Origin of the sequence: Bacillus sp. LUNF1 (assembly GCF_011008975.1) — a bacterium.
Taxonomy (GTDB): domain Bacteria; phylum Bacillota; class Bacilli; order Bacillales; family Bacillaceae; genus Bacillus; species Bacillus velezensis.
Map to the genome: position 1 here is coordinate 1,781,980 of NZ_CP048876.1, position 57,671 is coordinate 1,839,650.

Genomic DNA, 57,671 nt, shown 5'->3' on the forward strand with positions numbered 1-57,671 from the left:
TCTGCTTTTGTTTCCATTTTATCCAGCAGCTCTTCTGTGATCTGCTCTATCCCGGTGCGAAGCTGCTCAATCATCCGGGGAGTGAACCCCTGATGCACCAAAGATCGAAGACGTGAATGATCCGGGGGGTCTTTTGCCAGCATATGCTCTGAGACAAAATCGATATCTTCACTGACATTCAGCTTCGCGATCAGCTCCTTCGGCATGACCCGTTTTACATCTCTCGTAATTCTGCCGTCTTTTAAAAACGCCATACAATCATCATAACGCGTGATGAGCCAAGCCGGAAAGGTGCCTCCGAAACGCTGCAGTTCGAATTTATGTATGGGGTCCTTCTCTCTGAATCTGCTTAAAACCGCAAAAGGGTTTTCGTGAAACTCGGGTGAGTGTGGGTGAAACATTGTTTTTTCCATCTGGATTTCCCCGCCTTCATGTTTTTGAAAAGACATAACAAACAGCCGGTGCCTGCCGACCGGACGGCATTCCTCCTTTTATCTGCCGAAGACACTGATCACAACGGCTCATAAGTATGTCTAAAATATATAAGGAAACAGAAGCCGGTTCAATAGACAAATCGTAAAGCTGCCATTTTCGTTGATTATCAACAAAACAGCAAACTTTTTTTGCCATTTCATCATGTGTGTTAAATCCGGCTAATATACATATTTACGCTTCATATCAACTTCTTAAGGAGGATGTGAATGAATGCGTTTATGAAATGGGCGGCAAGTCTGCTTTTGGTGATCTCTCTTCAGTTCGGCCTTACGGGCGCCGGCATCCATTCGGACAGTGCTGCTCGTGCCGCATCCCGATACGATCAGGTGCTGTATTTCCCGCTGTCAAAATATCCGGAGACGGGAAATCATATAAAAGACGCCATTTCGGCAGGTCATTCTGAGATTTGTACAATTGATAGGGGCGGAGCGGAGAATAGAAGGAAAGAATCATTGAAAGGAATTCCGACAAAGCCCGGGTTTGACCGTGATGAATGGCCCATGGCAGTCTGCACAGAAGGCGGGGCGGGGGCTGATATCAGATATGTAACCCCGTCGGATAACCGCGGGGCCGGTTCATGGGTTGGAAATCAAATGAGCGGATATTCCGACGGCACGAGAGTATTATTTATCGTTCAGTAACTTCTCCGGTTCGCCGGAGTTTTTTTATGCTCTGAAAAAGCGGCACGCCGGCTGGACATATGAAATGGCAAAGAGTAAACTTATATGTTGGAATCAGCATGAGAAAGGATTGGATCACATTGACAGTGACTACATACCGAAATATTGCACTTTTACTTCTTTGTTTAACAGCGGGAATTGTGGATGTGATCGGTTATTTAAGCCTGGGACATATCTTTACCGCCAATATGACGGGGAACATCGTTCTGTTCGGCCTGGCGGTCGGCAACTCATGGCACCTTGCCGTACTCAAATCGTTAACCTCGTTAATCGGATTTATTGCCGGCGTTATTGCCGCGGCCCTGCTTGTGGGCAATAAAAAGAAATCATTCTGGCCCCCTGCGGTAACTGCCGCTTTAGCTATTGAAGGAGCTGTTTTGCTGCTGTTTGCTTTGTTCTCTTGCTTTTTTGCAGATGCCATTTCTGTTTATGTGCTGATTATGCTGCTCAGCTTCGCAATGGGAATGCAGACGACAGCCGCGAGAAAACTTGGTGTAGCGGGGATTTCCACGACCGTATTAACAGGAACGCTCGCTAATTTTTTTGAAGATCTCACCGCAAGGTTTTACAAAGCGGACAAGCGGAAGCAGTTTACGAGAGATGCTGTTTTGCGCGCGCTTGCCTTGGTGCTGTATTGTTTTGGGGCGGTCATAGGCGCTTTTGCCGAACCGGATTATAAGTTTGCCGTGATCTGGCTTCCGATTATCATTATTTTAGGCATTATGCTTTGCGCATTCACGATGTTCCACGGATATTCTGAAGAAAAAAACCAATAAAAAAACGCCGCTGATTCAGGGCGTTTTTTCTTTTTATTGCTCTTTCCGGGTCCCGATTGTATAAACGGCCCGATCTGTATGTACCTTTAATCCGTCTTGCTCCTTTTGGATGGTAATGTCGCCGAGCAAAGGGATTTCATACGCATCTTGAGGGAGCGGGACATTTCCTTCCTCCGTATAGGTTGTGCCGTGTCCTTTTAGGACGAGCTCTTCGTCAGCTACATAGTCATCGGGATGATTTGTCCGGCGGACGAGAACATCATCAAGGTGAAGCATGATCTGGTCCATATCAGAAATCTCGTTTCGGCTGTCTGTCAGCTCTCCTTTTCTGATATCAAGCGTTTGTCCGATCTGTTTTTGCAGCCATTCAGACAATTCGGTGTTTGTAAGTGCCATTGTGATTCCTCCTTTTATCTACACCATACTTATTCCCTATTTTTTTAGAAATACACTGCCTTGCATTGATCTTTTTTTCTGACAGCCGGTTCTAAAGCATTCCGAGTTCCTTCATTATAAATGTTTCATCTGTTCACCTGAAAAACGGAGTCATCTGCCGGTGCAGACGACCCCGTTCTCATGATAAAAAGGTTACTCTTTCGGCACGGCGTTTTCGGCGTTCACTGCGCCCGCTCCGTAAATGTTCGGATCTTCATTTGTCCATTGATCCGGACTTTGTTTGATCAGTGTTTTCACTTCGTCAGGCGAAAGCTGCGGGTTCTGCTGAAGAATTAAGGCGGCAATGCCCGCACAGATCGGAGTGGCCATGGACGTGCCCGACAGACTGAAATACAAGGAGCCTACACGGTTTGATTTCTGTAATTTGTCAAGGTATGAACGCGGAGAACGGAGAGATACGATATCGACCCCGGGCGCAAGAATGTCAGGCTTCTCTTTTCCGTACACAGTCGGGCCGCGGCTTGAGAATGAAGCGACCGTATCGTCCTCATTGCCGGCCGTATCATTGTCATCATAGGCGCCTACCGTGATGACCTTCTCGCTGACACCGGGGCTTGAAATCGTTTGAGCTTCCGGACCGGAGTTGCCCGCGGCGACGCAGACGACGATTCCTTTATTCCATGCCTCTTCAACGGCCTTGACGAGCGGGTCGTCCGTTTCTTTATCATATCTGAGCGCATCTCCGCCCAGTGACATGCTGATGATTTTGATCGGATTCTTTGTGTGTTCTTTATTATATTGTATGCACCATTCCACACCTTCAATGATATCAGCCAAGGTTCCTGATCCTGATTTGTTTAAAACCTTGACTCCGATCAGATCGGCTTCCGGCGCCGGCCCCTGATATTTACCCGAAGATGAAGCGCCGCTGCTTGCGATATCACCGGCGCAATGGGTGCCGTGCCCGTTGTCGTCATACGGTTCTGTCTTTTGGTTGACAAAGTCCGCAAATCCGATAACTCTGCCTTCTAAATCGGGATGCTGATAGATTCCGGTATCAATAACGGCAACGATTACGCCTTTTCCTGTTAATACGGTGCCGTTACGGGTCACTTCTTTTGCATGAGACGATTCAGCTGCCGTATCAAGGAGCGCTTTTACTTCACGGTTTAAATAGATTTTACGGATATCCCGGCATTGCGAAAGAAGCATGTGAAGGGCGGACGGAGTGACTTCGGCGCTGCAGCAATTGATTGTTTGAAACTGCTTTTTTATGGTGCAGCGTTTTTCTTTTGATAAGACCTGTCCTGTGCTGTGAAAACCGGATTCATGGCAGCCCTCTTCAAATTCAATGATGACTGACATTTTCTTTCTGTTTTTCACCTTTTTTTCGAAAAACTTGTGCAAAAAGCAAGGTGTCCATTTGAAAGGTTTATATAACTGTAATACGTTTTCTCTGAGCGGCCAGTCCAGCTTATGAGCATTTGACCGCACCATTTGTACCATTGAGTAACCAAACATATATACTTTTCCTCCCATTCTGGCGATTCTCTCTATACCATATGAACAGGCCGTATGTTCGGTCAGTTTGTTTGTCCTTCAGGAGCGCTGGTTACTTGCGGCTTTTTCAGGAGAAGAAATCGAGTTGGAAGAGAACGTTCGTTCGGTTATGATGAAGCCGGCGGAAGGAGGTATATACATGAACATAATATTGAGACATTCCTTGGAAAAACAGCTTCCGATTGATATTATATATATGAAAAAAGACGGCTCCATTTCAAAACGGACCATTATGATAAAAAAAGGGGATGAGCGGGCTGTAACGGCATTTTGCTGTACAAAAAGGCAGGTGAGAACTTTTTTGACGGGCTCCATTCTGTCCTGTGCATTTGCTTCGGGAGGCGGATATTCATTTTTAAAAGCGTATTCTTGATGCCGTCCGTTTCCGGCTGTGAATCTCCCGCCCCTGAAAATTCGGGCGTTCCTCCCTTTTTTTTTGCCCTCTCTCAACCTTTTTTCACTGATGCCCGGCATTTGAGCGCTTGAACCGTGACAATCCATTGATTTTTCGAAACCGGGAAGTTTTTCACTGATGATAATGTTAATAGAATGTTAAGATAAGACCTATTGACAAAAATCCATATAATGAACATGTCATTTTTCAGAAAGGAGCAAAGAAGGAGAGCTGATGAAAAGAATTTTACTTAATGTCATCATTATCGTAGCAATGGTCTTACTAATAAGATGTGCTCATTATGCGTCAGATCCTGATCCCTCGAATTCTTCTGATACATACACAGATTTTAAAGATTTGGCTGAACATGAAGACCCCGATGATTATCATATATCGTACAATAAGCGAAAGGGGAGCCCCGTATTGATCATGTCGCCGCACGGAGGGAGAATTGAGGGCGGGGTGAGCGAGATCGTCCGCTCTTTCAGCGATGATTATTCAACCTATCTGTTTGAGGGATTAAAAACGCATGATAACCAGACTCTTCATATTACGAGCACCAAGTTCGATGAGCCTTCAGCAGTCGAAAGCATTAAGCAGCACCATTATGTTATCGCAGTGCACGGTTATAAAGGCGACGAGAAAAATACTCTTGTCGGAGGAAGCGATCGGAAGCGGGCGAAAAAATTGGTGAGAGCTCTCGAACGAAACGGATTTTCTGCAGAATTGGCAACCTCAAAAACCGGTCTGGCCGGGGTTAACACCGAAAATATCAATAACCAGGCGCAAACCGGGCTGAGCATACAGCTTGAGATCAGCAGAGAACAGCGGGAAGCGCTTTTTGATAATTTTGATTATCGCGAAAGGGAATTCACAAAAACGGAGGAATTTTACCGGTTTGTCCGTACGATAAAAAGAGTGATCAATCAAGAGTATTCGTGAGCTTAAAAAAAGACAAATCAGTGAATGATGAGTAAACTGAAAAAAAAGGAGGTTTGTCCCTTGGCAACACATCACTTTTATTTAAAAGCAAATTGGCCCGGAAATCGCAATGACGTCGGCGATATTAAAAGCGGCCGGCTGGAAACGGCTGTGTCCATTCCTAAGGAAATGGACGGACCCGGAGAAGGCACAAATCCTGATGAAATGCTGCTTGGAGCGGCCGCGACCTGTTATATTATAACGCTTGCGGCGATGATGGAAAGAAGCGGCCTGGATAAAGAAGATCTACATATGGAATCTGAAGGAATTGTAGACGTCACGAACGGTGTGTTCACGTACCAGAAAATCATTCACCGTCCGTTTATATTATTAAAGCCGGATGCAGCCGAAACGGACTTTACGCTCGCCAGGAAGTTAGCGCAGAAAGCGGAGTCCTCGTGTATGATTTCACGAGCGGTCCGAGGAAACGTGGAGATGGGGCTTGAGGTTGAAGTAAAAGCTGCCGGCGCTTGACGAGTTCAAACGGTCAGCTCCGGGCCGTTTGATTTTTTTTAGCTTTTTGAGACTTGGAACGGTTCAGCAGGATGACGCCCGTGATGACCAAAACAAGCCCGATCATCATTTTGATCGTTATGGCTTCCTTAAAAACAATAAAGCCGACAATTGCCGTTAAAGCGGTGCCGACACCTGACCATGTCGCGTATGCGGCGGATAAATCAAGGCTTTTCAATGAGAAGCTCAAAAACATAAAAGAGGCTCCGATTCCGGCAATGACGCCGAGAGCGGGCCACAGGTGCGTAAAACCGTCCGACAGCTTCAGCATCGTGCTCCCGAACACTTCTGATACAATGGCTAATGCCAAGCAAAGTAATCCTTTCATCAGCATGCCTCTCCTTTCTACCAATTCATCAAAATGACACCGGCCAATAAGAAAAAGAGCCCGATGACGGCCTGCTTGTCCAGTTTTTCATGAAACCATTTCGCTCCGATAATGGATGCGAGCACCGTTCCGGCTCCGCTCCATGTTGCATAGGATAAGCTGAGCGGAATGAGATTCAGTGTCAGTGAAAGCATATAAAAGGCCAATGAATAGCCTGCCACTACAAGCGCGCTCGGCAAAAACCGCGTAAATCCGCGGGAGACCTTCAGCATGGCCGCGCCGATTGACTCTGATAAAATAGCAATTGTGAGGAAGATATAACCCAGAATCATATCAAATCCCCCTCTCATCATAATCCTTATGCCTTTTGTTTAAGGCAGTAAAATAAAATAATATCCGAACTTTGCCCGCCAAGTCAAGACATTAGGCCTATACAAAAAGGCCCCCGTGGAGGAGCCTTTTTGATTCGTCAATAGTAATACGGATAGCCGTAGCCGTAACCCCCGTACAAGTACGGATTGAATAAAGCGCTTCCGACAAGCCCCCCGACAAGCCCTCCGAAAAACGGTCCGCCGTAAAAACCAAACGGCCGTCCGAATCCATAACCAAACCAAGGCCGGCCAAATCCAAAACCCGGCCGTCCGAATCCAAATCCGAATCCGGGCCGCCCGAAGCCGAATCCCGGCCGTCCAAACCCAAATCCGGGACGTCCGAACCCAAATCCAGGCCGCCCAAACTGTCTCATATCACTATCTACTGCGTATGTGTATTCTTCATTCATAATTAAGGTACCTCCAAGAATAAATTTGAGATGATAACAGAGTATTCAGCCCACCAATTTTTGATTGGGCGTTTATCAAAAAAATAAAGGAGTGAGCTTTTGTGGGCCTGTATCAGTCCGATTGGTCAAAAAAACCTCCGCACACACACGCATACCGGGCGGTTACGGATGTAGTGCAGGGGCATTACCATTTGATTGAAGGCTTTTCGCAGCCGGAGAACGGCAGCAATACAGATGAGCATACACATTTCTATACGGGCATCACCTCGTTTGAAAACGGCCATTTTCATAGGTATTACGGCATTTCCGGCCCTGCCATCCCGAGGGTTGACGGAACACATTACCATGAGCTTTCAGAGACCACCTTTGCCGCCTACAATGAGCCGATTCAGATCCAGCACGGCGGCGTCGTTTACGATCCGCGGGAGGAAGGACGGAAAACGCACCGCCATACACTCAAAGGAAAAACGAGAGAGGTTGTCGGAAACGAGCCGATCGGGTGGTAGTGGACGTTTAGCGCTCAGGAAAAAGGGCAAAATGGATAGGTGCCTGAAGAAATGAATGCTATAATTAGGGGGAGATTTATAAAAGAGAGTGATACATATTGAAAAATAAAAAACAGCCTGTCGTCATACTTGTCGGACCGACGGCAGTCGGAAAAACAAAACTAAGCATCGGACTCGCGAAAATGCTGAATGCGGAAATCATCAGCGGAGATTCCATGCAGGTATATAAAGGGATGGACATCGGAACGGCCAAAGTCACCGAAGAAGAGACAGAAGGCGTGCCGCATCACCTGATTGATATTTTGGAGCCGTCCGACACTTTTTCAACGGCGGATTATCAGAAAATGGTAAGGGGAAAAATCACCGAGATTGCCGATAGAGGAAAGCTGCCGATGATTGTCGGGGGAACGGGTCTGTACATTCAGTCCGTGCTGTATGACTATACGTTCACGGAAAACTCCGGTGACCCTGTATTCCGGGAGCGCATGGAGAAACTGGCGGCTGAAGAAGGGGCGGAAGCGCTTCATGCCAAGCTTGCGGCAACCGACCCGGAAGCGGCGACAGCCATTCATCAAAACAATACGCGAAGAGTCATCCGCGCGCTCGAAATTCTGCATGTATCGGGAAAAACAATGTCAGAGCATCTTAAAACCCAAAAACGGGAGCTGCTTTACAATGCGGTTCTTATCGGTCTTACAATGGACAGAGAAGTGCTGTACGACCGGATTAACGAGCGCGTTGACCTGATGCTGGAAACCGGCCTTCTTGACGAAGTAAAGCGGCTGTATGATATGAATATCCGGGACAGCCAATCGATTCAGGCGATCGGCTATAAAGAGCTGTATGAATATCTTGATGGAAAAGTGCCGCTTCCTCAGGCTGTGGAGCAATTAAAACAAAATTCTAGGCGATATGCGAAACGCCAGCTGACCTGGTTTCGCAATAAAATGCCCGTTTCATGGACAGATATGACGCCGCCTGTTGATATTGAGCAGAAAAAAAAGGAAATTTTCGAGTGCATAGCAGGAAAACTGGAAATTTAATCGAAACAGTATTGTATTGAGAACCAAGGAGGACGAAACATGAAACCGATTAATATTCAAGATCAGTTTTTGAATCAAATCCGAAAAGACAATACGTTCGTCACGGTGTTTTTACTCAACGGCTTCCAGCTTCGCGGCCAGGTAAAAGGCTTTGACAACTTTACCGTTTTGCTCGAAACGGAGGGGAAGCAGCAGCTTATTTATAAACATGCCATCTCCACGTTCGCCCCGCAAAAAAACGTCCAGCTTGAGCTTGAATAGACTTTTTGAAAAAGACCATGAACAATGGTCTTTTTCTATGCGCATCTGTATATTGCAGGCTGTATATCGGATACATAAAAGGGGGTTCGGAAAATCGTGTTCGAAAGTGAAAATGAACTGAGAAGAATCAGGATTACGCTCGTTTGGATCGCTGTTTTTTTGCTGTTTGGAGCTTGCAGCAATCATGAGACGGTGGTGACGGATGATGACGGCGGCTTGGCGGATACCGAACCGCAGACAGAAGGCATGGTGCAGCTGGAACATAATCGTTTCGGCATCGTTGAGGACGGTTACTTAAAAATATACCGCTATGATGAAAAAACGAATAGAATCGAACTGAAAAAAGAAACGGCGCTGGATGAGCTTGAATAAATTTCACAAGCGTTCGAATTTACAAAGCGGGCCGCACAAGCTACACTAAGTACTGACATTGATCATGCAGAGGGTGAGACGATTGAAACACAAGGTGATAATCAACCATTGGGAAGAAACTTGTGAAGATGATTCCTGCTATGAATATGGAACCAGCATCATCGTTGACGGCAAAGAACTGATCAGAGAGGCTTCCATCACAAGCGCTCTGAAAGCCGTACTGAAAGAAATCGGTGCTGATGTGGAGATTGAAGAAACCGTTGAAAGCGAAAAAAAATGTGATTCTTACAAAAAATAAGAATAAAAGTCTAGACTACTAAGCAGTTTTTTTTCATGTTATGATAGACATCGGCTTACACATGACACCTTGAGTAGGATGAGAGATGATTCTCGTTCTGCTCTCTTTTTTGGGCGTTAATCGGGCTAGAGCCAAAGTCCGCTCTTTCAAAAATATGAATTTTTTATAAATCGATCTCAATATGTTGTGTTTTTCTGAGAGGTTAGTATACTATATATAGTGTTAAGAGATTCATTATTTTTGATAGGTCGTGATAAGGATGGTTCAAATCATATTTGATTCAAAGACAGGGAATGTTCAGCGTTTTGTGAATAAAACAGACTTCCAGCTGATCCGCAAGGTGGACGAAACGGACCACGTGGACACTCCGTTTGTTTTGGTCACCTACACGACAAACTTCGGCCAGGTACCGGCATCAACACAATCATTTCTCGAAAAATACGCCCATCTCTTATTAGGAGTCGCTGCGAGCGGCAACAAAGTATGGGGCGATAACTTTGCAAAAAGCGCCGATACCATTTCAAGACAATATCAGGTGCCGATCTTGCACAAATTTGAACTCAGCGGCACATCTAAAGACGTTGAATTGTTTACTCAGGAGGTAGAAAGAGTTGTCACAAAATCAAGTGCCAAAATGGATCCAGTTAAATAACGAAATCATGATCCAACAAGATGGAAAATTCCAGTTTGATAAAGATAAAGAGGCTGTACATAGCTATTTTGTTGACTATATCAATCAAAACACAGTTTACTTTCACGATTTAAAAGAGAAGCTGGATTATTTGATTGAAAACCAATACTACGAAGAGGAATTCTTAAGCCTTTACTCTTTTGAAGACATTAAAGAAGTGTTTAAGACAGCTTACGCAAAGAAGTTTCGTTTTCCTTCCTTCATGAGTGCGTTTAAATTCTATAATGACTATGCTTTGAAAACGAATGACAAGAAAAGAATCCTCGAGCGTTATGAGGACCGAATCTCAATTGTTGCGCTGTTCTTCGCAAACGGCGACACTGAGAAAGCAAAAGAATATGTGAATCTGATGATCAATCAGGAATATCAGCCGAGTACACCGACATTTTTGAATGCCGGCAGAAAACGCCGCGGAGAACTGGTGAGCTGCTTCTTGCTCGAAGTCAACGATTCCTTAAACGATATTTCACGGGCGATCGATATTTCCATGCAGCTGTCTAAATTGGGCGGCGGGGTTTCTCTTAATCTGTCGAAGCTTCGCGCGAAAGGCGAAGCGATTAAAGATGTTGAAAACGCCACAAAAGGTGTTGTAGGCGTCATGAAGCTTCTTGATAATGCGTTCCGTTACGCTGACCAAATGGGCCAAAGACAAGGCTCAGGCGCGGCGTATTTAAATATTTTCCACCGCGATATCAATGATTTTCTTGATACGAAAAAGATTTCTGCGGATGAAGATGTGCGCGTCAAGACGCTTTCTATCGGTGTCGTCATTCCGGATAAGTTCGTTGAGCTTGCACGTGAGGATAAAGCGGCTTATGTATTCTATCCGCATACGATTTATAAAGAATACGGCCAGCATATGGACGAAATGGACATGACGGCGATGTATGAGGAGCTTGTCGACAACCCTCGTGTCAAAAAAGAAAAAGTGAATGCGCGCAAATTGCTTGAAAAGCTTGCCGTTCTCCGTTCTGAGTCAGGTTATCCGTACATTATGTTCCAGGATAACGTAAACAAAGAGCACGCGAATAACCACGTATCAAAAGTGAAATTCTCGAACCTTTGCTCTGAAGTGCTTCAGGCGTCACAGGTTTCAGCTTACACAGATTATGACGAGGAAGATGAAATCGGCTTGGACATTTCCTGCAACCTTGGTTCATTAAATATACTGAATGTCATGAAACATAAATCGATTGAGCGCACGGTGAAACTCGCGACGGATTCCCTGACTCATGTATCTGAGACGACGGATATCCGCAACGCGCCGGCAGTCAGACGCGCGAACAAAGCGATGAAGTCCATCGGTTTAGGCGCTATGAACCTTCACGGTTACCTGGCCCAAAACGGCATCGCGTATGAAAGCCCGGAAGCAAGAGATTTCGCGAATACGTTCTTTATGATGGTGAACTTTTATTCCATTCAGCGTTCAGCTGAGCTTGCGAAAGAAAAAGGCGAAACGTTTGAGCATTATGAAGGCTCCACTTATGCAACGGGAGAATATTTCAATAAATACATCGAAAAAGAGTTCTCACCGGCATACGAAAAAATCGCTGCGCTCTTTGAAGGCATGCACATTCCGACAATCGAAGACTGGAAAGAGCTGAAGGCGTTTGTCGCTGAAAACGGCATGTACCACAGCTACAGACTGTGCATCGCGCCGACAGGCTCCATTTCCTACGTCCAATCCAGCACGGCGTCCGTTATGCCGATCATGGAACGGATCGAAGAAAGAACATACGGAAATTCAAAAACGTATTACCCGATGCCGGGGTTAGCGTCTAATAACTGGTTCTTCTACAAAGAAGCTTATGATATGGACATGTTCAAAGTGGTGGATATGATCGCGACAATCCAGCAGCATATCGATCAGGGAATCAGCTTTACCCTGTTTTTGAAAGATACGATGACAACTCGTGATCTGAATCGTATTGATCTGTATGCCCACCATAGAGGCATCAAAACCATTTACTATGCAAGAACGAAAGATACCGGGCAGGACAGCTGTCTTTCTTGTGTCGTTTGATTAAAGGAGAGTTTACAGTGACAAAAATTTATGACGCAGCAAACTGGTCAAAGCATGAAGATGATTTCACCCAAATGTTTTACAACCAAAACGTAAAGCAGTTTTGGCTTCCGGAAGAGATCGCATTAAACGGCGATCTTCTCACTTGGAAGTATTTGGGTAAAAATGAGCAGGATACGTACATGAAGGTGCTCGCCGGCCTGACACTGCTTGATACAGAGCAGGGGAACACGGGCATGCCGATTGTGGCCGAGCACGTCGAAGGTCATCAGCGAAAAGCGGTTCTTAATTTCATGGCGATGATGGAAAACGCGGTGCACGCAAAATCATATTCAAATATTTTTATGACGCTTGCTCCGACTGAAACGATTAATGAAGTATTTGAATGGGTTAAACAAAATAAATATTTGCAGAAAAAAGCGCAAATGATTGTCGGGCTTTACAAAGCCATTCAAAAAGACGATGAAATTTCACTGTTCAAAGCGATGGTTGCTTCCGTCTATCTGGAAAGCTTCCTTTTCTACAGCGGTTTCTATTATCCGTTATATTTCTACGGACAAGGAAAACTGATGCAAAGCGGTGAGATCATTAACCTGATCCTTCGTGACGAAGCGATTCACGGCGTGTATGTCGGTCTCCTTGCTCAGGAAATTTATAATAAACAGACAGAAGAGAAAAAAGCAGAGCTTCGTGAATTTGCGATTGACCTTCTGAATCAGTTATATGAAAATGAGCTTGAATATACAGAGGACTTGTACGATCAAGTCGGACTCTCACACGATGTAAAGAAATTCATCCGCTATAACGCCAATAAAGCTTTGATGAACTTAGGGTTCGATCCTTACTTTGAAGAAGAGGATATTAATCCGATCGTATTAAACGGATTAAACACCAAAACAAAATCACATGATTTCTTCTCCATGAAAGGGAACGGCTACAAAAAGGCGACGGTAGAACCGATTAAGGACGAAGATTTTTATTTTGGCCAAGATGAAGAGCAGATATAATATCTGCTCTTTTGGCTTGAGTGGAGAGGTAAGACAGGAGGAACGGGCATGAATAAAATGGATGAAATCATCTTGGCTGCACCGCGGAGTGACGTTTTTCAAAACGAAATGCTGACATTTCAGGGAGTCAACAGCGAGGATGAACGTATCGTAAAAATTATGGCTCAAATTGAGGCGCATTTTTTTGAAATCAGAAGAGGCGACGCGGAAGAGGACCCGCGATTTAAACAGCCGATTCCGTATGTCGTCATCCGCCGCGATGATGAGGTGTTTGTGTATGAACGGCTCGCGGGCGGAGGGGAATCACGCCTCCATAATAAGCTTTCTCTCGGCTTCGGCGGACACATGAACCCTATGGAAGGGGCGGCTTCATTTTCGGAAGTGCTGAAACAGAATACCGACCGGGAGCTGGCGGAAGAACTGTACATTCGCGAGGAGGACAAACAAAACATTGTCACACTCGGCCTGATTAATGATGATGAAAACGATGTAGGGAAGGTGCATATCGGCATCCTTTCTGCGCTCCAGTTAGCGTCTGCGGCACAAGTCGAAGTGAAAGAAAAAGATCAAATCGCCGGGCGCTGGATGAAACTGAGCGAACTGAAAGAGGAAAATGTGTATCAGCGTCTTGAAGCTTGGTCTCAGTTTGTCGCCGATATACTTCAATAACAAAAAACCCCTGTTCGTCCCAAAAAAGGGAGAGCAGGGGTTTTTTCATTTAGTCTTGCACAATGAAGGCATCAAATCCGGCTTTTTCGGCCCGCGCTGCCAACGCTTCAGCATAATCTCTGGAAGAGAATGCGCCGATCTGCACTTTAAATAAGCCGCCTTTTGGAAGCACAATCGCGTCAAAACCTTTAGACTCCGCATCGGCGGCAAGCGCATCAGCATTTGCTTTCACTTTGAATGCACCGATTTGCACTTTATATAAGTCAGCCTTTTTTTTTAGACCGAAAGCTTGCTCCAAGCCCTTGGCATGTCCTCTTGCAAGGCTTTCAATAAAACTGACTGTTTTCAGTTTGTTTGCATCAGCTGACGTATCAACAAAACCATTCTCCGTCAAAATCGCCGGCATACTTGTCTCCCGCAGCACATGGAAGTTGGCTGTTTTTTTTCCTCGGTCATTAAAACCCGATGCTTGAATCACTTGCGTGTGGACGGCTGATTGGTAAGTCGAGGTCGGCGCTCCGACACCGGGGTAAATATAGCTTTCGAATCCGGTTCCGCCTCCTGAGTTAATATGAATGGATAAAAAATAATCTGCGCCCCAGCTGTTGGCGGCATCCGTTCTTTCCGTCAGGCTGACCGTCTTATCGCTTGTCCTGCTCATTGTGACAGAAACTCCTTCATACTCATTCGTCAGAATCGTGCGCAAAGCCAGCGCGATCTCCAGCGTGACCGCTTTTTCCTGAAGTCCGTTTCCGGTTGCGCCTGAATCAGTTCCGCCATGACCGGGGTCTATAAAAATTTTAACCATTCTCCATCACCTCATTACAGCATATGATGATATTCAAAAGGTGCTTGTACGGCTGTCATTCATGAAAAAAATGAGAAATACACCCAACATTTCCCGGAAAATAAAAATAAATGGTTTGTCCTCCCGTTTTTGTTGAATACAATAAGAAATGAAAAATATTTCTCGGGAAAGCGCAGGATTCAACATTATTCCCGAAGAGAACGGAAAAAGTGACAGATAAAAAGGAAAACGGGTCTCATGATGATAGGCGGATGTCACGGAACCGCTTCATCATGAGTAAGATAAAGAGAGAACAGAGAGGTGAGCATGTTGGAGCGCGCTGTAACCTATAAAAATAACGGACAAATTAACATCATTCTTAACGGCCAAAAGCAAGTGCTGACAAATGCGGAAGCTGAGGCGGAATATCAGGCCGCCCTGCAAAAAAATGAAGCCAAACACAGCATTCTGAAAGAAATTGAAAAAGAAATGAACACATTAGTGGGTATGGAAGAAATGAAACGCAATATTAAAGAAATTTACGCGTGGATATTCGTCAACCAAAAACGGGCCGAACAAGGGCTGAAAGTCGGAAAACAAGCTCTTCATATGATGTTCAAAGGGAACCCCGGCACCGGGAAAACCACCGTCGCGAGACTGATCGGCAAGCTTTTCTTCGAAATGAACGTGCTTTCCAAAGGACATCTGATCGAAGCGGAACGTGCCGATCTGGTCGGTGAATACATCGGACACACGGCGCAAAAAACGAGAGATCTGATTAAAAAATCGCTCGGCGGCATTTTATTCATTGATGAGGCATACTCACTTGCAAGAGGCGGAGAAAAGGATTTCGGTAAAGAGGCGATTGATACGCTTGTCAAGCATATGGAAGACAAACAGCATGAATTTATTCTGATTCTGGCAGGGTACTCGAGAGAAATGACACATTTCCTGTCATTAAATCCCGGCCTGCAATCGCGTTTCCCTATCAGCATCGACTTTCCGGATTACTCTGTCACTCAGCTGATGGACATCGCAAAGCGCATGATAGCAGAGCGTGAGTATCAATTAAGCCAGGAAGCCGAGTGGAAGTTAAAAGATTACTTAATGACAGTGAAAAGCACGACAAGCCCCATTAAATTCAGCAACGGGCGCTTTGTCAGAAACGTGATTGAAAAATCGATCCGCGCTCAGGCCATGAGACTTTTAATGGGAGACCAATATTTAAAAAACGATTTAATGACGATCAAGAGCCAGGATTTACTTATAAAAGATGAGGCGGCAGCTCACGAATAGACCTCTCAGCCGGTCTGAGGGGTCTATTTTTTATTTCTCTCTTTAAAACCCGCCGGATGTGTGGTATACGCCCTGCGGGTTTGGTATGATAGTACTACTGCCCAATACGACACAGAAAGGAACATCCATTTGAACGAACAGGAAGGAAAAAAAGAAACGGTCATTTTGGTCGGCTGCCAGCTTCCGCACATGACAGATGAGCACTTTGAACATTCCATGGAAGAGCTTGCTTCATTGACAAAAACGGCTGACGGAACGGTGCTGACCCGGATTACGCAAAAACGGAACAGAGCGGATGCCGCTACATATATAGGCAAGGGGAAAGTAGACGAGCTGAAGGCGCTGTGTGAAGAGCTTGAAGCGGATCTGGTCATTTTTAATGATGAACTGTCACCGAGTCAGCTTAAATCACTCGCCACTGCAATTGAAGCGAAGATCATCGACCGCACGCAGCTTATTTTGGATATTTTCGCAAAAAGGGCGAAGACGAGAGAAGGAAAGCTTCAGATCGAATTGGCCCAGCTTCAATACGCGCTGCCGCGTCTGAGCGGACAAGGAATCAATCTCTCAAGACAAGGCGGCGGAATCGGGACGAGAGGGCCCGGTGAGACAAAGCTTGAAACAGACCGGCGCCACATTAGAAACCGCATACACGAAATTAACGTGCAGCTTTCAACGGTTATCCGCCACAGAAGCCGTTATCGGGAGAGACGAAAAAAGAACGGCGTGCTTCAGGCTGCGCTCGTCGGGTATACCAATGCCGGAAAATCAACATGGTTCAATCAATTAACGAGCTCAGACAGCTATGAAGAAGATCTGCTGTTTGCAACACTTGATCCGATGACGAGAAAGATGGCGCTCCCAAGCGGCTACAGCGTCCTTTTGTCTGATACGGTCGGCTTCATTCAGGATCTGCCGACGACGCTGATTGCCGCTTTCCGCTCAACGCTTGAGGAAGTGAAGGAAGCAGACTTGATCATTCATGTCATTGATTCATCCAATGAAGATTATGCCGGACATGAACAGACGGTCCTCGGTCTGTTAAAAGAGCTTGAGGCAGATGATATTCCGGTGCTGACCGCTTATAACAAACGTGATGAGACACTTCCTGACTTCATCCCGACAGCGGGAGAAGGCCACATCATGATCAGCGCCAGAATCGCCGGGGATGAAGCAAAACTAAAAGCGGAAATCGAAGCTTATTTGCGACGGGAGCTGATGACGCCGTATGAAGTTCATGTGCCTGCCGCCGAAGGCAAATTGATGTCGCGCATCAAATCAGAGACCATGATCGACAGCCTTTATTTTAATGAAGAAAATGAACGCTACGAAGTCTCAGGTTATGTACAGGAAGAACAAAGCATACTCGGAGAACTGAAGAAATTCATGTAAGGAAGGTATACACAACATGTTTGACACACTGACCCACGGCGCTCTTTTACAAAAAACCGCCGAAGAAACAGAAGCGGAAATCTCCGCCGTTCATAAAAGAATAGAAGAAATCAGTGAACGGAATGAATGGAGAGTCCTGCAAAGCTACAGAAAACATAAAGTAAGCGATACGCATTTTACGCCTTCAACCGGATACGGTTATGATGATATCGGACGAGATACACTGGAGAAGATCTATGCTGATGTGTTCGGAGGAGAGGCGGGACTCGTGCGGCCGCAAATCATTTCCGGAACGCATGCGATTTCAATCGCGCTCTTCGGTGTGCTGAGACCCGGGGACGAATTGCTTTATATAACAGGCAAGCCTTACGATACACTCGAGGAAATCGTCGGAGTAAGAGGCGGGGAGTATTCAGGCTCGCTAAAGGAATTTCAAATCGGATATAATGCAGTCGATTTAACATCAGAAGGCAGAGTGGACTTTGAAGCGGTCCGGGCTGCAATCCAGCCGAATACAAAAGTGATCGGCATCCAGCGTTCAAAAGGATATGCGAATCGTCCGTCTTTCAGAATAAATGAAATTGAAGAGATGATTCGTTTCGTAAAGGAAATCAAAGAAGATGTCATTGTTTTTGTGGACAATTGCTACGGAGAATTTGCAGAAGAGCGGGAACCCTGCCACGTCGGAGCGGATCTTATGGCCGGCTCCCTGATCAAAAACCCGGGCGGCGGCCTTGCTAAAACGGGCGGCTACCTTGTAGGGAAAGCCAAGTGGATTGAGGCCTGCTCTTACCGGATGACCTCCCCGGGAATCGGAAGTGAAGCCGGGGCTTCGCTTTATTCGCTGCAGGAAATGTATCAAGGTTTCTTTCTCGCTCCGCATGTAGTGGCGCAAAGCTTGAAGGGAGCGGTATTTACCGCCCGTTTTCTTGAAAAGCTCGGCTTTACGTCAAACCCTGCATGGAATGCGCCGAGAACGGATCTGATTCAATCAGTTGAGTTTCAGGACCCTGATAAGATGATCGCTTTTTGCCAGGCGATACAATATGCTTCACCGATTAATGCGCATGTGACGCCTTATCCGAGCTATATGCCGGGATATGAAGACGATGTCATTATGGCAGCGGGCACTTTCGTACAGGGAGCAAGCATTGAATTATCAGCAGATGGACCTATCAGACCGCCTTATGTCGCGTATGTCCAAGGAGGATTAACCTACGCGCACGTGAAAAATGCGATTTGCAGCGCCGTAAATGCTTTAATGGAAAAAGAGCTGATCTAGGTCGTTTGCAATTTTCAAAGAATTCGATGTTAAGATTCCTTACATTGTATTGACACAAAATATAACATCACCTATAATGAGACTAAGATAAGAAAAGGAGGAAATTGAGATGAGTGATAACATTCGCCGCTCAATGCCTTTATTTCCAATTGGGATTGTCATGCAGTTAACAGAACTTTCTGCCCGGCAAATTCGATATTATGAGGAAAATGGATTGATATTTCCAGCGAGAAGCGAAGGAAATAGACGATTATTTTCATTCCATGATGTAGATAAACTGTTAGAAATCAAAAATCTGATTGAACAAGGCGTCAATATGGCGGGGATCAAACAAATTCTGGATAAGGCATCTGCCGAACCGGAAGAAAAATCCGAAAAAACCGCCAAACCGATGAAGCACGATCTGTCTGATGACGAACTCAGAAAGCTTCTGAAAAACGAACTGATGCAGGCAGGCCGTTTCCAACGGGGAAATACTTTCCGCCAAGGTGACATGTCCCGATTCTTTCATTAATCCGTTAGCAACTGTTTTGCTATATACATTTACCTTTTAGAGGAGGAGTTTTACGAAATGGCAAAGTACACAAGAGAAGACATCGTAAAATTAGTAAATGAGGAAAACGTAAAGTATATCCGCCTTCAATTCACAGACATTCTCGGAACGATTAAAAACGTGGAAATTCCTGTGAGCCAGCTTGAAAAAGCACTTGATAATAAATGCATGTTCGACGGTTCTTCCATCGAAGGTTTCGTCCGTATCGAAGAGTCTGATATGTACTTATATCCTGATCTGAACACATTTGTAATCTTCCCATGGACGGCTGAAAAAGGTAAAGTAGCACGCTTCATCTGTGACATTTACAATCCGGACGGCACGCCGTTCGAAGGTGACCCGCGTAACAACCTCAAACGGATTCTGAAAGAAATGAAAGAACTCGGTTTCAGCGATTTCAATCTTGGACCTGAGCCTGAATTCTTCCTGTTTAAATTAGATGAAAAAGGCGAACCGACGCTTGAATTGAACGATAAAGGCGGGTACTTCGACCTGGCTCCGACTGACTTGGGAGAAAACTGCCGCCGCGATATCGTGCTTGAGCTTGAAGAAATGGGCTTTGAAATCGAAGCATCTCACCATGAAGTTGCTCCGGGCCAGCACGAAATCGATTTTAAATATGCCGGTGCCATCCGTTCTTGTGACGACATCCAAACTTTCAAATTGGTTGTCAAAACGATCGCCCGCAAACACGGTCTGCATGCGACATTCATGCCAAAACCGCTGTTCGGCGTAAACGGTTCCGGTATGCACTGCAACCTATCACTCTTTAAAGATAGCGTTAACGCATTCTTTGATAAAGACGCTGATCTTCAGCTGAGTGAAACAGCAAAACATTTCATTGCCGGTATCGTAAAACACGCGACAAGCTTTACGGCTGTCACAAACCCGACAGTGAACTCTTACAAACGCCTTGTTCCGGGCTATGAAGCACCTTGCTACGTGGCATGGAGCGCGCAAAACAGAAGCCCGCTGATCCGTATCCCGGCTTCCCGCGGCATCAGTACGCGTGTTGAAGTCCGCAGCGTAGACCCGGCGGCAAACCCGTACCTGGCGTTAAGCGTATTGCTTGCAGCAGGCCTTGACGGAATCAAAAACAAACTTGAAGCACCGGCTCCGATTGACCGCAACATCTACGTCATGAGCAAAGAAGAGCGCATGGAAAACGGCATCGTAGACCTTCCGGCGACACTGGCGGAAGCTCTCGACGAATTCAAATCAAACGAAGTCATGGTTGCAGCGCTCGGCGAGCACCTGTTCGAACACTTCATCGAAGCAAAAGAAATCGAATGGGATATGTTCCGCACACAGGTTCATCCGTGGGAGCGCGAACAATACATGTCTCAGTATTAATCTCTCAATCCCTTGGCACTATTGGTGTCAGGGGATTTTTTGGTTTCTTAACAAGTTTAATATCTTAATATAAATCAAGTATCACCCACAAAACACCCACAAAAAAATTACTCCATAATTGTGGAGATATAATCCTCATTCATATGCTACACGTAAAAAAAGGTATGTCATCGCTATTGATAAACTCCATATTGTATTCTCGTTTTTTATTTGTTTTGATGATCCATTCGTTTATCTTTTTCAGCTACAGCCAATTGAACCTCTTTTTTGTGGAAAAACCACGTTTAGACTTTTCTTTAAATTTTTGAAGGAATCGGTTGACGCTGGTATCAGCCCGTTTCCTTCAATCAGAGATTCTTTCATATTAAATGAACTGAAGGTTAAGCAGATGGAAAGGGCGTTAGAAAACAGCCTGGACGATGAAGAACGCATGATCCTTGAGAAAAAATACTTAGCAGCCAGCCAAACGAAAGACATTCATATTTATATGGAACTCGGCATGAAGAAGGGCACCTGTTATGAAATAAAACAGCGTGCCATTGTTCGCATTGCTACAGCACTCGGAATAATCTGAGTGTCTTTTTGTAGTAAGCAGTTGTGTAGATGGGATTTCCTATTTTAACGTTATATGGTGTATTTTTCATTATGACTATGTTAGTCTCCTTAAAGGAAGGATAATAATTTGAAAACAAAAATAGTAAGCTTGCTTCTTGTATTGAGTTTAGTCTGCGGATTTGCACTTCCTTCTTATGCTAAGACATCGATGAAAGGTAAAAACCAATGTTTCTGGAATGAATGTTATAAGTCAGTCTGAAGGTGAAGCATCTTATACAATCGAATATGGCGGAAAACAGTATTTTATTGATCAAAAAACTCTAGATAAAGGAACCTCTAAAGAGTCGATTAAAGTTGATCAATATTTGTTAACTGATGGCCATCGAACACTAGTCGATTCTGCTACAGTTAATATTTCTGATGAATCAAGTGAGATGTCAACTCTAGCAAAATGTAGAGGGAAACAAGGTGTTTCGGTAGCAATTCCTATAGTCAAGGTGAGCATGAATTCGTGTGTAATTAAAAAATTCTTAGATATTGTTGAGGATGCTGACGGTATAGCAGGGGCTATCGCCGGGATAGCAGCATTGATAAAAAAAATACCTGGGATTTCAGTATATGCTGGAGCAATTGCAGGGGCAATGTTTGCTGGTAAGTATGCCATAAAAAAAGTATCCGATAATGGAAAGTACGGAATTTCTTATAATTGGATAATTGGTACCCCTGTTGTTGTACCTTGGAGAAATGGTTAATTATTAAGGCGGTAATGTCAAATGAATCGTATATTAGTCTCAATAGCTATTATTATATTCCTGATTGAATATATTGTAGCTCCACTCACAGATATAGATACCGGAAAATACGGCACGTTTATAGGCTTAATATTATTGAGTATTACGGTTCTAAGGCTATCTGATAATGACAAATCATAAACTTTTGAAGGGAGCAGACTTCGGTCTGCTCTTTTTTATTTATTTTATTGGGTGTAAAACGAAAACTAAGTGACAAATTCCCGACAAAACAGGGGACATTTTAGGGGACAAAAAGGGGGATTATTTATGTTTGAAATCTCGATAAACTTAACCTATCGACGAAATGCGATAAATAAAACTTATCGAAATATACGATTAAAGCGTCTTTCTCTTATCAAGACGAATTCGGATACGGAACAAAGGTGTTGAGGAATGAAGCCAAAACGAGAGGAGCATTCTGAACCTGGATAGCAGCTAGTCTGAGGCGTCCGTATCGGGAGAATAGTGATATCGTGTTTCATTGTGCGATCTTGCTATACTTGGCTTCCTCTCGGAGTATGGGTGAGATCAATCTTTAAAAAGTGATTAACATAAGGGCGTAAAAGATTAGATTGCCTAAACTTTTTTAGACAAATTCTGCATACTATTCCATTGTCCTTTCCTTTCATTGATAATAAGGTAGGAGGGGATTAACTTGGATCAGTTTTCATTTGTACAAGATGCCGTAAGTAAAGGAAATGATTTATCTAGTGACTTGTTCGCTGTTTATATGGATATTGCATCGACATTTCAGAATTACGAAACAACCTTTAAGTATTTTTATGAAAAAACAAAAGAAGATGTTGAGGCTAGAAACAATTCAAACGGTGAACATTTATTAATAGAGCCGATTATAATTCCTTCTGTTTCCAGTGCGTTATTTACTGGAATATATGGTGATTTTGAATACTTTCTTAATTTAATTTGCAATGCTTATAAAACAAAACATGGTTATAAGATCGATCTAAAAGATATATCAGGAAATGGTATTGAAAGAGCTGTTTTGTATTTAACTAAGGTTGTTCAAGTTAGAGACTTAAAAAATACACCTGAATGGAATAAAATAAGGCACTGGAATAGAATTAGAAATATTATTGTGCACAATAATCGGGTTATTAGAAATAAAGAAGATAAAGATTCAATTATTTTTTTGAACCTTAATATTAATAAAAAGCAAAATAGAGTGTATCTTTTAATAGATGATTGCAAAAGGTTTCACGGTCTTATATTGAATTTTCTTAGGATATGTATTTGAGTAGTTTTTCGTTCGACAAATTCTGCAAATAGCTCCTTTGTCACGATCCTTAACCGATAATAAGGTGGGAGGTGAGGAAATTGAAACATCAAGAGAAGTATAGACTTTCAAAAATAATACAAAAATTAATTGATGAGGACATTGCTTTAAGAAAAGTAACCAATACTGTATCAGAAGAATTTGAAAAAGAAAGAACCGAAGAATTACAAGGGATAATTGAACATCTAGAAAAAAGCTCAAACCATTTAAAAGAATCTATTAAAGAAATTGAACAAATAACCTTGAAGTAATAGTCACCAAAGAATTAGAGTATTTGGAGCTGAATAATTTGAACCAAATTAATTTACTTCTAAGATTTTTGCTTGAAGTTGCTGCACTAATCTTTATCGGGTTATTTGCTTGGAGTCATTTCAATGGTTTTTTAAGATATGTTTTAACTTTAGTATTACCGATATTAGCAATGCTAATTTGGACTGTATTTGCAGTACCTAACGATCCAAGCCGAAGTGGTCAAACTGTAATAGCCGTAAATGGAGTTATAAGATTGATTATTGAATTACTGATCTTCGCAATAGCTGTTGCGGCGATTTACTTTAGTGATTTAAAAACAGTTAGTATTATCTTTTTTTGTTTAATAATACTACACTACATAGCTTCAGTTGAACGTATAAAATGGCTTCTAAATCAATAAAGCATCATTATAGATTCAGCACCCTTTATAGGGTGCTTTTTCATGTTCTCTGTAAACTGATTCCGGTAAATCTCAGGATAGACTATTGGCGGTTAACGGCTTGAGTGCGGTGGCAGTTTAGAAAGAATAAATATGTGATTTAAAGGGAATCGTTCGACAAATTTCGCGATTGGTTTCTTTTTGATATGCTTAACCGATAATATATAAGAATGAAAAATTTTGTAGGAGAGTTATGAATGAAGGATTGGAAACGATACTTATATCAACCAAAACCAGCTTCTGAGTTGCTAAAAGATGCGACAATTGTAATTGATACTAACGTTTTACTAGCCGCTTATCAGTGGAGAGAAGTAACAGTTAATAAAGTTTTAACAACTTTACAGCGATTAAAAGGTGAAGATAGACTTAGAATTCCTTTACAAGTTATAAAGGAATTTTCTAAGAATAGAACAAAAGAAATTAAACAACGAATGAATGATATAGACCAGGTCATATCTAAGTTACAAAGAGACAAAAATCCAATAAGAGAACGTGTTCCCATGCTTGAAGGAAAAGATATCCTTAAGAATATTGAGACTCTACAAGAGAATCATCATAGTGCCCTTAAAGAATATAAGGATGGATTAGTTGAGCTAAGAGACCATCTAAAAAAACTTTTTTATGAAGACCATTTCTTGGATAGTATTCTGGAAATTGCACAAGAGACGATTATTTTCCCACCGGATGGAAAAACCGATGAGGATCTGATGAAAGAGGCTGAAAAACGTTTTAAAAATAAAATTCCGCCGGGATATAAAGATAATCCTAAAGAGGAAAATAGTTCAGGAGATTTTATTATATGGTCTTCAATTCTTCAACTGGACACTGATGTGGTTTTTGTTAGTGGGGATAAAAAAAGTGATTGGGTCTATAAGGATAATAATGAAAACCCCATAGTTGCAAGGCGTGAATTAATTGAAGAATTCTTTATACAAACTGGTAAGGATTTTGCACATATTACCCCAAAAGATTTTATAACGTCTTTAAATTCAGATGTAAGTGAAGATGTAAGAGAAGACTTATCCAACTACAAAACAAAATTTAAAGTAGAGGACTCAGATGAATTAACTGTCATAGAACCAGTTAATTCTCAGGAGAAGTTAGATAAAATTACCCGAAGAATATTTGAACTCGTCGAAGATCTTTGTCAAAAAGAAGAGCTTAAACTAGAAGGCGATATATATAAAGCACTAAACTCCTTAGTTGCAAATAATATAATTAGTAGAAAAACTCGTGAAGAAATAGAAACAATCATAACAATTAATAGAGATATTGATCTTGGTTTATTAGGTGTGAATGATTTCAGTGTTGGTTGGGCTATTTCAAAAGGAACGCATTGTATAAACAATATAACAAAATATCTACAAAATTAATGCTCTTTAAAAAGAGCATTTTTTTAGCAATTAAAGAGGTGATATTATTGCCACGTAAATCTCTAAGAATATGCGCAGCCCCTGGATGCCCCAGCTTCTCCCGTGACCGATACTGTGATGCACACAAGACACAGCAACAGAAAGAAACAAAACAATAACAATTTTTTATAAATCAATAGATTGGAAACGAACAAGACAACTTGCATTGATACGAGACAATTATCTTTGTCAGCATTGTTTGAAAGATCATTGCTTTACTCATACGAAAGGGCCATTACAGGGTGAAAATATTGTCCGATGTTTGTTTGCAAGCGGTGTGCGGCGAACACTATAAGTAGACCTGAACTCATATATCAAATCAGCGTCATTCTCTTTCTAAGGCGGTGTAAAACGCGAAAAAAATATTCGCATTCATGCTGCTGCTTTTGTTAAATGATTTTCTTTTTATCACAGGTGCAGCATTAGTTCACCCTTGGGAGCGCGAACAATACATGTCTCAGTATTAATCTCTCAATCCCTTGGCACTATTGGTGTCAGGGGATTTTTTGGTTTTGTCATAAGATTAAGAGGTCGATATTTTAGTCCTTGACCAAAATATGACCAAAAAAAATTGAAGTTATGAATCTAACTCCATAATTGAGGCCACGTATTTATTGTAATCCCTTATTCGGTTTAGGATGAAGGCTAAATGAAGCCAATTATGCTCTAAAATGGAACCGGCCATTTTTATTTTCAAAAAGCAGGAGCTTCATCAATTTTGATACGAAGTAAACTATAAGGTTTCTGTCGTAAGTCTTTTCCATAATGAAATCTAGCCTGCCGATGTAATTGGTTCACGATGACGTATAAGTATCCATCCGGACCAATCGAAAAAGTATCCGGCCATAAAATTCTCGGATCATGTGCGATGGTTTGCATTGTGCCATTCGGCAGTATTTTTCGAATACTATTGTTCTCGTAATCTCCGGCATAAATGGCTCCTTTTGCATCTGTAATCATTCCATCAGACGCACCTTTTTCTCCCCAATACGCCACATGATAAAGTAAATCCATGTCCGGTATATTTCTATCTCTCAGGGCTTCTGTTGAGATCGAGAACAAATGGCGGCTGGTCAGTGGACAAAAAAATAATACCTTTCCGTCAGGAGAAATCGCAATACCGTCGGATGCCAGCCTAAATGGGGAAGTTGAACCATCCCTGTTACGATTCATCAAAATTTTGCCTTCTACTTTCGGTATAAAATAGGAATCCGGTGAAGTTGGATTTGTTCCATTTAACCGTCTGCATGCATTTCCGGTTTCCAAATCAACGACGATAATCGCTCCTGGTCCTTTGGAAGAAGAATCCGTTATATAGGCATAACCTGCAGTTCCAACACGAAAATCAAATCGGACATCATTCAGGTATGTTGTTGGAAGGACAACATCTTCTGTAAAGGTATAAACTCTTCTGATTGTATTCGTTTTTAAATCAACAGCGACTAATTTTGCCCCGCCTTTAATTGGTTCAGAAAAATTGGGTGCTGCTGTATCTAGTACCCAAAGCGTTCCTCTTCCATCAGTAACTACACTTTGGACACTGATGAAAGTCATTTTGATATTCTCAGGGTTAACCAAATTGGTTTGTAAATCAGGATAAGGCTGCAATTTCTCCCCAATTATCTCCGCCACCGTAAATTTAACATCGTCTCCCCATTTCGGAAAACAAATGAAAATACGACCAGTTTCTGAAACAGTAACACCGGTAGGCATAGCTCCATAAAATGTATAAACCAGTTCTAAATCCCCAAAATATTTTTCAAAAGGCAGCATAGGTTTCATCATATCCTCCTCAACCAATTAAACGGGATATCACTTATATATGATTCGCATTTTTTCTAGTGCATGTTTCTTAATAAGTTTTTCTAAACAAAAGATGATGGAAGTGCTTATCATTTAATAAGTCAGTCAGGTGACACAGAGGGTTTTTACTTAACGTCTGTCGAAGCAGTCGGCAATTACAACATGGTATGTCCTTTGATCGGTTTTAAATTCTCTGAAAAAAGAGTTGAAAAAGCAGAAAAGATTTTATAATATGAAATCAAGTTAGTTTGTTCGGTCAACAAACTAATAAAACCACTTTAATTGTCCATCATGTAAAGGTCTTAAATGGGAGGGGATAAGAGGCTCGATTTAATTGGAGGTGTATAGAAAGCGAAAGCCAAGCTTTTATCCTGTTCACTGCTATCTGATCACCATTTGGATGATGAAAATGCTCTGTGAAAGTAAACCGCTGTCATTTTTTGAAAGCGCTTTTATATGCCGCTCACTGGCCGATAATTTTAAAGAAATGTTATACCATTCATCATGTTCCTTATGTAAAGGATCGAAAAGGGGAGAAATCATGCTCAGTGAAAACGTAAAGAAGATCAGCATGGTTGAAAAAGTTGGATATGCGTCTGGAGATTTTGCTTGTAATTTAATTTATGCAACAGTGTCTACGTATCTTTTGTTCTTCTATACAGATGTTTTTGGTTTATCGGCAGCAACAGCCGGTACGATGTTTTTAGTGGTTAGAATCATCGACGCTCTCGCTGATCCTTTTATTGGAACAATAGTTGACAGAACAAATAGCAGGTTTGGCCGCTTTAGACCGTATCTTTTATTCGGAGCTTTTCCCTTTGTCATATTGGCAATACTCTGTTTTACAACCCCGGATTTTTCGGATATGGGGAAATTAATATATGCCTATATCACCTATGTCGGCTTATCGCTTACATACACCATGATAAACGTGCCATATGGCGCGTTAACATCTGCAATGACCAGAAATAATCAAGAAGTTGTTAGTATAACGTCTGTCCGTATGTTATTTGCGAATCTTGGGGGACTTGTCGTTGCATTTTTTGTTCCCTTACTGGCTGCTTATTTAAGCGATAATTCCGGCAGCGAATCTCTTGGCTGGCAGCTAACCATGGGTATTATGGGAGTTATAGGCGGGTGCCTTTTAATCTTTTGTTTTAAAAGCACAAAAGAGCGTGTAACGCTTCAAAAATCCGAAGAAAAAATTAAATTTTCGGATATATTTGAGCAGTTTCGTGTTAATCGGCCTCTAGTTGTATTAAGTATTTTCTTTATTATTATTTTTGGAGTGAATTCAATCAGTAATTCGGTTGGCATCTATTACGTAACGTATAATTTAGAAAGAGCGGATTTAGTGAAGTGGTACGGTTTGTTGGGAAGTTTGCCTGCTTTGGTCATTTTACCGTTTATTCCAAAGCTTCATCAATTATTGGGGAAGAAGAAATTACTAAACTATGCATTATTACTGAATATGATCGGCCTCTTAGCTTTACTGTTTGTTCCGCCAAGTAATGTATACCTCATACTTGTCTGTCGATTAATCGCCGCTGCCGGAAGTCTCACTGCCGGGGGATATATGTGGGCGCTTATTCCTGAAACAATAGAATATGGAGAGTATAAGACCGGGAAAAGAATGGGCGGTCTCATATACGCTATTATCGGATTTTTCTTTAAATTCGGCATGGCCTTGGGAGGGGTTGTACCGGGTTTGGTTTTAGATCAGTTTGGATATGTGGCAAATCAGGTGCAAACGCCGGAGGCATTGACGGGAATTTTAATTACAACAACCATTATTCCCGTGTTCTTACTGGTTCTGGCTATGATTGATATTAATTTCTATAACTTAGATGAGAAAAAATATAAAAGCATGGTTCGAGAATTAGAGAATAGAGACAAAGTTTATTTGGATCATATTGACGATTTCAAAGCTTAAAACGTGATGAGTCAACAGAAAATAGCTGAGGAGGAGTTCAAAATGAAGATTATCAATCCAGTACTTAAAGGATTCAATCCCGATCCGAGTATTTGCAGGGTTGGAGAGGATTATTATATCGCTGTATCTACATTTGAGTGGTTTCCGGGAGTCCAGATACACCACTCAAAAGATTTAGTCAATTGGCAGTTGGTTGCACATCCATTACAGAGAGTATCGCAATTAGACATGAAAGGAAATCCTAATTCAGGCGGGGTCTGGGCGCCATGTTTAAGTTACAGTGACGGAAAGTTTTGGCTGATTTATACGGATGTTAAGGTCGTAGATGGCGCCTGGAAAGATTGTCACAATTATTTAGTGACTTGTGACACGATTAATGGTGATTGGGGGGAGCCGATCACATTAAACAGCTCGGGATTTGATGCTTCTTTGTTCCATGATACGGATGGGAAAAAATATTTATTAAATATGTTATGGGATCAGCGTATTGATCGGCACTCCTTTGGAGGAATTGTCATGCAGGAATATTCTGATAAGGAGCAAAAACTAATCGGCAAACCGAAAGTGATATTTAAAGGAACCGAAAGAAAGCTGACAGAAGCGCCGCACCTTTACCATATCGGGAACTATTATTATTTATTAACCGCAGAAGGAGGAACGCGGTTCGAACACGCTGCTACAATTGCCCGTTCTGCAAATATTGAGGGTCCATATGAAGTTCATCCTGATAATCCTATCTTAACGTCATGGCATGTGCCGGAAAATCCGCTGCAAAAATGCGGACATGCATCCATTGTACAAACATATACAGGCGAGTGGTATTTAGCTCATTTAACGGGACGTCCCATTCATCCGGACGATGATTCAATTTTTCAGCAGAGAGGATATTGTCCTCTGGGCAGAGAAACAGCTATTCAAAAGCTCTATTGGAAAGATGGCTGGCCTTATGTAGAAGGCGGAAAAGAAGGGAGCTTGGAAGTGGATGCGCCTTCTATACCAGAAACAATGTTTGAAGACACGTATCCGGAAGTTGATGAATTTGACGATGCAACATTAAATATTAATTTTCAAACGTTAAGAATTCCGTTTACGGAGAAATTAGGATCATTAACTCAAGTGCCAAATCATTTACGATTATACGGCCATGAATCCTTAACTTCGACATTTACTCAGGCATTTGTAGCCAGACGCTGGCAAAGTCTCCATTTTGAAGCGGAAACGGCTGTTGCGTTTTATCCGGAAAATTTTCAGCAAGCCGCTGGTTTGGTGAACTATTACAATACAGAGAACTGGACGGCTCTTCAAGTCACGTATGATGAAGAACTTGGCCGTATTCTTGAATTAACGATATGTGATAACTTTTCTTTTTCACAGCCATTAAAAAATAAAATTGTGATTCCTCGTGAAGTCAAGTATGTCTATTTAAAAGTGAATATTGAAAACGAAAAATATTATTATTTGTATTCATTTAACAAAGAAGATTGGCACAAAATCGACATTGCATTGGAATCGAAAAAATTATCAGATGATTACATCCGCGGCGGGGGATTCTTTACAGGAGCTTTTGTAGGGATGCAATGCCAAGATACGAGCGGTCATCATATTTCGGCCGACTTCAGATATTTTCGTTATAAAGAAAAATAATTAGCACATGAAAAAGGAGATTTCTATTTTAGAACTCCTTTTTCATATTAGAAAGTGCCTATGTCAGTATTGATTCAGAAATACGCCTAGAATAAAAAAACCCATCTTTAAAGATGAGCGTAAAACATAGAAGTATGTACATTTCAGTTATGAACCATGTCGAGAAAATGATCAATAACAATGGAGGACATTCCTAGAGCAGGGGCATTTTTTCCTAAGATAGATGGTAATAATTCATAGCTATTGTCTAGTTGGGAATAAACCCTGGATGACACTTCACTTTTAATTGAATGTAAAACCATAGGATGCGATTCAATGATGCTGTTTCTTAAAATGATGGCTTGCGGATTAAATGTATTTAAAATATTGGTCAGGCCTATTCCTAAATAGAAACCAAAATTCTGTAATGCCTGTAAAGTTCCAACATCATTCAGATGGGCGAGGTCTATGATATCTTGGCTGGACACTTTTTTCTCTTTCGTCTGAAGAGATGTTACTAAAGCCTTCTCTGAAGCATACAATTCCCAGCAGCCTCGGTTTCCGCAGCTGCATTTAGGACCCTTAAAGTCTATTGTCATATGTCCCATTTCTCCAGAGAATCCGCCAACCCCTCTATATAAATGATTGTTGATCATAACGCCGATCCCTATCCCTGTACCGATACTTGCATAAATAATGTTATCGTGATTTTTTGCAGCACCAAATACTTTTTCTCCATATGCGCCGGCATTTGCCTCATTTTCAATAAAAACGGGCACATTGAACTTTTCTTGGATGAAAGATTTTAAGTCAATATCTCTCCAGTTGGAGTTCGGAGCGAAAACAATTTTTTGATTTTTGTCAATCAGCCCGGGCGCGCATATCCCTATACCAATAAGACCGTATGGAGATTGCGGCATATTTGCAATAAAGTGATGAATCATCTCAATTAAAATATCTTTAGTGATTTCTGGAGAATTGCATTCCAAATGATGGTGTTGATCAAGGACGATCGTCCCTTCAAGATCTGTTAAAATGCCATTAACATAATCCACGCCAACATCTATTCCTACGGAGTATCCTGCTTTTTTATTAAAAACAAGCATGACGGGTCTTCTGCCGCCGCTTGATTGTCCCTGACCTATTTCAAATACGAGGTTTTCTTTCATTAATGTGTTTACCTGTGACGAAACAGTTGATTTATTTAATCCGGTCATTTCGGATAATTTTGCTCTTGAAATAGGAGAATTCTTAAGTATTTCATTTAGTAATAACTTTTGGTTAACTTTCTTGACAAAGGCTTGATCAGCGATATCCACTTCATCCACTCCATTTGTATAATCTTTAAATTAAGTTGAACGTTCTGTGTTATCGTGCAAAACGCAGTACATAGCGAATCCAACCTTTATTATATCTAATGTGTTCGTAAAAAACTAAAAAAAATATTGAAAATACTGATGAGGTTATATAAGATGAAAATAAGTTAGTTTGTTTGGGCAACAAACTAATGTGCAACATGACATAAAAGCATCTGTATTTGAATGATCATGTTTAGAATTTATTTTTAAGGGGGAAATCACACATGGCTCACTCTCATTCCGGTTCAGTCAACTATTTTGAAAGCGCAAACAAAGTGATTTACGAAGGGAAAGAATCCACGAATCCTTTAGCATTTAAATACTATAATTCTCAAGAAGTAATTGGCGGAAAAACGATGAAAGAGCATTTGCGATTTTCTATTGCCTATTGGCATACATTTACCGCTGACGGCACAGACATTTTTGGCGCAGCTACGATGCAGAGACCGTGGGATCACTATAAAGGCATGGATCTGGCGAGAGCGAGGGTAGATGCAGCGTTTGAGCTGTTTGAAAAACTGGATGCGCCATTTTTTGCTTTTCATGACCGGGATATCGCACCGGAAGGAAGTACGTTAAAAGAGACAAATCAAAATCTGGATATAATCGTGGACATGATAAAAGACTACATGAGAACCAGCGGCGTTAAGTTATTATGGAATACTGCAAACATGTTTACGAATCCCCGTTTCGTCCATGGTGCGGCGACTTCTTGTAACGCAGATGTATTTGCGTATGCCGCAGCCCAAGTAAAAAAAGGATTAGAAACAGCAAAAGAGCTTGGCGCCGAGAACTATGTATTTTGGGGCGGACGTGAAGGGTATGAAACTTTGTTAAATACCGATTTAAAATTTGAGCTTGATAATATGGCCAGATTTATGCATATGGCAGTGGATTATGCGAAGGAAATCGGGTATACAGGGCAGTTTTTGATTGAACCAAAACCAAAAGAGCCGACCACCCATCAATATGATACGGACGCAGCAACAACCATTGCCTTTTTAAAGCAATATGGCTTAGACAATCATTTTAAATTAAATCTCGAAGCCAATCATGCCACATTAGCCGGGCATACATTCGAACATGAATTACGCATGGCGAGAGTGCATGGCCTTCTTGGCTCTGTTGACGCGAATCAGGGTGATCCGCTTTTAGGCTGGGACACAGATGAATTTCCGACAGATTTATATTCTGCGACATTAGCAATGTACGAAATTCTGCAAAATGGCGGTCTTGGAAGCGGAGGATTAAACTTTGACGCAAAGGTCAGGAGATCTTCTTTTGAGCCTGATGATTTACTATATGCCCATGTTGCAGGGATGGATACATTTGCAAGAGGGTTGAAAGCCGCCCACAAATTAATCGAAGATCGTGTGTTTGAAGATGTGATTCAACACCGTTACCGCAGCTTTACTGAAGGGATTGGTCTTGAAATTGCAGAAGGAAGAGCTGATTTTAAGACACTTGAGCAATATGCGCTGAACAATCAGCCAATTAAAAACGAATCAGGGAGACAGGAGCGGTTAAAAGCGATATTAAACCAATACATTTTACAGGTATAATGAAAAAAGAAGCTCCAGATCCCGCTGTAAAAAGATGCAGGCAGCCAAGTTCCCGGAATTGCCCGTCATGAAGTTACTGTTAATGGCGGGCCATTCCAATGGGGATCTATTTAGAGAGGAAGGAGTGAAAAAATGAAGTATGTCATTGGAATAGATCTTGGAACGAGTGCCGTTAAAACCATTTTAGTCAATCAAAACGGCAAGGTTTGTGCAGAAACGTCCAAAAGTTACCCGCTCATCCAAGAGAAGGCGGGATATAGTGAGCAAAATCCTGAAGACTGGGTGCAGCAAACAATTGAAGCATTGGCTGAATTGATTTCGATATCCAACGTTCAAGCCGGGGATATTGAGGGGATTAGCTATTCGGGACAAATGCATGGGTTAGTACTGCTTGACCAAGATCGGCGGGTGCTGCGTCATGCGATTCTTTGGAATGATACCAGAACGACGCCTCAATGTAGCAGGATTACCGAGACATTTGGCGATCATCTGCTTGATATCACAAAAAACCGTGTCCTTGAAGGGTTTACATTACCTAAAATGTTATGGGTGAAGGAACATGAGCCTGAACTTTTTCACAAAACCGCTGTTTTTTTGCTTCCGAAAGACTACGTGAGATTCCGCATGACTGGCGCCATTCACACCGAATACTCCGATGCGGCGGGAACGTTACTTTTACATATGACCCGCAAAGAGTGGAGCGATGAGATTTGCAATCAATTTGGTATTTCAGCGGAAATTTGTCCTCCGCTTGTTGAATCCCATGACTGTGTAGGATCGCTGCTTCCGAGCGTTGCGGCGGAGACTGGGCTGTTGGAAAAAACAAAAGTGTACGCCGGGGGAGCAGACAATGCTTGCGGTGCTGTCGGAGCCGGTATTCTTTCTTCCGGAAAAACATTATGCAGTATCGGGACGTCAGGAGTCATACTTTCCTGTGAAGAAGACAAAGAAAGGGACTTTAAAGGGAAAGTGCACTTTTTTAATCATGGAAAGAAGGATTCTTTTTATACGATGGGAGTCACGCTCGCTGCAGGGTACAGCTTGGACTGGTTTAAAAGAACGTTTGCGCCGAACGAATCGTTTGAACAATTATTGCGGGGAGTGGAATCTGTTCCGATAGGAGCAAATGGACTGCTGTACACTCCTTACTTAGTCGGTGAAAGAACGCCGCATGCTGATTCATCTATTCGGGGAAGCTTGATCGGAATGGACGGAGCCCATAAAAGAGAGCACTTTTTGAGGGCGATAATGGAAGGCATCACATTCTCTTTATATGAATCAATTGAGCTATTCCGTGAAGCGGGAAAATCAGTTGATACGGTTGTCTCTATTGGCGGGGGAGCTAAAAATGAAACGTGGCTTCAAATGCAGGCTGATATTTTCAATACGAGGGTGGTTAAGTTAGAGAATGAACAAGGTCCCGCCATGGGGGCTGCGATGTTAGCTGCCTTCGGAAGCGGGTGGTTTGACTCTCTTGAAGAATGTGCAGAGCAGTTCATTCATGAAGCAGCTGCATTTTATCCAAAAGAACAAAACGTTCAAAAATATAAAACACTATTCGAGTTGTATAAGAACATTTACGTTCACACAAAAGATCTCAACACAGCTTTAAAGAGCTTTAGACAAAAATGAAGAAAGAACCTCGCCAAATTGGCCAGGTTCTTTTTATATTGCACAAAAACAGACACGGTGATATAATCAGAACACGCGCGCTTTCTGTGTGAAAAGTCATAGTTATCCATCTTATATTATGATTATATCATGCTGAAAAGCTCTTGTCAAATTTTTTTGAAGGGGAGATATAGAATGAGTTCTTTGGTTCTCGGCATTCACGAAATTGAAAAAACACAGCCTTTGCTCGTTGGAGGAAAAGGGTTACATTTAGGGGAATTATCAAAAATTCAAGGAATACAAGTACCGGAAGGATTTTGTGTCACAACCGCAGGATATCAAAAAGCCATTGAACAAAACGAAACGTTACAAGCGCTGTTGGATCAACTGACCATGCTGAAAGCGGAGAATCGGGATCAAATTGGTGAAGTCAGCAAAAAAATCCGGCAAACCATTATGGAAGCAGAAATTCCTTCAGATGTAGTCAAAGCAGTTGCTTGCCATCTCTCCCGGTTCGGCGAAGAACATGCCTATGCCGTACGTTCCAGTGCGACAGCTGAGGATTTACCGCATGCCTCTTTTGCCGGTCAACAAGACACCTATTTAAATATTACCGGCGTCGATGCGATCTTGCAGCATATTAGTAAATGTTGGGCGTCCCTATTTACGGATCGCGCGGTCATTTACCGTATGCAAAATGGGTTTGATCACAGCCAAGTTTATTTATCCGTTATCATCCAAAGGATGGTGTTCCCTCAGGCTTCGGGAATTTTATTTACCGCTGATCCGATGACCGGAAACCGAAAGCTGCTGTCCATCGATGCCGGTTTTGGACTTGGTGAAGCACTGGTCTCCGGCTTAGTCTCTGCCGATTGTTATAAAGTACAGGACGGGCAAATCGTCGATAAGAGAATAGAACCAAAAAAATTGGCTATCTATGGACGAAAAGAAGGCGGAACGGAAACACAGGAGATCGCTCTTGATCAGCAAAAGATTCAAACACTGACTGATGAACAAATTTTACAGCTGGCACGTATCGGGAGACAGATCGAAGCTCATTTCGGCCAGCCGCAAGATATCGAATGGTGTTTGGACCGCGATACTTTTTATATTGTCCAAAGTCGTCCGATCACAACGTTATACCCCGTTCCTGAAGCGAACGATCAAGAAAATCACGTCTATATCTCTGTTGGTCATCAGCAAATGATGACGGATCCCATAAAACCCCTTGGGTTGTCTTTTTTTCTGTTGACGACTGCTGCACCCATGCGTAAAGCCGGCGGAAGGCTATTCGTTGATGTCACACATCAACTGGCATCTCCTACTGTCAGAGAAGTTTTCTTAAAAGGCATGGGGCAGCACGATCCGCTCTTAAAAGACGCACTTATGACCATAATAGAGCGAGATGATTTCATTAAGCCGATACCTGATAAAACGGCACAGATTCCCGGCAAAGGCAATGCAGATATGCCGGATCAAGCTGAAAACGATCCGGCCATTGTTTCTGATTTGATTAAGAGCAGTCAAGCATCGATAGAAGAGTTAAAACAAAATATCCAGACGAAATCAGGATCTGATTTATTTCGTTTTATTTTGGAAGATATCGAGGAATTAAAGAAGATTCTATTTAACCCAAAAAGTTCGGTGTTGATTCGAACTGCAATGGATGCTTCATCATGGATTAACGAAAAAATGAACGAGTGGTTAGGTGAAAAAAACGCAGCAGATACGCTTTCTCAATCTGTACCCCATAATATTACCTCGGAAATGGGGCTTGCGCTATTGGACGTCGCCGATGTGATCCGCCCTTATCCAGAAGTAATTGCCTATTTAGAGAATGTAAAAGATGATCACTTTTTGGATGGGCTGGTGACCTGTGAAGGCGGGCGGGAAACCCGTGACGCGATCTATGCTTATCTCAACAAGTACGGAATGCGATGTGCCGGAGAAATTGATATGACAAGAACTCGATGGAGCGAAAAACCAACTGCACTTGTCCCTATGATTCTTAATAATCTCAAAAACTTTGAGCCAAATGCCAGTCAGCGGAAATTTGAGCAAGGGCGGCAGGAGGCGTTGAAGAAAGAACAAGAGTTATTAGACCGATTGAAGCAATTACCGGATGGTGAACAAAAAGCCAAAGAAACCAAACGAATGATCCGCATCATCCGGAACTTCAGCGGCTTCAGAGAATATCCAAAATACGGCATGATCAGCCGCTACTTCGTTTATAAGCAGGCTTTACTGAAAGAAGCCGAACAACTCGCAGAAGCGGGCGTTATTCATGAAAAAGAGGACATATACTATCTCACTTTTGAAGAACTTCAGGAAGTCGTACGCACACATAAATTGGACTACCAAATCATCAGCACACGAAAAGGCGAGTACCAAGTATATGAAAAACTATCTCCGCCGCGTGTTATCACATCTGACGGTGAAATCGTTACAGGCGAGTACAAACGAGAAAATCTCCCGGCTGGAGCGATTGCAGGGCTGCCCGTTTCCTCGGGAGTCATAGAGGGGCGGGCACGGGTTATTTTAAACATGGAAGATGCCGATTTGGAAGATGGGGATATATTAGTTACTCCCTATACTGATCCCAGCTGGACACCATTGTTTGTATCCATAAAAGGCCTGGTCACTGAAGTTGGCGGACTGATGACCCATGGAGCGGTTATCGCGCGTGAATACGGCTTACCTGCAGTTGTCGGAGTTGAAAATGCAACCCAATTGATAAAAGATGGGCAGCGAATACGCGTTCATGGAACAGAAGGCTCTATTGAAATATTATAATAGCGGGGGTGTGCAGCACGTCACCAGATATTTCCCGCATTTTAACTAAAAAAGACCGGAACCTCTTAAAGGAGGAATCCGGTTTTTTTTATGTGAAAATGACTTAGTATTTTGTAGGCGGACCCTTTTTAAATAAGTGTGGAAGGCCGCTAAGATACCAAACAAATAAGATTCAGTGACTAAATCTAACGAATGACAATTTTATAAAGGGGGTGAGTAATATCCTTTTTAAGTTCACAACATCTGTAATCCTGATGAATTAAAAACGCCTTAGTTTTTTAACAACTATTTAGAAGTTTTGTTCATGAACAAGTTTTTATTCCGAATTGGATTGTTCGCCTTATTCTTCATAGCGGCAATATTGGCGCAGGCAGGGGAGGAAACTCTCCCGCTTACCAGAGTAAAAATAAAAAATGGTTATCTTAGATTGATTTTTTAAAAGTAAAAACGCCATAAAACTTCTTATGGCGTCTGTCCGAACTAAGGGATGCAATGTTTGGGAGACGAATATAAATCGTCAATGTGCTAGAAAAGGAATGCAGCACCTACAATGATTAACAAAATGAACAGCACAACGATCAATACGAAAGAACTTCCACCGTAATTTCCACCGTAGTTCCCCATATTATTGCCACCTCCTGTTGTTAGGATAGTACATAATATGCCGGACGATAAATTTCGACATAGATTTAAGTCTAAATAAGAAAAAATGGATGTTATGTCTAAAATGAAGAGCTTAGAAGAATATAAAATAATGGGAAGTTAACTGAAAGAGAGAAATGGATTGGACGGTTTGCTGTTTAAAGAGGAGGGATATGGCTAAACATGCAATAAAACTGTGTATGAAAGTGGTGAGCCATGAAGTTACTTCATCATGCAGAGCCACATACGAAGAGGTACAGGGGAATTATAGTTAACGAAAATATTCATCATTTCCCGGGCAAGCGCAGTATACGACAAATCAAAACAAATCACAAAGGGACGGAAGGTACGATACAAGGAGGCTGCTTGCGGGTATGTGGTGCAGATAAAGTTTCCGTTTCAAAAAGGTCATATGTTTATTCCAAACTTTACGTTTATTCCTGCAGAATGCTTGTAAAAGAAAGTCGGCAAAACTGCCGACTTTCCTAACGGAATTTAAATCTCAACAGTCTAAAGAAACCATCGACACTATCACCGGTGCCGCTATCATATTTCAGGATGTATTCTCCTTTTTGGTTAACGCTGAATTCTTGAATGAACGTTTTCCCTGCATTTAATGTCGTAGAGGATAAGAGTGTATTTCCATTAGGATAATTAATGGTGAATTTGAAAGATTTGCTGCCGTCATTCGCAACAAAAACTCTGATTTTTCCTGGAGAGCTGCCTTGATAGTTGAATGAAAACTTACCGGTACCGCCAGAAAAAGGCTGACACGCAATATACGGAGCGTCACATGACCAACCAGCAGGTTTCATAACTTTATCTGGGTTTTGCAAAGGTTTTGCAGAAACATCTGCAGTCCCCATTAGTGGAATTAACCCAAAAGCAAGAGCGCCGGCAATAATTTTCTTTTTCATTCGTATTCCTCCTCTTAATAGTGAATGTGATACAGCTATAAATTTACAATATTTATAAAATAATTCCTTTTTTCAAGTTGAGAGAAGAAGAAAAAATTAAAAGAGGACAAATAAATGTCACAAATTAACAAGCCATACACTGCAGTAAACTGGTCAAAGCATGAAGATGATTTCACTTAAAATGAAAAAGCGGCCTATTGGGTGGGGTATATTTGTAGGCAACGATGACCGGGGCGGCTGAGGATCAACTGAAACGAAGTATATTCTATATTCCCAGGCAAGGAGTATTTCTTTAACCTGAAACTTTTATAAAGCATTAACGTATTACTTTATAAAGGTAAATAAGGAGGCTTCTGAATGGGATTGAAAAATTTCTTTAATATTGAGTTAAAATGCTCTATCTGCGGAAAAACATTAAAATCAGGGGATGAGATAACAGCTTATCTTACACTTCCGAGTGAGAAGAAGATGCCTGTGGGGAGAATGGATAAAGTGTTAAGCAAACACTCTGATAAGGTCTGCTGTAAAAAGTGCAGTGAGTAGGTTTTTAGTGTTATGAGGAACCTCTGGCGGGTTTCCTCATAACAAATATCAACCAATTAAATTAGAAAAAAGCGAAATTGTGATGATTAAAGTAGATAAAGAACTGAGGGATACCAAAGGGATCATTTTTCGTTTACTTTGTTTTTTTGAAGGTTTGTTTAGCTCGTGGATCACTGCACCCCATAAAAGCATGGATGCTAAAATGATAAGACTCATATGTAACAACACTCCCTTGTTTTTATGAATTTTACCATATTTATCACAAGAATGTCGATAGAACGAACATCTCTATAAAAAGAAGATTTTTATCTGAAATTGTTGAGAGATTCAGTGAACTATTATGTAGATTAAATTAGAGAAGTTCGAAAAAGGCCTCAAATTACTCAGTGAAGATGAATATGAAGAGGTTCACAGTTCATATCCTACAATTGCTCAAACGTTCAGTCACATCTGCGCGGTGGATGTTATGTGGCTTCAAGTGCTTAAAGGGATAGACATGCAGGAAGCATTGGAAGGTTCTATGGCTTATGCGGAAAGGGCTCATTTATATTCTGCAGATGAATTTGCGGCGTCTTATGAAGAACTGGCTTCACAGTTTGAAGAATGGATGAATAGCCAAACAGATTTAGAACAAAAAATGAACTTAAATAATCCTTGGTTAGGTTACAGAGAAACTGCTTACTCAGAAATTTTATTCCATGTTGCCAATCACGGAACTTATCATCGGGGCAGCATAACAACTATGTTAAGACAGCAGGGCTACGCTTCGGCAATGAATGACCTTGCATTATATTGGTATCAGGGTTAGTTCAGAGAGTACTTGCAAAATGAATAACCGCTGAATGGTCTGTAGAGCTTTTTTTCTGAACTAAATGACAAAGTCTCATTCAGTCTGAGTGGGGCGCTGAGCAAGAATAGAGCTCAAAGGCTGCCGTATCATTCCCGGCAGCCTTAATGATTAGGAAGTAAAATCGATAACCATACGGCCGGTCACTTTCCCTTGCTCCATTTCTTCAAATATATCATTCACGTCTTCAATCGGGCGTTTTGTCACTTTAGGTACAACTTTACCGTCTGCAGCAAATTGAAAAGCTTCCTTCAGGTCTTCTCTGGTACCCACTAATGAACCTACTACCTGAATTCCATCTAACACGAGACGGGGAATATCTAAATCCATTTTGTCCACCGGTAAACCGACGGCGACTACGCGAGCTCCTGCTTTTACAACATCAATCGCTTGATTGAAAGGGGTTTTAGAGACAGCCGTGATGACCACTGCATCAAGCCCTAAATCGTTAGTCACTTCTTTTGCTTTAGCGACGGGGTCTTCGTTTAAACTGTTTACAACCGCATCAGCGCCTAAGCTCTTAGCAAAATTCAATTTTTCATCGCTAATGTCGAAAGCAATTACTTTAGCGTTAAAGACATTTTTTGCATATTGAACAGCCAAGTTGCCTAAACCGCCGACTCCGAATACACCGATCCATTGACCTGGCTTAATTTCACTGACTTTAACGGCTTTATAAGTTGTTACACCTGCACAAGTAATGCTGCTTGCTGCTGCAGGGTCTAAATGTTCCGGCACCTTTATTGCATAATCAACCGCTACGATTGCTTCTTCAGCCATTGCGCCGTCAACTGTATAGCCGGCATTTTTCACATCACGGCACAAGGTTTCGCGGCCAGTTAAGCAATATTCGCAGCGGCCGCAGCTCTCAAACATCCAGGCAATAGAGACGCGGTCTCCCTTTTTTAAATTTGTTACACCTTCACCAATCTCAGTTACAATGCCTATTCCCTCATGACCTAAAGTGATGCCTGTAACATCCCCGAAATCAGCATTTTTAACATGCAAGTCAGTATGACATACACCGCAGAATTCCATCTTAACTTTAGCTTCACCATGTCGCAAAGGACGTAATTCTTTTTGTACAATCGCTATACTTTTGTCTTTTGTTGCTACTACTGCTTTCAAATCATACACCCCTTTCAGATATTAGCAGAAAATTTTTACTTATCTTACAATCTAGCACACTGATCTTATTTTGAAAACCCTTACATTTTCTTGCGGACAAGTGTTTCTGCAAAAATTGAGGGAGCCATGCAGGAAAGATCCTTTGGATGATTTGTCATCCGAATGGTGTTTAAATGGGGGGATTGTCGTCTCCAAATGCACAGAATTTACATAGTATACATCAATAGACACGTTTTCAAAGGAGGTCTTTTTTTGAGCGATAGAAAGCTGACGGAAGATAAATTCGATAATCGGCTCACTAAGTTTGCGCCCTTTATCAGCCCTAACCCTGTTACATCATTTAATCCGGTTCAAAGATATCCTAAAATCGATAAAACGTCGTTCATAAGTCCGTTTTCCAGCGTGATAGGAGACGTGAGAATAAAGGACAATGTTTATGTAGCGCCAAATGCTGCTATTCGTGCAGATGAAGGAACACCCTTTTATATTGGTTCAAATACAAATCTTCAAGACGGTGTCATTTTACATGGTTTGTTAAAGCAATTTGTCACAGTCAAAGATAAGGCATATTCCATTTATATCGGAAACAATGTAAGTGTCGGGCATGACGCTCCCATTCATGGCCCTTGTTATCTTGGAAATCACACGTTCATCGGTTTTAAGGCAATCGTGTACAATGCAATTATAGGAAAAGGATCATTTGTTTCATACAATGCTGTTATCACAAATGGTGTACGGATTGCACCGAATCGGTTCGTTCCTCCCGGTGCCGACATAGATACACAAGAAAAAGCTGACAGACTCAGAAGAGTGACAGAAGAGGAACGTGAATTTGCACGGGAAGTGCCGCGCGTAAATCAAGAATTTCCCGCTTCTTATAAAGCGTTATTCAGCTAACGAAAAGCAAAATGCGAATATCCTAAATTAAATTAATGCATGAGAATTGGCGTCCCACGATGCAAGGTCAGATAAGTTTTGAGAGTCAGATTTCGGTTAGGAATTCGCAAAGGGAAGAGTTAAAAGCTGTTCATCGGATATTTGTGGGGAAGCTGCAAGAAGGGTCGAAGGTGAGCAGGGCGGCGGATTAAAACTGACCTTCCCTCAAATTTTATCCCAATAGGATTGACAGGAGGATACAATCATAAAAATAAAATGATGCTTCGCGAATGAGCCTAAAAGCGGCTCTTTTATAATCCGTCTTTTACGCTTTAACGTAGAAGTTCAGCACTCATGGTTCTGCTGGATAAGACAACTTTTCTTATACAATTAGCATAGTGAAGTTACTTATTTTTACATAACTGTTGGAAATGGTCTTTCCATCTGAGATAATAAAATTCATCTTGATTGATATATGGGGGAGTAAGGGTGGGCTGTTTTTATCAAGCGGCACGCAAACCATTTTACAAACAAATTCCTCAAGCGGTTTTTATAACCGAAGAAATTAGTGCTTTGGATAAACGCTGTAAGAAAAACTCTCTGTTTAAATAAACGAGGTGAAAATCAATGAATGGTATAGAATTCTTAGAATCTGTGTCGCGACTTGGACAACTCATTTTGGTGTTTTCCTGCTACGCCGTTTATTGGAAATTGGGTAAAACGAAAAGGGAGCGAAGACTTACAAAATTCGAAGCTTTTCTTAGGTTCTTTGTAATGTTTGGTCTATCTGCATGGGGACTGTCGTTTCTTGCTTTGAATTTGTGGTCGTAATCTTTCTGTCGATATTTGACTTGATGGGCTGTTACACCACTTTACACTTTCGGGAAACTCACTAGATATTATCTTCTGATACTGTCTTTAGTGATTCAATAAACGATGTAATATTGTATTTAAAATATTATGTGCGAACATCCATCATGAGAATCGGACGTATTCCGAGCGTATTTATGGGTAAATTGACTTTTTTATGATGATGTGTTAATATTATGCAGTAAAAATATTGAACTATTATATGATTATTAGATTACGGAGGTACATATGAATAGAAAAAGTAGTATGTTAATGAAAATAGTTTCCTCAGTTTCTATCTTGGGCTGTGTAGGTTTTGTAACTGAGTCAGGTTCACAAACTTCTTTTATGAATAACGTAGCTTCTGCTGCGGAAGCAGGCATTCTTCCTAGTGAAAATGCTTCATTATTATCTGAGTCGGGAGATATAAGTCATTATCATTTTGTTAATTCTAGTTCTGTTTTTAATTATGCTGATAACAAATGGGTTTATAAATCATCTACAACACCAATTAAAGATGTTAAATCATTTGATGGCAAAAACCTATATGCTACTGCGGACGATGGTTATTATGCAAAAATACTGAAATGGAATAATAGTTTAAAAGTATGGGATCAACTTGCGAGTTTTAGAGGCGGGCCAATTTTTGATTTAATCAAAACAAGTGATAATAAATTTGCTGCCGGTGGAGGAGAATCACGCAGATATGGGATCAGTTCAACAATTTTCACATCAATTGGCGGTGATGCGAGCTGGTCACAGAAAGTCAGTGGTTATAAATCCAAAGAGTCAAGTTACACCACGGGTGGCTACTTAGGTGTCGTGTACACTGGAGTTGCAATTGATGATAAGATTCTTATGTTCGGTAACTCATATGCTACAAACTATATAAGTGAGTCTTCAGATGGTATTAAATTTACCAGAAAAGGAAGTTTTGATGGTGAATATTTTGATGCTATTTACAATGGAGATAAGGTGGTGGCCGTAGGACAACAAGCAGGAGGGACATTTAGCGATTATGGTTTAGTTGCTGTTTCATCTGATAAAGGCGAAAGTTTTCAAACGACGGTACTGGGGTATAATGCTCCTCTGAATTCTGTTACTTATAAAGATGGAGTATACATTACTGTAGGAGATCTTGGATCAATTTATTATTCTGAGGATGCGCACAATTGGACTAAAGCATCTTCTCCTACAGCCAACAAACTAAATGATGTTGAATGGGATTACGTAAATAAACGTTTTGTTGCAGTTGGGGATTCCGGCACTGTTTTATTCTCCTTAGACGGAAAACGATGGATTTCAGTAAACAGTGGAATAAAAAATAATATTACCAATGTTGTTATGATGGAAAACTCATAATGACAAATAAAAAAAGCAATACCTTTTTAGGTATTGCTTTTTTTATATTTTTGCCTACCGTATGCCGACTAAGCTGGGATACAGGTTCACCATCTACAATGCTGATGGATGTACATTAAATATCAAACTGCAGAGAATTACACTGGCAGGATATGATTTTACCCTTAGTGAAAAGAATTTCACGGATAATCATTTGAACTTGAGCGCGGCTGATAAGGTGAATGGTGATGCAAACAGAAATCATTACTTATTGATCACAAAAGGAGCCGGCTGCGGAGATGTGTGGATTAAAGGCTTTTACGGATTCGAACACGATGAGCCGGATGCAGATTGGTGAGCGATACACAGTCAAGGTATTTCCTTGACCTTTTTTAATGGCAATAAAATTTCTGGATATTAAGATAGTGAATTGATGATCTGCCAAAAAACATAGATCTTTTAAAGTGATGGATATATACTGATTTTAAACAATAAAAAAATGGAAATTTTATTTTTATAAAAAGCAGGTGAACTATATGGAAGCGGCGACTTGGAGCAAAAGTCAAAGCTATACTTACACATTGGCTTTTCCAAGTTTGTCGTATGGTTTGATCTTCGGGCTATATATGTTTGTATACTCGGGTTTTGTGCCATTTGTATTGGTTACTGTGATTATCATTGCTTTTATGCATTTATTACTTACTTTTTGTTTGCTGTTCCTGTGCAACTATGGCTAAGAAAGAAGCCTAAAAAGTTTAGTTTGGTTCATCTTTTCATTTATACAGCAGTCGCTTTTTTAGCCGTGTTCTTGTTCTGGCACATAGGCAATCCGTCAATTGATTTCACAGTTTTCAGAAGTTTCATTTATTACATAATGTGCTTTGTTGCTGCGTTCCTATATTGGTTCTGGAACTCTATATTTCTGAGAAATTACAATGTTCACTGCAAGTAAAGCTGATGTTCCCAAAAGAAAGCGGGTGAGGAAAAATGGAATACATTGAGTTGACTAGGGACAATATTGATGACAATCATATTTGCTGTGCATTAGGTACGAAACAATATGAGGATGCGGTAAATGAAAAGAAGAGCTGGCTCAAAGATCGAATGATTGATGGCTTGGTGTTCTATCGCCTAAACGAACGGGCAAAAGTTTTTATTGAATATTTACCTGCAGAAGAAGCGTGGGTTCCGGTAAGCGCACCTCATTTTATGTTTATTAATTGTCTTTGGGTCTCAGGTAAATATAAGAATAACGGACATGCGAAACACTTGTTAGAAAAATGTGTGTCAGATGCAAAATCCCGCGGTATGGATGGGATAGTTCATATAGTGGGGAAGAAAAAACTCCCTTATTTAAGTGATAAGCATTTCTTTGAACATATGTGATTTGCTGTGCAAGATGAAGCAGAACCCTATTTTCAGTTGGTGTCACTGACGTGGAATGAACATGCACATCCTCCTGTATTTAAAAAACAGGTGAAAAGTAATTCCGTTAATGATGAGGGAATCACAATATTTTATACAGCTCAATGCCCGTTTGCAGTCGGATTGTTAAAGGACTTAAAGGAACTGACTGAAAAGAAAGGACTTCATTTTCAGGCCCGGCGAATAACGTCAAAAGATATGGCGCAAAAATCCCCGGCAGTTTGGACGACTTTCAGCGTGTTTTATAAAGGGACATTTCTCACTCATGAGATGATGAGCGTGAATAAGTTTGAAAAAATACTCAATAAGCTTTTAATGGCTTAACTTTGTTTAATTACCATTGCTCGTTTCTATATTCGATACTGAGGGTTTTTCACGAAAATTGTTCAGTACTTTACATCGCGGGCGGCAAATGAATGATTACTGTTTTTGACAAAGATGATAACGTCTATCATTATAGTAAAAATAGATTGAGATAAGTTCTTCAACAAACGAAGAAGTTCTTTTCAAAGATCGATAACAATGAAACAGGAGACTGCAAATGCAAAAAATTGAAACCCATCGCTTAATTTTAAGAAATTTCACCGAAAGAGATGCGCAAGGTCTGTTGGAATATTCGGCACATCCGAGAGTGAATTGCTTTCTTGATGACAGAATATCTACGTTAGAAGAAGCTGCCGTAAACGTTCAAAAAAGAAGCCGAGATGACTCTTATATTGCAGTTTGTTTAAAAGACAGTAATGATCTAGTCGGAGAACTATTTTATTTAAAAGAAGAGCCAGATACCTATTCTGTTTGCTGGAATTTCAATGCCCGTTTTGAAGGGAAGGGATACGCAAGTGAAAGTGCGAAGGCTTTCTTTGAGTATCTCTTTATGCAAAAAGAAGCAAGAAGGCTTTATGCATATGTTGAAGATGATAACTACAGGTCACAAAAACTATGTGAAAGATTAGGAATGCGTAAAGAAGGTTATTTTCTTGAATTTATTTCATTTACTGCACACGAGGATGGAACACCTAAATATGAAAACACTTACCAATACGCATTGCTAAAGAAAGAATGGTTAAAACAAAAACATAGTTAATAGAATTTGTGGGGAGATAACCTCTCCTTTACCGAAAAAACCTTGCTAGAAGCAGGTTTTTTTGTATTTAAGTTAAATACTTCATTAGGTTACCTAGTAACGAACAAAAAGATTCAGCTTGAAGGTTGGGAAAAACATGAAAATCATTATAGCAATGTTGTAAAATTAGAGAGAGGATGATTGTGATGGACATTTTGCAGTTTAGCGACAGAAGGTGCAGGAAGTAATTCGAATCAGCAATGTTCAATTCATTTTGATGAATTTAAAGAAGCGCTTGAGAATGGAAAAGTGGTTGATAATCAAAATGTTAAAAGCTGTTCAGAGTCAAGACCTATTTTACGGTGAGACTGAAAATATGCTCTTAATCTTCTGATGTTATTCAAAGCTGACACCTCTTGAAGCTTATGTATAAGAAAATAATACCATTGAAATATATGTGATATCAATGAATAAGGTTGGAAACGGAGGGGTTCAAAGTTGGGGCGATCTTGTGTAAAAGAAAGGATCAGGATGAATGTGAGCAGCATCCACCCTGATCAATGGGGTTCACAGTGTTCTATTTCATTGTATTCCAATCGGAATAATATAACAAGGGTGAAAAAGAAATAAGCGGAATGTTTTCGGCTTCTTCTGCTTCTGGAGCGGGAAAAGGAAAGTGAGATGTTTGAATGAAAATAAATGATTATCTGAAGGAAAGGTTTCCGACTTTTAAAATTAGTGCCCGGCATTTTTCATCAATGGGACGTGGGAATTCATTTTTCTCTCGGCGGCAATATGTATCAATTTAATGAAAGCGGTGCTTTGAATCTTGAGTATTTTCAGCTTGTTCATCATCAAACCGCCGCACTTTTCAATGAGCTGTTTGAACATAGCGATGACACGTTCCTTGTTGCCAACGTGTATAAGCACAAATCTCAAGGTAATCATGCGAGAAAATTAAAGGTTTATCAGCCGTTTCTGAAGTGTAAGGATGATTTATATCGGATTCAAGTGAAGACCTGTCCATGCCCGGTCGAAGAAGAATATGAAATGCAGCAGTTTTCTTTATTATGTAAACGGAAAGATCTGCGTATTCCCCAATTACTTAAGGCAGCCGTCCACGAAGATTTTCCGCTGAAGCCATGGTTCGGGGGCTGTTCCGTTGGGTATCCTGATGTTTTCTTTGTGAATATGACAAAAGATATTATTTTCTTTCTGTATGATGACAGAGGGTGTGAAGTCATTGCTCTTGATGCCGGAAGAATACGAAAGCTTTATGATCAATATCACGATTGGATTGAATTGGACTGAATATGCACACATGAATTCGAATCCGTTTGTGGCGGCTTTGTTCTTGCCTAGTCGGGCTGCATGAGTGTAATGGGCAGAATTGAAGGGCGCCAGAAACTTTTTTCCCTCTCATCCCGACCTTCTGCATGTTAAGCTTCTGTATTTATTTTGAACGAATTCCTATTTGTAAAACGGCTGAATAGAATAACATAAAAGCTTTTTTACACAGTGCAGGAGGAGAGAAATGTGAGGGCTGATCACCGTGATTGTATGGAAATTGGAATTTATTCATTTGCAGAATTATATCCCGATCCTCTGACAGGGAAAACAGTCAGCGCAAAGCAGCGGATAGATGAATTGATGAAGCTGGCGAAACTGGCTGACGACGCAGGACTTGATGTATTCGGTGTAGGCGAGCATCATCGTCTTGATTATGCGGTATCTTCGCCGCCGGCCATCTTATCAGCGATTTCACAGATCACTGAAAATATTAAGCTGACCAGTGCCACGACTGTATTATCCACAGCAGATCCCGTCCGTTTATTTGAGGATTTTGCAACGCTTGACCTTATTTCAGACGGCCGGGCGGAAATCATTGCGGGACGGGGCGCATTTTTAGACTCGTTTCCTCTTTTCGGTTATGACGTAGGCCATTATAAAGAACTGTTTGAAGAACACATTGACCTCTTTTTAAAATTAAATTCCGGGGAAGAATCGGTTACCTGGAAAGGACGTTACCGGCCGCCGCTGCGCGAGGCAGAAATTTCTCCGCGGCCTTTTCGCGGAAGCATTCCGCTATGGTTAGGTGTTTCGGGGACTCCGGAAAGCGCAGAACGGGCCGGGCGTGCAGGCGCGGGTTTGGCATTAGCTGTACTGAGCGGTGATCCGATGTCATCTAAGCCGCTTGTTGACAAATACCGGGAAGCGGCTTCTAAAGCCGGTCATCCTCCGGAACATGTGAAGGTTGCCGTAACCGGACATATGTTCATTTCAAAAACAAATGAACAGGCAATACAAGAATTTTATCCGTATCATTCAAATTACTGGTCTCACGTTCATTCATATCACGGGATCGATGAGCCTTTAACGAAGGAAGATTTTGAGCGGGCGTCCGGAAAAGAAACAGCTTTATTTGTGGGAAGCTCACAGCAGATCATTGAAAAAATCATGCATCAATACGAGTTATTCGGACATCAGCGATTTCTCGCGCAAATCGATATAGGAGGTATGCCGTTTAAAAAAGCCGCGGAAAACATCGAACGATTAGCAGCGGAAGTAGCACCGGTTATCCGAAAAGAAACCGGCAAATCCAGCGAATGAAGTTCTGAGCAAAAGGGGCGGGCCGGTCAATCGCGGATTCGACAACAGAATCGGCCCTGCTTTTTCTTTATGATTATAAAAAACAAAGGGGAAAGCGCGAACCTCATTGCTTTTTCCTATCAAGAAAAGGAAGGTCATTTCATCCTCCATCGTGAAGTGTATATACCGAAAGGTTTTTATTAATAAAAGAGGGAGGATGATGCAGTAATGAAGGGTTTAGTCAAAGCTGCAGTTTTAACTGTTACTCTTGGGATTGGAGGCGCTTTCTACACAAGTGATGCATCTGCGCACGGGTATATAAAAGAGCCCGTCAGCAGAGCGTACATGGGAGCATTAGAGAAACAAACATTGGGCTGGACGGCCGCTGCGCAGAAATATGGCTCCGTCATTGATAATCCTCAGTCTGTAGAAGGGCCGAAAGGATTTCCGGCTGCAGGTCCGCCAGATGGAAGAATTGCGTCTGCAAATGGAGGATCGGGACAAATTGACTTCGGTTTAGACAAGCAGACTGCAGATTATTGGGTAAAACAAAACATCCGCGGCGGTTTTAACACCTTTACTTGGTACTACACGGCCCCTCATGCGACATCAAAGTGGCACTATTATATCACCAAGAAAAACTGGAATCCGAATAAACCTTTGTCAAGAGATGAATTCGAATTAATCGGAACGGTAAACCACGACGGTTCCAAGGCAGATACGAATCTGACTCATAAGATTTTTGTGCCGACTGATCGAAGCGGGTATCATGTCATTTTAGGGGTATGGGACGTTGCGGATACTTCCAATGCCTTCTATAACGTCATCGATGTAAACCTTACACAATAATCTATGAATTACTGATCGGCTGCATGTTGATACATCGGCCGATCTTTTTAGTTTTAATGTGTGAATGAAAAGGGGAAAAACAGCAGAGCGCCATAAACATTTCATTTATGGCGCCGTACGATCATGGAGGTGGTGCTGACATGGATGCGGAGGTAAGAGGATTCTTAATAACCGCCGAGGAAAGAAGCCCCAACGATGATTAATAAAATGAATAGCACCACGATTAACGCAAAGGAGCTACCATAACCACCTGAGAATCCCATATAATCTCACCTCCTAAAGAGGATTAATACATATTATGCCGAAATGTAAAGTTTGATAGGGATGCTAGTTTACTTTTTGAAAAAAGGTTTTTTAGTCTATATTTCCTTTACATGACCATCCGTTAAAATGAGTAAAAGGAGGCATCGTACTGCTTCCTGTAATAGAGACGGGTAGGCTCATACATTGAGAAGTTGCGAAGAGAATGCGCAGGTGGCTTGTTTTTTAAAAAATGAAAAGTAACAAGCTATTAGGATTGGAACCTTTTGATTCAACGGAACAGGCTGAAGAAATGATTGGTTGATTTCAAGAGCAGCAGCATGAAAAAAGGGAATGCGAGAAGGAATAGAGAAAAAGATGCGAAGGGCATAATCGGAACCATGTATCAAAACGGACTGCCTGATGATATACGCGTATACTCCATTCTGAATGGGAACGTTAACGATCTAAATAGAAGAAATTCAAGTGTTCTGCGGTAAATAAAAAAGCCGATGAAGGCTTAACATTGATTAGAAGCCATAAAGCATTCTTTCCGCTGCGCTTTCTGCAGACGGAGTTTGATTGTAAGAAACGATTCCGATAATCACTAACAAGAGGATGAACACCAATATGCTCCACAACATTATTTTTAAAGACTTTGACATGGCTTACCCTCACTTTGAAAGACTTTACCGGGGATGCGATCGGAGCCCGCACTTCAAGTATAGTCGTTATAACGGTGAAAAATGTGCAGTCCAGTTAAAAAAACTTGCGGGCGCTGCCGCAAGTTTTCTCCGTATTAAGGTCTGTGGAATTCAATATGCTGATTATCACGATCGAACCACCCTCTGAAAGCCCAATTGATCCAGCCCCCGTCTCCTTTGTTATCGAAGGACCCGTCTTCGAAGACCCAGATTCTGTAAGTAATACCGTCATAAACGGCTGATCCGTAAAATTGAACGCCGTTAAAGCGGTCTTCATATTCTTGATTTAAATTGAACACCATGACGTTGTACTTCTGTCCTGATGCGTAAAATGTTGTTTCCATAACATTTTTTACCCAGCCGGTTCGGTTTTGATCTGACTTAACCGCTTCAGCAATGCGATCTGAGATTCCGAGAACATCTACGTTTACGTTCAGCCCGGCATCAACACCTGCTGCTTTTACGTTTGGTCTGCTGTTTGGGATAATTTACTTTCTAGCGGATTTGCAACGGGTGAAACGTGAGGCGCGTTTGCGTGTTCAGACTGACTGGCTGCTGAGGCACTGGCTGTGAAAGGAATTGTTAGAGATAAAGCTAAGCATGATCCGACTACCGTTCTGCGATTTTCATGGCTATGACCTCCTAAGGAAATTTTTAAAAATTGTTGCGAATTCATGGTATCGCAGAAAAATTGACCAAGCAAAGAGTAGATTTTCTCAAAAGTCATGTCATTCTATTTGTGTTGTTTTCTGTAAATGAAATACTTTTAATTAGGCAAAAAGGGAAGAAAATAATAGAGTCTTTTTATGTATTGTGATAGGATGACCGGATTTTGGGTGAAAATAGCCCGGAGAAACGCCATAATAAGAAAAACACCCGGAGTTTACCGGGTGTAAAAAGTGTTGATATGTCAAGTTAGCAGCATTTTTTACATTTTTTGCATTTTCTTTTATAAACAACGATGTAATCATAATCAAGATGCTTTTTATCTTGTTTCTTCTTTTTTTGTTTAGGTTGCTTTGGGTGGTGATCATAATGTCCGTTCATATCCATATCCATGTCCATATCCATACCCATATCCATACTCATATTCCTCCTTTTTTCATCTGACGGTAGTATTCTATGACAGAAAGTATGGATGGCTTGGACAAATGAAACGGTATGCTGAAAAAGAGGCATCTCATTCGGTATAAAAAACAGGATCATACCCGCCCGATAGAAAAGAGAGGAGATGATCCTGATATTGAGACCCTATTTGATAACCGCAATTGCAATGCCGTACCCTTTTTCAGAACTGTATAAGGCCGTCAGTTTCAATACCTTCCAGCCTTCCGCGGCTTTAGTCCCGATTCCGTTATGGGCCGTGATATAATCTCCCGGGCTGACCGTACCGTCGACCCGTACGTAATGCCGGCCGTTGAGTCCGACAATGTGCCATTCGTCTCTGGCCGCGCGTGCTTCATAGTCAGCTTCAAGAGCCGGACTGCAGTCCGGGTTTTGTTTCGGCACGCGTACCGTTTCTCCTGTTTCTTCGTCAGTCACATTTTCGTATATGAAACCGCCGAACTCATTTGTCAAAAAGCGGCTTTGCCATCCGAAGCTTGCGGCTCCTGAGATAAAAGCGGCTGTTTCTGAAATGACGCCGAGCATGTAATCACCGACGTGAGCCGGTTCAATTTTTTCGCCTTTTACTGTGACGATCGTCCCGGCGGGAATTGTCTGACCGGTTACACTTTCAAAATATTCTCCGTACCCTGACAAGGAAGAGGTGACAGCTCCGGCGAACGTACCGTGGCCGCCCGCTGAATCCAGTTTCCATTTGATGGACTGATGCCCTCCGGCAACCGTGTATGGTTCTTCCAATGTAATGCTTTCTGATGACAGAATCGTTCTGGAGACTTTGCTGCCCGTAATATGGACATTGTTTGAAGCGGCGATAAATGCCCTTGAACCTTCAGAACTTGAACCTCCGGAAGAGCTGATGATCGCATTTCTGTCACCTCTGGCCGTAATATCGCCTGTTCCCGCAATAACGGCGCTTGTCGGGTTGAATGCAAAACCGGAGCTGGTCGCGAGCTGTGCGCCTCCCTTTAAATTGACGGGGATCTGCTCATAAGTCTGTCCTTTTATAGATGCGGCCGCGCTGTAACCTTCCGCTTGCACCCCGAGAATGACGGCCTGACTGTTAGGGGACGTAATTCCGACGGAACCGCCGTCTCCGATCATCGTACCGTTCATAATATTTACGTTATATTGGCCTCCGCCGATTGAGATGCCTTTAGGAGAAGACTTGTATATATCAAAATTTAAAATTTTAACATAATCGGTTTTATTTGATCCGCCGGATATATTGATGTCAACACCTGCTTGTGTAAAGCCGCGTATTTTAATGCCGTTGATCGTAATATTTTGACTGCGGTATTGAAGAGCCACGACTGGATTCCCGCCATAGTCGTATGAGGGATCACCAATAGCTGTGAATCCGTTTACATTAACGTTTTTATAGGCAGAGATGACCAGCGCCCTCGGGGTCACACCGTCATAGAGAGCATTAAACACCGGTTCAATCGCGGTGCAATCGGTTAAAGTAACATCATAAGCCGTCGTGCTTTCGGGGTCTGAGGCCTGATGATGGCCGATATGACGAATATCAAATGAACGTACATCACGATACGAAACATGCCCGATAATATGAACATTTTGAGAAGCCGGCCACAGGCTGTGCGCCTTTACCTCAATCCCGCGGATATTTCCGCTCGTATAGTTATTTAAAAGCCATACATGTTTAGAGCCGTCGTCAATTTCAATGCCGTTCGAGTTTGCGCTGCCCTCAGCATGCTCTGTGCCGCGGGGGTTTCCGGAATGGCAGTTGGAAATGAAAATATACTCGCTGTAATGGGTGGTAATGCCGTCGTCTCCGGCGCCGTATGCCACACAGTTATCAATCCATATATATCGGCACCCGTCTTTCGTCCATTCTGTTTCAGGCAAATGATCGTAAGTCGGAGATGTAATATCAATACCATGGAGACCCGCGTTAACCGTTTCAACATTCTTAATCCAGCCGTATTGCACATTAGCAAACGTTAAACAGCTGGAAAACTGTCCTCCGGGGTTCCTGACCCCGCATTGACGATCAGGATTCCAGTCTAAAGTCATGTTCTGGACAAAAATATTACGGTTTCCATTATCGTAATCATCGTTAGTAATGACCCATTCGTATGCGGGAGTGTCCTCATGAAGCTTTAGCACGGTAATCCCTTGTCCCTCACCGGAAATGGTAGTCCATGAGGGGAGTTTTATCCCTTGAACCAAAAATTCTCCTGCGGGAACATTTACTTTGACCCGGCCGTTCCCGATCGCTCTCCGAAAGGCTTCCGTATTGTCCCGGCCGTCAGGGATCGCTCCGTAGTCCTCCACATTCACTTCCCGGGTGATTTTATTCTTAAGCATTTCGTATTCTGTATCAAGCCGTTCTTTTAAAAGTGAGGTGACCATTCCTTCCGCCGTCACCCGGGCATCTGCGATCTCAAGATTATCATCCGTTGCGGAATGCTTAATAAAATTCTGCATCCTTGCTTTGAGATGCTCCAATTCAGAGGGCTGTGCAGGGCGAGACTGCAATGGGGCGTTTAAAGACGGATCAGGAAAGTTTTTAAATTGAACCATTCTAAAGACACCTCTTTCTTTTGATATAAGCGCCTGAGGCAGGGGACAGAAAAGAGTCGCGCGCCCTTTAAGCGCTTATTCTTCAAATTCTTTATTCAGAACGAAATTCCTTTTGAAACCAAGGTGAAATTTTAAAAAAGCTCTGGTGAAAGAACGGATATAAAGCTTTGCATTATTGTAATTGAAGCTGTCATGTGAAAATGGAGGAAAAAACTGATAGGAGGGGCCCTCATTTTAGGTTTATTCTCATTGACTTCGCAGTGCTTCCTCTTCGGCTGCATATACACCAAAATCAACATTCTTAACAGTTAAATGGTATAATGGGGCACGGATTGGTCATCAATACGACTGAAATAGGGAAGCAAAAGGAGCAGCGAAAATGACTTTACAAATCAAAATTAAATATTCAGATGATACGCAAACGAGAATCAGTAAAATTGAACAGGGCGATTGGATTGATCTGCGGGCAGCTGAAGATATAACAATCAAAAAAGGTGAATTCAAACTTATCCCGCTTGGAGTTGCGATGGAACTGCCGGAAGGATATGAGGCCCATGTCGTTCCGCGTTCAAGTACATATAAGCATTTCGGTATCATTCAGACAAATTCAATGGGTGTCATTGATGAATCTTATAAAGGCGACAATGACTTCTGGTTTTTTCCTGCATTCGCGCTTCGGGATACCGACATTTCCAAGGGGGAGCGGATCTGCCAATTCAGAATCATGAAGAAAATGCCTGAAGTGAAGCTGATCGAAGTAGACAAGCTCGGGAACAATGACCGCGGCGGACTGGGATCAACAGGCACGAAATAAAACGAAAAAAGGCTGCTTAACAGCAGTCTTTTTTTTATGGAAACAGCAGTTACATTCAATTTGTTTCGATGATTCTTGAATTGGGAAATCATACGTCACGTTCGAATTTGACTTCGAAATAAGCGGCCGCTCCGTAATCGTTTATGCCGGGAGCAAATATTTGAGCCGGACGCCAGCCCAGCTCAGCATATTGATAAAATGATTTCCCTGCAGTCCTCACTCTCTTCCAAAACTAATGAGAAGGGTTTCATTTTTATCATTTAAGTTTTTGTATCTTTGACAGAAAGACTTTTTTAGGTTAAAGGATAGAGGTTGTTTTGATGTTTTTATTCTCCAAGATGAACGGAGGTTTTGTCCAACGTATATAATATTGTGACAAAAGTGTAAACAAAAGAAAGGATGATGTTATGGCAAAAAGGGTTAGAAGAGTAGAGCGTAAAGCAGCTGGCAAAGAGGCAGAGCAGAAGAAACCGTCCAAAGTCACCCTGTTCTGCCGTTCGCTTCAAAGGCTGAAGCATTTGTATTGTAACATAAACATACAAATGCCATCAATAACCAAAAAAGGAATTTTAGTTTTAATTTTACCGTTTTTGCTCCTGCCGTTCTTTCAGGCTAATGCCGCTTCAGATATTTACGGCGGTTTCGAGGAATTAAAGCTGAATGAAGATCCTTCCGATTTTTCCATTTCAACGCGAGAGCATGACCCTTCTGTCCTCATATTAGCTATACACGGCGGAGGCATAGAGCCGGGTACCAGTGAGTTATCTAGAGAAATTGCCGAAAACCGGAGTTTATATTTATTTGAAGGGTTAAAATCAGCCGGTAATGCGGCTCTGCATTTGACAAGTTCGCATTTCGATGAACCGAAGGCCGTGCAAATGGTGAAAGAGCACTCTAATGTCATTTCATTGCACGGTTACGGCAGTGACGATAAAAAGATAAAAATCGGCGGTACAGACAGAGAGCGGGCCGAACTTTTGACCGATGTGCTGAAACGGCACGGGTATCCTGCCGTTCTTCTTGGCATAAATGATAAATATGCAGGCGTCAGTCCGAACAACCTTGCCAATCAATCTTCATCCGGACTGAGTATTCAAATCGAAATGAGCACCGGCTTCAGAAAATCACTATTTGACACTTTTACGCTGAAAAGCAGAGCATCCACACAAAATGGAACCTTTTATCAATTCACAAAAACGATTTCTGATTTTATCAGTGACAATTATTAATAAGCACGCCTATTTTGCCGGCGGGGCTTTTTCTTTTGAAATTTATGAAACTTTAAGTTCTTAAGATCGTATACATAATTGAC

At 41.8% G+C, this 57,671-nt stretch carries 58 protein-coding genes and 5 pseudogenes (1 of these 63 running past the window's edge); 46 read left to right on the forward strand and 17 right to left on the reverse strand.

Annotated features, from left to right (window positions below; all coding sequences use genetic code 11):
- Window positions 1-413, reverse strand: partial view of a cytochrome P450 family protein gene (locus G4O42_RS08640; RefSeq protein WP_032875233.1) — the 5' end (the start) only. Its footprint begins 799 nt before the window's first position; 413 of the gene's 1,212 nt are visible here — the first part of the coding sequence; its start codon is at window positions 411-413; its stop codon lies off the left edge, out of view.
- Between the two features lie 288 nt (window positions 414-701).
- Between G4O42_RS08640 and G4O42_RS08645 the strand changes: the two genes are divergently transcribed.
- Together G4O42_RS08645 and G4O42_RS08650 are read left to right on the forward strand one after the other, a co-directional pair.
- Complete coding sequence (locus tag G4O42_RS08645; protein ID WP_007611576.1) at window positions 702-1,136, forward strand: NucA/NucB deoxyribonuclease domain-containing protein; 435 nt, start codon at window positions 702-704, stop codon at window positions 1,134-1,136.
- 59 nt (window positions 1,137-1,195) lie between these two features.
- Window positions 1,196-1,951 (forward strand): YoaK family protein, encoded by a 756-nt coding sequence (locus G4O42_RS08650; RefSeq protein ID WP_032874979.1) that lies wholly within the window; start codon window positions 1,196-1,198, stop codon window positions 1,949-1,951.
- A gap of 33 nt (window positions 1,952-1,984) precedes the next feature.
- Here the strand turns inward: G4O42_RS08650 and ymzB are convergent, their stop codons facing one another.
- Together ymzB and G4O42_RS08660 are read right to left on the reverse strand one after the other, a co-directional pair.
- Window positions 1,985-2,347, reverse strand: a complete 363-nt coding sequence (gene ymzB, locus G4O42_RS08655) for a protein YmzB (protein WP_007410383.1) — start codon at window positions 2,345-2,347, stop codon at window positions 1,985-1,987.
- A gap of 192 nt (window positions 2,348-2,539) precedes the next feature.
- The gene (locus G4O42_RS08660; protein WP_032874981.1) at window positions 2,540-3,868 is read right to left on the reverse strand and encodes a serine protease AprX; all 1,329 of its coding nucleotides are present in this window, start codon (window positions 3,866-3,868) and stop codon (window positions 2,540-2,542) included.
- A gap of 178 nt (window positions 3,869-4,046) precedes the next feature.
- Here G4O42_RS08660 and G4O42_RS08665 point away from each other — a divergent pair, with 178 nt between their 5' ends.
- The 3 genes from G4O42_RS08665 to G4O42_RS08675 all read left to right on the forward strand — a co-directional run bounded on the left by G4O42_RS08665 (window position 4,047) and on the right by G4O42_RS08675 (window position 5,756).
- Window positions 4,047-4,280, forward strand: a complete 234-nt coding sequence (locus tag G4O42_RS08665; RefSeq protein ID WP_032875236.1) for a hypothetical protein — start codon at window positions 4,047-4,049, stop codon at window positions 4,278-4,280.
- Between the two features lie 255 nt (window positions 4,281-4,535).
- Window positions 4,536-5,243 (forward strand): poly-gamma-glutamate hydrolase family protein, encoded by a 708-nt coding sequence (locus tag G4O42_RS08670; protein ID WP_032874983.1) that lies wholly within the window; start codon window positions 4,536-4,538, stop codon window positions 5,241-5,243.
- Window positions 5,244-5,303: 60 nt separating this feature from the next.
- Entirely contained in the window at window positions 5,304-5,756 is a 453-nt protein-coding gene (locus G4O42_RS08675; protein ID WP_032874985.1) for an OsmC family protein, read from the forward strand.
- 13 nt (window positions 5,757-5,769) lie between these two features.
- On the opposite strand, the gene erbB is transcribed toward G4O42_RS08675, so the two are convergent.
- From erbB to G4O42_RS08690, 3 genes are all read right to left on the reverse strand, one after another.
- Entirely contained in the window at window positions 5,770-6,123 is a 354-nt protein-coding gene (gene erbB, locus G4O42_RS08680) for an SMR family multidrug efflux transporter EbrB (protein WP_032874987.1), read from the reverse strand.
- A gap of 17 nt (window positions 6,124-6,140) precedes the next feature.
- Window positions 6,141-6,455 (reverse strand): SMR family multidrug efflux transporter EbrA, encoded by a 315-nt coding sequence (gene erbA / locus G4O42_RS08685; protein ID WP_007410378.1) that lies wholly within the window; start codon window positions 6,453-6,455, stop codon window positions 6,141-6,143.
- Between the two features lie 137 nt (window positions 6,456-6,592).
- Complete coding sequence (locus tag G4O42_RS08690; protein ID WP_007611594.1) at window positions 6,593-6,904, reverse strand: hypothetical protein; 312 nt, start codon at window positions 6,902-6,904, stop codon at window positions 6,593-6,595.
- 101 nt (window positions 6,905-7,005) lie between these two features.
- On the opposite strand from G4O42_RS08690, the gene G4O42_RS08695 reads away from it, so the two are divergent.
- The 9 genes from G4O42_RS08695 (at window position 7,006) to G4O42_RS08735 (ending at window position 13,774) form a co-directional block, all read left to right on the forward strand.
- Entirely contained in the window at window positions 7,006-7,410 is a 405-nt protein-coding gene (locus tag G4O42_RS08695; RefSeq protein ID WP_014417831.1) for a YmaF family protein, read from the forward strand.
- A gap of 98 nt (window positions 7,411-7,508) precedes the next feature.
- A complete protein-coding gene (gene miaA / locus G4O42_RS08700) occupies window positions 7,509-8,453 on the forward strand; it encodes a tRNA (adenosine(37)-N6)-dimethylallyltransferase MiaA (protein WP_032874989.1) in 945 nt (314 codons plus the stop codon).
- A 39-nt stretch (window positions 8,454-8,492) separates the two neighbouring features.
- Window positions 8,493-8,714: an RNA chaperone Hfq gene (gene hfq, locus G4O42_RS08705; RefSeq protein ID WP_003154064.1), complete on the forward strand. Its 222-nt coding sequence runs from the start codon at window positions 8,493-8,495 to the stop codon at window positions 8,712-8,714.
- Window positions 8,715-8,810: 96 nt separating this feature from the next.
- On the forward strand, window positions 8,811-9,086 hold the full coding sequence (locus G4O42_RS08710; protein WP_032874991.1) for a YmzC family protein: 276 nt from the start codon (window positions 8,811-8,813) through the stop codon (window positions 9,084-9,086).
- A gap of 82 nt (window positions 9,087-9,168) precedes the next feature.
- Window positions 9,169-9,384 carry a hypothetical protein gene (locus G4O42_RS08715; RefSeq protein ID WP_003154062.1) on the forward strand — a complete coding sequence of 72 codons (216 nt, stop codon included), beginning with the start codon at window positions 9,169-9,171 and terminating at the stop codon, window positions 9,382-9,384.
- Between the two features lie 259 nt (window positions 9,385-9,643).
- Window positions 9,644-10,036 carry a class Ib ribonucleoside-diphosphate reductase assembly flavoprotein NrdI gene (gene nrdI, locus G4O42_RS08720; RefSeq protein WP_003154061.1) on the forward strand — a complete coding sequence of 131 codons (393 nt, stop codon included), beginning with the start codon at window positions 9,644-9,646 and terminating at the stop codon, window positions 10,034-10,036.
- On the forward strand, window positions 9,996-12,098 hold the full coding sequence (gene nrdE / locus G4O42_RS08725) for a class 1b ribonucleoside-diphosphate reductase subunit alpha (protein WP_007611605.1): 2,103 nt from the start codon (window positions 9,996-9,998) through the stop codon (window positions 12,096-12,098). Before nrdI ends, nrdE begins: the two co-directional genes overlap by 41 nt.
- A gap of 17 nt (window positions 12,099-12,115) precedes the next feature.
- The gene (gene nrdF / locus G4O42_RS08730; protein WP_012117608.1) at window positions 12,116-13,105 is read left to right on the forward strand and encodes a class 1b ribonucleoside-diphosphate reductase subunit beta; all 990 of its coding nucleotides are present in this window, start codon (window positions 12,116-12,118) and stop codon (window positions 13,103-13,105) included.
- A 48-nt stretch (window positions 13,106-13,153) separates the two neighbouring features.
- The gene (locus tag G4O42_RS08735) at window positions 13,154-13,774 is read left to right on the forward strand and encodes a hypothetical protein (protein WP_032874993.1); all 621 of its coding nucleotides are present in this window, start codon (window positions 13,154-13,156) and stop codon (window positions 13,772-13,774) included.
- 49 nt (window positions 13,775-13,823) lie between these two features.
- Here the strand turns inward: G4O42_RS08735 and G4O42_RS08740 are convergent, their stop codons facing one another.
- A complete protein-coding gene (locus tag G4O42_RS08740; protein WP_032874995.1) occupies window positions 13,824-14,582 on the reverse strand; it encodes an N-acetylmuramoyl-L-alanine amidase in 759 nt (252 codons plus the stop codon).
- Between the two features lie 306 nt (window positions 14,583-14,888).
- On the opposite strand from G4O42_RS08740, the gene spoVK reads away from it, so the two are divergent.
- The 12 genes and pseudogenes from spoVK to G4O42_RS19960 form a co-directional block, all read left to right on the forward strand.
- A complete protein-coding gene (gene spoVK / locus G4O42_RS08750) occupies window positions 14,889-15,857 on the forward strand; it encodes a stage V sporulation protein K (protein WP_015417523.1) in 969 nt (322 codons plus the stop codon).
- A gap of 129 nt (window positions 15,858-15,986) precedes the next feature.
- Complete coding sequence (gene hflX / locus G4O42_RS08755; RefSeq protein ID WP_015239904.1) at window positions 15,987-17,249, forward strand: GTPase HflX; 1,263 nt, start codon at window positions 15,987-15,989, stop codon at window positions 17,247-17,249.
- Window positions 17,250-17,265: 16 nt separating this feature from the next.
- Window positions 17,266-18,531 carry a methionine gamma-lyase family protein gene (locus G4O42_RS08760; RefSeq protein WP_012117612.1) on the forward strand — a complete coding sequence of 422 codons (1,266 nt, stop codon included), beginning with the start codon at window positions 17,266-17,268 and terminating at the stop codon, window positions 18,529-18,531.
- Window positions 18,532-18,640: 109 nt separating this feature from the next.
- Window positions 18,641-19,045 carry a transcriptional repressor GlnR gene (gene glnR / locus G4O42_RS08765; protein ID WP_007611631.1) on the forward strand — a complete coding sequence of 135 codons (405 nt, stop codon included), beginning with the start codon at window positions 18,641-18,643 and terminating at the stop codon, window positions 19,043-19,045.
- 57 nt (window positions 19,046-19,102) lie between these two features.
- Complete coding sequence (glnA, locus tag G4O42_RS08770) at window positions 19,103-20,437, forward strand: type I glutamate--ammonia ligase (RefSeq protein WP_007410365.1); 1,335 nt, start codon at window positions 19,103-19,105, stop codon at window positions 20,435-20,437.
- A 253-nt stretch (window positions 20,438-20,690) separates the two neighbouring features.
- Window positions 20,691-21,011 carry an ArpU family phage packaging/lysis transcriptional regulator gene (locus G4O42_RS19955; RefSeq protein ID WP_045555048.1) on the forward strand — a complete coding sequence of 107 codons (321 nt, stop codon included), beginning with the start codon at window positions 20,691-20,693 and terminating at the stop codon, window positions 21,009-21,011.
- A 217-nt stretch (window positions 21,012-21,228) separates the two neighbouring features.
- Complete coding sequence (locus G4O42_RS08780; RefSeq protein ID WP_032874999.1) at window positions 21,229-21,744, forward strand: hypothetical protein; 516 nt, start codon at window positions 21,229-21,231, stop codon at window positions 21,742-21,744.
- A gap of 694 nt (window positions 21,745-22,438) precedes the next feature.
- Window positions 22,439-23,038 (forward strand): hypothetical protein, encoded by a 600-nt coding sequence (locus tag G4O42_RS08785; RefSeq protein WP_032875001.1) that lies wholly within the window; start codon window positions 22,439-22,441, stop codon window positions 23,036-23,038.
- Window positions 23,039-23,118: 80 nt separating this feature from the next.
- On the forward strand, window positions 23,119-23,328 hold the full coding sequence (locus G4O42_RS08790) for a hypothetical protein (protein WP_025851137.1): 210 nt from the start codon (window positions 23,119-23,121) through the stop codon (window positions 23,326-23,328).
- A 29-nt stretch (window positions 23,329-23,357) separates the two neighbouring features.
- Window positions 23,358-23,729, forward strand: a complete 372-nt coding sequence (locus tag G4O42_RS08795; RefSeq protein ID WP_032875241.1) for a YrdB family protein — start codon at window positions 23,358-23,360, stop codon at window positions 23,727-23,729.
- A 236-nt stretch (window positions 23,730-23,965) separates the two neighbouring features.
- A complete protein-coding gene (locus tag G4O42_RS08800; protein ID WP_032875003.1) occupies window positions 23,966-25,141 on the forward strand; it encodes a PIN-like domain-containing protein in 1,176 nt (391 codons plus the stop codon).
- A gap of 47 nt (window positions 25,142-25,188) precedes the next feature.
- Window positions 25,189-25,400, forward strand: a pseudogene (locus G4O42_RS19960) (HNH endonuclease); the annotation flags it as partial.
- A 473-nt stretch (window positions 25,401-25,873) separates the two neighbouring features.
- On the opposite strand, the gene G4O42_RS08805 reads toward G4O42_RS19960, so the two are convergent.
- Window positions 25,874-26,962 (reverse strand): L-dopachrome tautomerase-related protein, encoded by a 1,089-nt coding sequence (locus G4O42_RS08805; protein ID WP_032875005.1) that lies wholly within the window; start codon window positions 26,960-26,962, stop codon window positions 25,874-25,876.
- Window positions 26,963-27,524: 562 nt separating this feature from the next.
- Here G4O42_RS08805 and G4O42_RS08810 point away from each other — a divergent pair.
- Complete coding sequence (locus G4O42_RS08810) at window positions 27,525-28,916, forward strand: MFS transporter (RefSeq protein ID WP_032875007.1); 1,392 nt, start codon at window positions 27,525-27,527, stop codon at window positions 28,914-28,916.
- Window positions 28,917-28,958: 42 nt separating this feature from the next.
- Entirely contained in the window at window positions 28,959-30,560 is a 1,602-nt protein-coding gene (xynB, locus tag G4O42_RS08815; RefSeq protein ID WP_032875008.1) for a xylan 1,4-beta-xylosidase, read from the forward strand.
- A gap of 143 nt (window positions 30,561-30,703) precedes the next feature.
- Here xynB and xylR read toward each other — a convergent pair whose 3' ends face one another.
- Window positions 30,704-31,858, reverse strand: a complete 1,155-nt coding sequence (gene xylR, locus G4O42_RS08820) for a transcriptional repressor XylR (RefSeq protein WP_032875010.1) — start codon at window positions 31,856-31,858, stop codon at window positions 30,704-30,706.
- A 263-nt stretch (window positions 31,859-32,121) separates the two neighbouring features.
- Between xylR and xylA the strand changes: the two genes are divergently transcribed.
- The 3 genes from xylA to ppsA all read left to right on the forward strand — a co-directional run bounded on the left by xylA (window position 32,122) and on the right by ppsA (window position 37,863).
- Window positions 32,122-33,459: a xylose isomerase gene (gene xylA / locus G4O42_RS08825; protein ID WP_021493439.1), complete on the forward strand. Its 1,338-nt coding sequence runs from the start codon at window positions 32,122-32,124 to the stop codon at window positions 33,457-33,459.
- Between the two features lie 132 nt (window positions 33,460-33,591).
- On the forward strand, window positions 33,592-35,091 hold the full coding sequence (gene xylB, locus G4O42_RS08830) for a xylulokinase (RefSeq protein ID WP_032875013.1): 1,500 nt from the start codon (window positions 33,592-33,594) through the stop codon (window positions 35,089-35,091).
- A 174-nt stretch (window positions 35,092-35,265) separates the two neighbouring features.
- On the forward strand, window positions 35,266-37,863 hold the full coding sequence (gene ppsA, locus G4O42_RS08835) for a phosphoenolpyruvate synthase (protein WP_032875015.1): 2,598 nt from the start codon (window positions 35,266-35,268) through the stop codon (window positions 37,861-37,863).
- Window positions 37,864-38,388: 525 nt separating this feature from the next.
- Here ppsA and G4O42_RS08840 read toward each other — a convergent pair.
- Together G4O42_RS08840 and G4O42_RS08845 are read right to left on the reverse strand one after the other, a co-directional pair.
- Window positions 38,389-38,487 carry a YjcZ family sporulation protein gene (locus G4O42_RS08840; RefSeq protein ID WP_003154037.1) on the reverse strand — a complete coding sequence of 33 codons (99 nt, stop codon included), beginning with the start codon at window positions 38,485-38,487 and terminating at the stop codon, window positions 38,389-38,391.
- 503 nt (window positions 38,488-38,990) lie between these two features.
- Entirely contained in the window at window positions 38,991-39,422 is a 432-nt protein-coding gene (locus tag G4O42_RS08845; RefSeq protein WP_032875017.1) for a hypothetical protein, read from the reverse strand.
- A 357-nt stretch (window positions 39,423-39,779) separates the two neighbouring features.
- Between G4O42_RS08845 and G4O42_RS08850 the strand changes: the two genes are divergently transcribed.
- Window positions 39,780-39,965, forward strand: a complete 186-nt coding sequence (locus tag G4O42_RS08850; protein ID WP_032875019.1) for a hypothetical protein — start codon at window positions 39,780-39,782, stop codon at window positions 39,963-39,965.
- 346 nt (window positions 39,966-40,311) lie between these two features.
- On the forward strand, window positions 40,312-40,773 hold the full coding sequence (locus tag G4O42_RS08855; protein WP_044801468.1) for a DinB family protein: 462 nt from the start codon (window positions 40,312-40,314) through the stop codon (window positions 40,771-40,773).
- Window positions 40,774-40,923: 150 nt separating this feature from the next.
- Here the strand turns inward: G4O42_RS08855 and adhP are convergent, their stop codons facing one another.
- Window positions 40,924-41,940, reverse strand: coding sequence for an alcohol dehydrogenase AdhP (gene adhP, locus G4O42_RS08860; protein WP_032875021.1), 1,017 nt, complete (start codon window positions 41,938-41,940; stop codon window positions 40,924-40,926).
- A gap of 252 nt (window positions 41,941-42,192) precedes the next feature.
- Here adhP and G4O42_RS08865 point away from each other — a divergent pair, with 252 nt between their 5' ends.
- From G4O42_RS08865 to G4O42_RS08910, 11 genes and pseudogenes are all read left to right on the forward strand, one after another.
- Window positions 42,193-42,837: an LbetaH domain-containing protein gene (locus G4O42_RS08865; RefSeq protein WP_032875023.1), complete on the forward strand. Its 645-nt coding sequence runs from the start codon at window positions 42,193-42,195 to the stop codon at window positions 42,835-42,837.
- Between the two features lie 606 nt (window positions 42,838-43,443).
- Entirely contained in the window at window positions 43,444-43,647 is a 204-nt protein-coding gene (locus G4O42_RS19965; RefSeq protein ID WP_032875025.1) for a hypothetical protein, read from the forward strand.
- Between the two features lie 267 nt (window positions 43,648-43,914).
- The gene (locus G4O42_RS08875; RefSeq protein ID WP_032875027.1) at window positions 43,915-45,027 is read left to right on the forward strand and encodes a WD40/YVTN/BNR-like repeat-containing protein; all 1,113 of its coding nucleotides are present in this window, start codon (window positions 43,915-43,917) and stop codon (window positions 45,025-45,027) included.
- Between the two features lie 193 nt (window positions 45,028-45,220).
- Window positions 45,221-45,364, forward strand: a complete 144-nt coding sequence (locus tag G4O42_RS20240) for a hypothetical protein (protein WP_007611678.1) — start codon at window positions 45,221-45,223, stop codon at window positions 45,362-45,364.
- A 178-nt stretch (window positions 45,365-45,542) separates the two neighbouring features.
- Window positions 45,543-45,653: pseudogene (locus G4O42_RS20245) on the forward strand (UPF0715 family protein); the annotation flags it as partial.
- On the forward strand, window positions 45,641-45,958 hold the full coding sequence (locus G4O42_RS08885; RefSeq protein ID WP_372587185.1) for a UPF0715 family protein: 318 nt from the start codon (window positions 45,641-45,643) through the stop codon (window positions 45,956-45,958). The pseudogene G4O42_RS20245 and the gene G4O42_RS08885, both read left to right, overlap by 13 nt.
- Window positions 45,959-45,993: 35 nt before the next feature.
- Window positions 45,994-46,755: pseudogene (locus tag G4O42_RS08890) on the forward strand (GNAT family N-acetyltransferase).
- A 217-nt stretch (window positions 46,756-46,972) separates the two neighbouring features.
- Entirely contained in the window at window positions 46,973-47,515 is a 543-nt protein-coding gene (locus tag G4O42_RS08895) for a GNAT family N-acetyltransferase (protein WP_032875029.1), read from the forward strand.
- Window positions 47,516-48,183: 668 nt separating this feature from the next.
- Window positions 48,184-48,805 (forward strand): annotated as a pseudogene (locus tag G4O42_RS08900) (DUF3885 domain-containing protein).
- A 225-nt stretch (window positions 48,806-49,030) separates the two neighbouring features.
- The gene (locus tag G4O42_RS08905; RefSeq protein ID WP_032875031.1) at window positions 49,031-50,104 is read left to right on the forward strand and encodes an LLM class flavin-dependent oxidoreductase; all 1,074 of its coding nucleotides are present in this window, start codon (window positions 49,031-49,033) and stop codon (window positions 50,102-50,104) included.
- 207 nt (window positions 50,105-50,311) lie between these two features.
- A complete protein-coding gene (locus G4O42_RS08910; RefSeq protein WP_032875033.1) occupies window positions 50,312-50,932 on the forward strand; it encodes a lytic polysaccharide monooxygenase auxiliary activity family 9 protein in 621 nt (206 codons plus the stop codon).
- Between the two features lie 164 nt (window positions 50,933-51,096).
- Here the strand turns inward: G4O42_RS08910 and G4O42_RS08915 are convergent, their stop codons facing one another.
- The 4 genes from G4O42_RS08915 to G4O42_RS08930 form a co-directional block, all read right to left on the reverse strand.
- The gene (locus tag G4O42_RS08915) at window positions 51,097-51,195 is read right to left on the reverse strand and encodes a YjcZ family sporulation protein (protein ID WP_003154022.1); all 99 of its coding nucleotides are present in this window, start codon (window positions 51,193-51,195) and stop codon (window positions 51,097-51,099) included.
- Between the two features lie 776 nt (window positions 51,196-51,971).
- On the reverse strand, window positions 51,972-52,364 hold the full coding sequence (locus G4O42_RS08920; protein WP_050497024.1) for a hypothetical protein: 393 nt from the start codon (window positions 52,362-52,364) through the stop codon (window positions 51,972-51,974).
- 427 nt (window positions 52,365-52,791) lie between these two features.
- Window positions 52,792-52,959 (reverse strand): hypothetical protein, encoded by a 168-nt coding sequence (locus G4O42_RS08925; RefSeq protein ID WP_154018669.1) that lies wholly within the window; start codon window positions 52,957-52,959, stop codon window positions 52,792-52,794.
- Between the two features lie 168 nt (window positions 52,960-53,127).
- Complete coding sequence (locus tag G4O42_RS08930) at window positions 53,128-55,545, reverse strand: peptidase G2 autoproteolytic cleavage domain-containing protein (protein ID WP_032875035.1); 2,418 nt, start codon at window positions 55,543-55,545, stop codon at window positions 53,128-53,130.
- Between the two features lie 379 nt (window positions 55,546-55,924).
- Between G4O42_RS08930 and G4O42_RS08935 the strand changes: the two genes are divergently transcribed.
- Complete coding sequence (locus G4O42_RS08935; RefSeq protein WP_032875037.1) at window positions 55,925-56,359, forward strand: dUTP diphosphatase; 435 nt, start codon at window positions 55,925-55,927, stop codon at window positions 56,357-56,359.
- An 88-nt stretch (window positions 56,360-56,447) separates the two neighbouring features.
- Here G4O42_RS08935 and G4O42_RS19975 read toward each other — a convergent pair.
- Window positions 56,448-56,555, reverse strand: a pseudogene (locus G4O42_RS19975) (DUF4177 domain-containing protein); the annotation flags it as partial.
- Between the two features lie 211 nt (window positions 56,556-56,766).
- Here G4O42_RS19975 and G4O42_RS08940 point away from each other — a divergent pair.
- Window positions 56,767-57,588: a poly-gamma-glutamate hydrolase family protein gene (locus G4O42_RS08940; RefSeq protein WP_032875039.1), complete on the forward strand. Its 822-nt coding sequence runs from the start codon at window positions 56,767-56,769 to the stop codon at window positions 57,586-57,588.
- Window positions 57,589-57,671 lie beyond the last annotated feature (83 nt).

Bases quoted from the DNA above. Each gene is read 5' to 3' on its own strand.
- nrdI (WP_003154061.1), top strand. From the start codon at position 9,644: ATGGTTCAAATCATATTTGATTCAAAGACAGGGAATGTTCAGCGTTTT.
- G4O42_RS08910 (WP_032875033.1), top strand. From the start codon at position 50,312: ATGAAGGGTTTAGTCAAAGCTGCAGTTTTAACTGTTACTCTTGGGATT.
- G4O42_RS08930 (WP_032875035.1), bottom strand. From the start codon at position 55,545: ATGGTTCAATTTAAAAACTTTCCTGATCCGTCTTTAAACGCCCCATTG.
- hfq (WP_003154064.1), top strand. From the start codon at position 8,493: ATGAAACCGATTAATATTCAAGATCAGTTTTTGAATCAAATCCGAAAA.
- erbB (WP_032874987.1), bottom strand. From the start codon at position 6,123: ATGAAAGGATTACTTTGCTTGGCATTAGCCATTGTATCAGAAGTGTTC.
- G4O42_RS08760 (WP_012117612.1), top strand. From the start codon at position 17,266: ATGTTTGACACACTGACCCACGGCGCTCTTTTACAAAAAACCGCCGAA.
- G4O42_RS08840 (WP_003154037.1), bottom strand. From the start codon at position 38,487: ATGGGGAACTACGGTGGAAATTACGGTGGAAGTTCTTTCGTATTGATC.
- xylB (WP_032875013.1), top strand. From the start codon at position 33,592: ATGAAGTATGTCATTGGAATAGATCTTGGAACGAGTGCCGTTAAAACC.
- G4O42_RS08940 (WP_032875039.1), top strand. From the start codon at position 56,767: ATGGCAAAAAGGGTTAGAAGAGTAGAGCGTAAAGCAGCTGGCAAAGAG.
- G4O42_RS08845 (WP_032875017.1), bottom strand. From the start codon at position 39,422: ATGAAAAAGAAAATTATTGCCGGCGCTCTTGCTTTTGGGTTAATTCCA.
- G4O42_RS08780 (WP_032874999.1), top strand. From the start codon at position 21,229: ATGAATGTTATAAGTCAGTCTGAAGGTGAAGCATCTTATACAATCGAA.
- G4O42_RS08805 (WP_032875005.1), bottom strand. From the start codon at position 26,962: ATGAAACCTATGCTGCCTTTTGAAAAATATTTTGGGGATTTAGAACTG.
- G4O42_RS08690 (WP_007611594.1), bottom strand. From the start codon at position 6,904: ATGAATGAAGAATACACATACGCAGTAGATAGTGATATGAGACAGTTT.
- G4O42_RS08935 (WP_032875037.1), top strand. From the start codon at position 55,925: ATGACTTTACAAATCAAAATTAAATATTCAGATGATACGCAAACGAGA.
- G4O42_RS08740 (WP_032874995.1), bottom strand. From the start codon at position 14,582: ATGGTTAAAATTTTTATAGACCCCGGTCATGGCGGAACTGATTCAGGC.
- G4O42_RS08915 (WP_003154022.1), bottom strand. From the start codon at position 51,195: ATGGGATTCTCAGGTGGTTATGGTAGCTCCTTTGCGTTAATCGTGGTG.
- glnA (WP_007410365.1), top strand. From the start codon at position 19,103: ATGGCAAAGTACACAAGAGAAGACATCGTAAAATTAGTAAATGAGGAA.
- ppsA (WP_032875015.1), top strand. From the start codon at position 35,266: ATGAGTTCTTTGGTTCTCGGCATTCACGAAATTGAAAAAACACAGCCT.
- spoVK (WP_015417523.1), top strand. From the start codon at position 14,889: ATGTTGGAGCGCGCTGTAACCTATAAAAATAACGGACAAATTAACATC.
- G4O42_RS08735 (WP_032874993.1), top strand. From the start codon at position 13,154: ATGAATAAAATGGATGAAATCATCTTGGCTGCACCGCGGAGTGACGTT.
- G4O42_RS08670 (WP_032874983.1), top strand. From the start codon at position 4,536: ATGAAAAGAATTTTACTTAATGTCATCATTATCGTAGCAATGGTCTTA.
- G4O42_RS08800 (WP_032875003.1), top strand. From the start codon at position 23,966: ATGAAGGATTGGAAACGATACTTATATCAACCAAAACCAGCTTCTGAG.
- G4O42_RS08810 (WP_032875007.1), top strand. From the start codon at position 27,525: ATGCTCAGTGAAAACGTAAAGAAGATCAGCATGGTTGAAAAAGTTGGA.
- ymzB (WP_007410383.1), bottom strand. From the start codon at position 2,347: ATGGCACTTACAAACACCGAATTGTCTGAATGGCTGCAAAAACAGATC.
- G4O42_RS08875 (WP_032875027.1), top strand. From the start codon at position 43,915: ATGAATAGAAAAAGTAGTATGTTAATGAAAATAGTTTCCTCAGTTTCT.
- G4O42_RS08665 (WP_032875236.1), top strand. From the start codon at position 4,047: ATGAACATAATATTGAGACATTCCTTGGAAAAACAGCTTCCGATTGAT.
- xynB (WP_032875008.1), top strand. From the start codon at position 28,959: ATGAAGATTATCAATCCAGTACTTAAAGGATTCAATCCCGATCCGAGT.
- G4O42_RS08660 (WP_032874981.1), bottom strand. From the start codon at position 3,868: ATGTTTGGTTACTCAATGGTACAAATGGTGCGGTCAAATGCTCATAAG.
- G4O42_RS08925 (WP_154018669.1), bottom strand. From the start codon at position 52,959: ATGGATATGGGTATGGATATGGACATGGATATGGATATGAACGGACAT.
- erbA (WP_007410378.1), bottom strand. From the start codon at position 6,455: ATGATTCTGGGTTATATCTTCCTCACAATTGCTATTTTATCAGAGTCA.
- G4O42_RS08850 (WP_032875019.1), top strand. From the start codon at position 39,780: ATGGGATTGAAAAATTTCTTTAATATTGAGTTAAAATGCTCTATCTGC.
- xylA (WP_021493439.1), top strand. From the start codon at position 32,122: ATGGCTCACTCTCATTCCGGTTCAGTCAACTATTTTGAAAGCGCAAAC.
- G4O42_RS08895 (WP_032875029.1), top strand. From the start codon at position 46,973: ATGCAAAAAATTGAAACCCATCGCTTAATTTTAAGAAATTTCACCGAA.
- glnR (WP_007611631.1), top strand. From the start codon at position 18,641: ATGAGTGATAACATTCGCCGCTCAATGCCTTTATTTCCAATTGGGATT.
- G4O42_RS19965 (WP_032875025.1), top strand. From the start codon at position 43,444: ATGAATGGTATAGAATTCTTAGAATCTGTGTCGCGACTTGGACAACTC.
- G4O42_RS08645 (WP_007611576.1), top strand. From the start codon at position 702: ATGAATGCGTTTATGAAATGGGCGGCAAGTCTGCTTTTGGTGATCTCT.
- G4O42_RS08650 (WP_032874979.1), top strand. From the start codon at position 1,196: ATGAAATGGCAAAGAGTAAACTTATATGTTGGAATCAGCATGAGAAAG.